The organism is Streptomyces sp. NPDC018263 (assembly GCF_055562575.1).
The window spans coordinates 618,493-671,730 of record NZ_JBVHFA010000003.1; the positions used below are offsets into that span (position 1 = coordinate 618,493).

At 70.8% G+C, this 53,238-nt stretch carries 68 protein-coding genes and 4 tRNA genes (2 of these 72 cut by a window edge); 10 read left to right on the forward strand and 62 right to left on the reverse strand.

The features are described from left to right. From hrpA to ACZ3HQ_RS12030, 7 genes are all read right to left on the reverse strand, one after another. Positions 1–2,134, reverse strand: the 5' portion of a protein-coding gene (gene hrpA, locus ACZ3HQ_RS12000) for an ATP-dependent RNA helicase HrpA (RefSeq protein WP_467509822.1). The gene continues 1,811 nt to the left of window position 1, outside the view; only the first 2,134 of its 3,945 coding nucleotides appear in the window; it begins with the start codon at positions 2,132–2,134; its stop codon lies beyond the left edge, outside the window. Positions 2,135–2,223: 89 nt separating this feature from the next. Then, positions 2,224–2,562 (reverse strand): hypothetical protein, encoded by a 339-nt coding sequence (locus ACZ3HQ_RS12005; RefSeq protein WP_467509824.1) that lies wholly within the window; start codon positions 2,560–2,562, stop codon positions 2,224–2,226. Positions 2,563–2,710: 148 nt separating this feature from the next. Beyond that, positions 2,711–2,784, reverse strand: a tRNA-Phe gene (locus tag ACZ3HQ_RS12010). A 24-nt stretch (positions 2,785–2,808) separates the two neighbouring features. Continuing rightward, positions 2,809–2,883 (reverse strand) — tRNA-Asp (locus ACZ3HQ_RS12015). Positions 2,884–3,100: 217 nt separating this feature from the next. Then, positions 3,101–3,176 (reverse strand) — tRNA-Glu (locus ACZ3HQ_RS12020). Positions 3,177–3,289: 113 nt separating this feature from the next. Further along, positions 3,290–4,759: a metallophosphoesterase family protein gene (locus ACZ3HQ_RS12025; RefSeq protein WP_467509826.1), complete on the reverse strand. Its 1,470-nt coding sequence runs from the start codon at positions 4,757–4,759 to the stop codon at positions 3,290–3,292. Positions 4,760–4,805: 46 nt separating this feature from the next. Further along, positions 4,806–5,156, reverse strand: coding sequence for a metallopeptidase family protein (locus ACZ3HQ_RS12030; protein WP_467509828.1), 351 nt, complete (start codon positions 5,154–5,156; stop codon positions 4,806–4,808). 148 nt (positions 5,157–5,304) lie between these two features. Between ACZ3HQ_RS12030 and ACZ3HQ_RS12035 the strand changes: the two genes are divergently transcribed. From ACZ3HQ_RS12035 to ACZ3HQ_RS12055, 5 genes are all read left to right on the forward strand, one after another. Then, positions 5,305–5,781, forward strand: coding sequence for a hypothetical protein (locus ACZ3HQ_RS12035; RefSeq protein ID WP_467509830.1), 477 nt, complete (start codon positions 5,305–5,307; stop codon positions 5,779–5,781). A 226-nt stretch (positions 5,782–6,007) separates the two neighbouring features. Continuing rightward, complete coding sequence (locus tag ACZ3HQ_RS12040) at positions 6,008–8,155, forward strand: DEAD/DEAH box helicase (protein ID WP_467509832.1); 2,148 nt, start codon at positions 6,008–6,010, stop codon at positions 8,153–8,155. Positions 8,156–8,274: 119 nt separating this feature from the next. Further along, a complete protein-coding gene (locus ACZ3HQ_RS12045) occupies positions 8,275–9,756 on the forward strand; it encodes an amino acid permease (protein ID WP_467509834.1) in 1,482 nt (493 codons plus the stop codon). A 77-nt stretch (positions 9,757–9,833) separates the two neighbouring features. Next, a tRNA-Lys gene (locus tag ACZ3HQ_RS12050) sits at positions 9,834–9,906 on the forward strand. Positions 9,907–10,218: 312 nt separating this feature from the next. Beyond that, positions 10,219–10,446: a helix-turn-helix domain-containing protein gene (locus ACZ3HQ_RS12055; RefSeq protein ID WP_467509836.1), complete on the forward strand. Its 228-nt coding sequence runs from the start codon at positions 10,219–10,221 to the stop codon at positions 10,444–10,446. A 98-nt stretch (positions 10,447–10,544) separates the two neighbouring features. On the opposite strand, the gene ACZ3HQ_RS12060 is transcribed toward ACZ3HQ_RS12055, so the two are convergent. The 55 genes from ACZ3HQ_RS12060 to ACZ3HQ_RS12330 all read right to left on the reverse strand — a co-directional run bounded on the left by ACZ3HQ_RS12060 (position 10,545) and on the right by ACZ3HQ_RS12330 (position 48,855). Beyond that, complete coding sequence (locus ACZ3HQ_RS12060) at positions 10,545–10,700, reverse strand: hypothetical protein (protein WP_467509838.1); 156 nt, start codon at positions 10,698–10,700, stop codon at positions 10,545–10,547. Beyond that, complete coding sequence (locus ACZ3HQ_RS12065) at positions 10,700–11,053, reverse strand: hypothetical protein (RefSeq protein ID WP_467509840.1); 354 nt, start codon at positions 11,051–11,053, stop codon at positions 10,700–10,702. Before ACZ3HQ_RS12065 ends, ACZ3HQ_RS12060 begins: the two co-directional genes overlap by 1 nt. 91 nt (positions 11,054–11,144) lie before the next feature. Beyond that, a complete protein-coding gene (locus ACZ3HQ_RS12070) occupies positions 11,145–12,395 on the reverse strand; it encodes a helix-turn-helix domain-containing protein (RefSeq protein ID WP_467509842.1) in 1,251 nt (416 codons plus the stop codon). A gap of 133 nt (positions 12,396–12,528) precedes the next feature. Beyond that, complete coding sequence (locus ACZ3HQ_RS12075) at positions 12,529–12,804, reverse strand: hypothetical protein (RefSeq protein ID WP_467509844.1); 276 nt, start codon at positions 12,802–12,804, stop codon at positions 12,529–12,531. Beyond that, on the reverse strand, positions 12,801–13,202 hold the full coding sequence (locus tag ACZ3HQ_RS12080) for a hypothetical protein (protein ID WP_467509846.1): 402 nt from the start codon (positions 13,200–13,202) through the stop codon (positions 12,801–12,803). The genes ACZ3HQ_RS12075 and ACZ3HQ_RS12080 overlap by 4 nt, the downstream gene beginning before the upstream one ends. Positions 13,203–13,231: 29 nt before the next feature. After that, positions 13,232–13,414: a hypothetical protein gene (locus ACZ3HQ_RS12085; RefSeq protein WP_467509848.1), complete on the reverse strand. Its 183-nt coding sequence runs from the start codon at positions 13,412–13,414 to the stop codon at positions 13,232–13,234. Positions 13,415–13,416: 2 nt separating this feature from the next. Next, the gene (locus ACZ3HQ_RS12090; RefSeq protein ID WP_467509850.1) at positions 13,417–13,647 is read right to left on the reverse strand and encodes a hypothetical protein; all 231 of its coding nucleotides are present in this window, start codon (positions 13,645–13,647) and stop codon (positions 13,417–13,419) included. Between the two features lie 20 nt (positions 13,648–13,667). Next, positions 13,668–14,516, reverse strand: coding sequence for a peptidoglycan-binding protein (locus tag ACZ3HQ_RS12095; RefSeq protein ID WP_467509852.1), 849 nt, complete (start codon positions 14,514–14,516; stop codon positions 13,668–13,670). A 64-nt stretch (positions 14,517–14,580) separates the two neighbouring features. After that, positions 14,581–14,991 carry a hypothetical protein gene (locus ACZ3HQ_RS12100; RefSeq protein ID WP_467509854.1) on the reverse strand — a complete coding sequence of 137 codons (411 nt, stop codon included), beginning with the start codon at positions 14,989–14,991 and terminating at the stop codon, positions 14,581–14,583. A 9-nt stretch (positions 14,992–15,000) separates the two neighbouring features. Beyond that, positions 15,001–18,771: a hypothetical protein gene (locus tag ACZ3HQ_RS12105; protein ID WP_467509856.1), complete on the reverse strand. Its 3,771-nt coding sequence runs from the start codon at positions 18,769–18,771 to the stop codon at positions 15,001–15,003. A gap of 13 nt (positions 18,772–18,784) precedes the next feature. Further along, positions 18,785–21,856 carry a phage tail tape measure protein gene (locus ACZ3HQ_RS12110; RefSeq protein ID WP_467509858.1) on the reverse strand — a complete coding sequence of 1,024 codons (3,072 nt, stop codon included), beginning with the start codon at positions 21,854–21,856 and terminating at the stop codon, positions 18,785–18,787. 182 nt (positions 21,857–22,038) lie between these two features. Beyond that, positions 22,039–22,449 (reverse strand): hypothetical protein, encoded by a 411-nt coding sequence (locus ACZ3HQ_RS12115; RefSeq protein ID WP_467509860.1) that lies wholly within the window; start codon positions 22,447–22,449, stop codon positions 22,039–22,041. Between the two features lie 8 nt (positions 22,450–22,457). Continuing rightward, positions 22,458–22,967, reverse strand: a complete 510-nt coding sequence (locus ACZ3HQ_RS12120; RefSeq protein ID WP_467509862.1) for a hypothetical protein — start codon at positions 22,965–22,967, stop codon at positions 22,458–22,460. Next, positions 22,967–23,377: a phage tail protein gene (locus tag ACZ3HQ_RS12125; RefSeq protein ID WP_467509864.1), complete on the reverse strand. Its 411-nt coding sequence runs from the start codon at positions 23,375–23,377 to the stop codon at positions 22,967–22,969. Before ACZ3HQ_RS12125 ends, ACZ3HQ_RS12120 begins: the two co-directional genes overlap by 1 nt. A 69-nt stretch (positions 23,378–23,446) precedes the next feature. After that, complete coding sequence (locus ACZ3HQ_RS12130; protein WP_467509866.1) at positions 23,447–24,184, reverse strand: hypothetical protein; 738 nt, start codon at positions 24,182–24,184, stop codon at positions 23,447–23,449. Between the two features lies 1 nt (position 24,185). Beyond that, complete coding sequence (locus ACZ3HQ_RS12135; RefSeq protein WP_467509868.1) at positions 24,186–24,440, reverse strand: hypothetical protein; 255 nt, start codon at positions 24,438–24,440, stop codon at positions 24,186–24,188. Next, complete coding sequence (locus ACZ3HQ_RS12140) at positions 24,440–24,889, reverse strand: hypothetical protein (RefSeq protein ID WP_467509870.1); 450 nt, start codon at positions 24,887–24,889, stop codon at positions 24,440–24,442. Before ACZ3HQ_RS12140 ends, ACZ3HQ_RS12135 begins: the two co-directional genes overlap by 1 nt. A 13-nt stretch (positions 24,890–24,902) precedes the next feature. Then, positions 24,903–25,487: a phage gp6-like head-tail connector protein gene (locus tag ACZ3HQ_RS12145; protein WP_467509872.1), complete on the reverse strand. Its 585-nt coding sequence runs from the start codon at positions 25,485–25,487 to the stop codon at positions 24,903–24,905. Between the two features lie 6 nt (positions 25,488–25,493). Continuing rightward, positions 25,494–25,781: a hypothetical protein gene (locus ACZ3HQ_RS12150; RefSeq protein ID WP_467509874.1), complete on the reverse strand. Its 288-nt coding sequence runs from the start codon at positions 25,779–25,781 to the stop codon at positions 25,494–25,496. A 12-nt stretch (positions 25,782–25,793) separates the two neighbouring features. Next, positions 25,794–26,147, reverse strand: coding sequence for a hypothetical protein (locus ACZ3HQ_RS12155; RefSeq protein WP_467509876.1), 354 nt, complete (start codon positions 26,145–26,147; stop codon positions 25,794–25,796). Positions 26,148–26,211: 64 nt separating this feature from the next. Then, positions 26,212–27,639 (reverse strand): phage major capsid protein, encoded by a 1,428-nt coding sequence (locus tag ACZ3HQ_RS12160; protein ID WP_467509878.1) that lies wholly within the window; start codon positions 27,637–27,639, stop codon positions 26,212–26,214. 135 nt (positions 27,640–27,774) lie between these two features. Further along, complete coding sequence (locus ACZ3HQ_RS12165; protein ID WP_467509880.1) at positions 27,775–28,581, reverse strand: HK97 family phage prohead protease; 807 nt, start codon at positions 28,579–28,581, stop codon at positions 27,775–27,777. Beyond that, complete coding sequence (locus ACZ3HQ_RS12170; protein WP_467509882.1) at positions 28,578–29,687, reverse strand: phage portal protein; 1,110 nt, start codon at positions 29,685–29,687, stop codon at positions 28,578–28,580. The genes ACZ3HQ_RS12165 and ACZ3HQ_RS12170 overlap by 4 nt, the downstream gene beginning before the upstream one ends. Before the next feature lie 65 nt (positions 29,688–29,752). Further along, positions 29,753–29,926, reverse strand: coding sequence for a hypothetical protein (locus tag ACZ3HQ_RS12175; protein WP_467509884.1), 174 nt, complete (start codon positions 29,924–29,926; stop codon positions 29,753–29,755). 10 nt (positions 29,927–29,936) lie between these two features. Next, a complete protein-coding gene (locus ACZ3HQ_RS12180; protein ID WP_467509886.1) occupies positions 29,937–31,499 on the reverse strand; it encodes a terminase large subunit domain-containing protein in 1,563 nt (520 codons plus the stop codon). Beyond that, positions 31,462–31,737 carry a hypothetical protein gene (locus ACZ3HQ_RS12185; RefSeq protein WP_467509888.1) on the reverse strand — a complete coding sequence of 92 codons (276 nt, stop codon included), beginning with the start codon at positions 31,735–31,737 and terminating at the stop codon, positions 31,462–31,464. Before ACZ3HQ_RS12185 ends, ACZ3HQ_RS12180 begins: the two co-directional genes overlap by 38 nt. Positions 31,738–32,224: 487 nt before the next feature. Next, positions 32,225–32,524: an HNH endonuclease gene (locus ACZ3HQ_RS12190; protein ID WP_467509890.1), complete on the reverse strand. Its 300-nt coding sequence runs from the start codon at positions 32,522–32,524 to the stop codon at positions 32,225–32,227. A gap of 168 nt (positions 32,525–32,692) precedes the next feature. Continuing rightward, entirely contained in the window at positions 32,693–32,953 is a 261-nt protein-coding gene (locus ACZ3HQ_RS12195) for a hypothetical protein (protein WP_467509892.1), read from the reverse strand. A 210-nt stretch (positions 32,954–33,163) separates the two neighbouring features. Further along, positions 33,164–33,574 carry a DUF6221 family protein gene (locus tag ACZ3HQ_RS12200; protein ID WP_467509894.1) on the reverse strand — a complete coding sequence of 137 codons (411 nt, stop codon included), beginning with the start codon at positions 33,572–33,574 and terminating at the stop codon, positions 33,164–33,166. A gap of 37 nt (positions 33,575–33,611) precedes the next feature. Further along, positions 33,612–33,812, reverse strand: a complete 201-nt coding sequence (locus tag ACZ3HQ_RS12205) for a hypothetical protein (protein WP_467509896.1) — start codon at positions 33,810–33,812, stop codon at positions 33,612–33,614. 33 nt (positions 33,813–33,845) lie between these two features. Then, on the reverse strand, positions 33,846–34,115 hold the full coding sequence (locus ACZ3HQ_RS12210) for a hypothetical protein (RefSeq protein ID WP_467509898.1): 270 nt from the start codon (positions 34,113–34,115) through the stop codon (positions 33,846–33,848). Between the two features lie 68 nt (positions 34,116–34,183). Continuing rightward, positions 34,184–34,363 carry a hypothetical protein gene (locus ACZ3HQ_RS12215; protein ID WP_467509900.1) on the reverse strand — a complete coding sequence of 60 codons (180 nt, stop codon included), beginning with the start codon at positions 34,361–34,363 and terminating at the stop codon, positions 34,184–34,186. Between the two features lie 86 nt (positions 34,364–34,449). Further along, positions 34,450–34,701: a hypothetical protein gene (locus tag ACZ3HQ_RS12220; protein WP_467509902.1), complete on the reverse strand. Its 252-nt coding sequence runs from the start codon at positions 34,699–34,701 to the stop codon at positions 34,450–34,452. Further along, positions 34,698–34,835, reverse strand: a complete 138-nt coding sequence (locus tag ACZ3HQ_RS12225; RefSeq protein ID WP_467509904.1) for a hypothetical protein — start codon at positions 34,833–34,835, stop codon at positions 34,698–34,700. The genes ACZ3HQ_RS12220 and ACZ3HQ_RS12225 overlap by 4 nt, the downstream gene beginning before the upstream one ends. 74 nt (positions 34,836–34,909) lie before the next feature. Further along, on the reverse strand, positions 34,910–35,548 hold the full coding sequence (locus ACZ3HQ_RS12230; RefSeq protein WP_467509906.1) for a hypothetical protein: 639 nt from the start codon (positions 35,546–35,548) through the stop codon (positions 34,910–34,912). Next, complete coding sequence (locus ACZ3HQ_RS12235; protein ID WP_467509908.1) at positions 35,548–36,051, reverse strand: hypothetical protein; 504 nt, start codon at positions 36,049–36,051, stop codon at positions 35,548–35,550. The genes ACZ3HQ_RS12230 and ACZ3HQ_RS12235 overlap by 1 nt, the downstream gene beginning before the upstream one ends. A gap of 10 nt (positions 36,052–36,061) precedes the next feature. Beyond that, the gene (locus tag ACZ3HQ_RS12240) at positions 36,062–36,217 is read right to left on the reverse strand and encodes a hypothetical protein (protein ID WP_467509910.1); all 156 of its coding nucleotides are present in this window, start codon (positions 36,215–36,217) and stop codon (positions 36,062–36,064) included. Beyond that, entirely contained in the window at positions 36,217–37,359 is a 1,143-nt protein-coding gene (locus tag ACZ3HQ_RS12245) for a conjugal transfer protein (RefSeq protein WP_467509912.1), read from the reverse strand. Before ACZ3HQ_RS12245 ends, ACZ3HQ_RS12240 begins: the two co-directional genes overlap by 1 nt. After that, positions 37,356–37,577, reverse strand: coding sequence for a hypothetical protein (locus ACZ3HQ_RS12250; protein ID WP_467509914.1), 222 nt, complete (start codon positions 37,575–37,577; stop codon positions 37,356–37,358). Before ACZ3HQ_RS12250 ends, ACZ3HQ_RS12245 begins: the two co-directional genes overlap by 4 nt. Then, positions 37,574–37,810: a hypothetical protein gene (locus ACZ3HQ_RS12255; RefSeq protein ID WP_467509916.1), complete on the reverse strand. Its 237-nt coding sequence runs from the start codon at positions 37,808–37,810 to the stop codon at positions 37,574–37,576. The genes ACZ3HQ_RS12250 and ACZ3HQ_RS12255 overlap by 4 nt, the downstream gene beginning before the upstream one ends. A 659-nt stretch (positions 37,811–38,469) precedes the next feature. Beyond that, complete coding sequence (locus ACZ3HQ_RS12260; RefSeq protein ID WP_467509918.1) at positions 38,470–39,087, reverse strand: hypothetical protein; 618 nt, start codon at positions 39,085–39,087, stop codon at positions 38,470–38,472. 70 nt (positions 39,088–39,157) lie between these two features. Beyond that, entirely contained in the window at positions 39,158–39,640 is a 483-nt protein-coding gene (locus ACZ3HQ_RS12265; RefSeq protein ID WP_467509920.1) for a hypothetical protein, read from the reverse strand. A gap of 72 nt (positions 39,641–39,712) precedes the next feature. Continuing rightward, positions 39,713–40,597 (reverse strand): hypothetical protein, encoded by an 885-nt coding sequence (locus tag ACZ3HQ_RS12270; protein ID WP_467509922.1) that lies wholly within the window; start codon positions 40,595–40,597, stop codon positions 39,713–39,715. After that, complete coding sequence (locus tag ACZ3HQ_RS12275) at positions 40,594–40,929, reverse strand: hypothetical protein (RefSeq protein ID WP_467509924.1); 336 nt, start codon at positions 40,927–40,929, stop codon at positions 40,594–40,596. Before ACZ3HQ_RS12275 ends, ACZ3HQ_RS12270 begins: the two co-directional genes overlap by 4 nt. After that, positions 40,926–41,285 carry a hypothetical protein gene (locus ACZ3HQ_RS12280; protein WP_467509926.1) on the reverse strand — a complete coding sequence of 120 codons (360 nt, stop codon included), beginning with the start codon at positions 41,283–41,285 and terminating at the stop codon, positions 40,926–40,928. Before ACZ3HQ_RS12280 ends, ACZ3HQ_RS12275 begins: the two co-directional genes overlap by 4 nt. After that, the gene (locus ACZ3HQ_RS12285) at positions 41,282–41,662 is read right to left on the reverse strand and encodes a hypothetical protein (RefSeq protein ID WP_467509928.1); all 381 of its coding nucleotides are present in this window, start codon (positions 41,660–41,662) and stop codon (positions 41,282–41,284) included. Before ACZ3HQ_RS12285 ends, ACZ3HQ_RS12280 begins: the two co-directional genes overlap by 4 nt. Beyond that, positions 41,659–41,841, reverse strand: a complete 183-nt coding sequence (locus ACZ3HQ_RS12290) for a hypothetical protein (protein ID WP_467509930.1) — start codon at positions 41,839–41,841, stop codon at positions 41,659–41,661. Before ACZ3HQ_RS12290 ends, ACZ3HQ_RS12285 begins: the two co-directional genes overlap by 4 nt. Further along, complete coding sequence (locus ACZ3HQ_RS12295; protein WP_467509932.1) at positions 41,838–42,629, reverse strand: hypothetical protein; 792 nt, start codon at positions 42,627–42,629, stop codon at positions 41,838–41,840. The genes ACZ3HQ_RS12290 and ACZ3HQ_RS12295 overlap by 4 nt, the downstream gene beginning before the upstream one ends. Beyond that, the gene (locus tag ACZ3HQ_RS12300) at positions 42,626–42,826 is read right to left on the reverse strand and encodes a hypothetical protein (protein WP_467509934.1); all 201 of its coding nucleotides are present in this window, start codon (positions 42,824–42,826) and stop codon (positions 42,626–42,628) included. Before ACZ3HQ_RS12300 ends, ACZ3HQ_RS12295 begins: the two co-directional genes overlap by 4 nt. A 57-nt stretch (positions 42,827–42,883) precedes the next feature. Continuing rightward, positions 42,884–44,491 (reverse strand): DEAD/DEAH box helicase, encoded by a 1,608-nt coding sequence (locus ACZ3HQ_RS12305; RefSeq protein WP_467509936.1) that lies wholly within the window; start codon positions 44,489–44,491, stop codon positions 42,884–42,886. A gap of 324 nt (positions 44,492–44,815) precedes the next feature. Beyond that, positions 44,816–47,680 (reverse strand): DUF927 domain-containing protein, encoded by a 2,865-nt coding sequence (locus tag ACZ3HQ_RS12310; protein ID WP_467509937.1) that lies wholly within the window; start codon positions 47,678–47,680, stop codon positions 44,816–44,818. Next, positions 47,677–47,916, reverse strand: coding sequence for a hypothetical protein (locus ACZ3HQ_RS12315; RefSeq protein ID WP_467509939.1), 240 nt, complete (start codon positions 47,914–47,916; stop codon positions 47,677–47,679). Before ACZ3HQ_RS12315 ends, ACZ3HQ_RS12310 begins: the two co-directional genes overlap by 4 nt. Beyond that, positions 47,913–48,329, reverse strand: a complete 417-nt coding sequence (locus tag ACZ3HQ_RS12320) for a hypothetical protein (protein WP_467509941.1) — start codon at positions 48,327–48,329, stop codon at positions 47,913–47,915. Before ACZ3HQ_RS12320 ends, ACZ3HQ_RS12315 begins: the two co-directional genes overlap by 4 nt. Then, positions 48,326–48,565 (reverse strand): helix-turn-helix domain-containing protein, encoded by a 240-nt coding sequence (locus ACZ3HQ_RS12325; protein WP_467509943.1) that lies wholly within the window; start codon positions 48,563–48,565, stop codon positions 48,326–48,328. Before ACZ3HQ_RS12325 ends, ACZ3HQ_RS12320 begins: the two co-directional genes overlap by 4 nt. Further along, complete coding sequence (locus ACZ3HQ_RS12330; RefSeq protein WP_467509945.1) at positions 48,562–48,855, reverse strand: helix-turn-helix domain-containing protein; 294 nt, start codon at positions 48,853–48,855, stop codon at positions 48,562–48,564. The genes ACZ3HQ_RS12325 and ACZ3HQ_RS12330 overlap by 4 nt, the downstream gene beginning before the upstream one ends. A 279-nt stretch (positions 48,856–49,134) precedes the next feature. Between ACZ3HQ_RS12330 and ACZ3HQ_RS12335 the strand changes: the two genes are divergently transcribed. From ACZ3HQ_RS12335 to ACZ3HQ_RS12355, 5 genes are all read left to right on the forward strand, one after another. Further along, the gene (locus ACZ3HQ_RS12335) at positions 49,135–49,563 is read left to right on the forward strand and encodes a hypothetical protein (protein WP_467509947.1); all 429 of its coding nucleotides are present in this window, start codon (positions 49,135–49,137) and stop codon (positions 49,561–49,563) included. 206 nt (positions 49,564–49,769) lie between these two features. Then, positions 49,770–49,937 (forward strand): hypothetical protein, encoded by a 168-nt coding sequence (locus tag ACZ3HQ_RS12340; protein WP_467509949.1) that lies wholly within the window; start codon positions 49,770–49,772, stop codon positions 49,935–49,937. A gap of 103 nt (positions 49,938–50,040) precedes the next feature. After that, complete coding sequence (locus ACZ3HQ_RS12345; RefSeq protein WP_467509951.1) at positions 50,041–51,684, forward strand: tyrosine-type recombinase/integrase; 1,644 nt, start codon at positions 50,041–50,043, stop codon at positions 51,682–51,684. 672 nt (positions 51,685–52,356) lie between these two features. Continuing rightward, complete coding sequence (locus ACZ3HQ_RS12350) at positions 52,357–52,560, forward strand: cold-shock protein (RefSeq protein WP_467509953.1); 204 nt, start codon at positions 52,357–52,359, stop codon at positions 52,558–52,560. 173 nt (positions 52,561–52,733) lie between these two features. Further along, a protein-coding gene (locus ACZ3HQ_RS12355) for a DEAD/DEAH box helicase (protein ID WP_467509955.1) crosses the window boundary here: on the forward strand, positions 52,734–53,238 show its start. 914 nt of this gene lie beyond the right edge of the window; only the first 505 of its 1,419 coding nucleotides appear in the window; the start codon lies at positions 52,734–52,736; its stop codon lies off the right edge, out of view.

A 53,238-nucleotide genomic window follows, 5' to 3' on the forward strand; every position in this document is an offset into this window, starting at 1 on the left:
GTTCGCTGTAGGTGCGCTTCAGGAGGTGGCCGGCGAGCGGCTCGACCCACTCGGGCTCGATCTTCGCGTTGACGCGGGCCCAGAGGCGGGAGGTCTCCACCAGCTCGGCGGACATCAGGAACTTGGGCTGCTTCTTGAAGAGCGAGGAGCCGGGGAACACCGCGAACTTGGCGTTGCGGGCGCCCAGGTACTCGTTCTTGTTGCCGTCCTTCACGTCCTTCATCCCGACGTGGGAGAGCAGACCCGCGAGCAGGGAGACATGGACGCGGTCGGCGGGGGCGTCCTCCTCGTTGAGATGGATGTCCATCTGCTTGGCGACCGTGCGGAGCTGGAGGTAGATGTCCTGCCACTCGCGCACGCGCAGGAAGTTCAGGTACTCCTGCTTGCACATCCGGCGGAACGAGGAGGAGCCCCGCTCCTTCTGCTGCTCGCGCAGATACCGCCACAGGTTGAGGTAGGCGAGGAAGTCGCTGGTCTCGTCGCGGAAGCGGGCGTGGCTCTGGTCGGCCTGGGCCTGCTTGTCGGCCGGGCGCTCGCGCGGGTCCTGGATGGACAGGGCGGCGGCGATGACCATGACCTCGCGGACACAGCCGTTCTTCGCGGCCTCCAGCACCATGCGTGCCAGGCGCGGGTCCACGGGGAGCTGCGCGAGCTTGCGGCCGGTGTCGGTGAGCCGCTTGCGCGGGTCCTTCTGCGCCGGGTCGAGGGCGTGCAGCTCCTGGAGCAACTGGACGCCGTCGCGGATGTTGCGGTGGTCCGGCGGGTCGATGAAGGGGAACTTCTCGATGTCGCCGAGGCCGGCCGCGGTCATCTGCAGGATGACGGAGGCGAGGTTGGTGCGCAGGATCTCGGCGTCGGTGAACTCCGGCCGGGCGAGGAAGTCGTCCTCGGAGTACAGCCGGATGCAGATGCCGTCGGAGGTACGGCCGCAGCGGCCCTTGCGCTGGTTGGCGCTGGCCTGCGAGACCGGCTCGATGGGCAGCCGCTGGACCTTGGTGCGGTGGCTGTAGCGGCTGATCCGGGCGAAGCCGGGGTCGATGACGTACTTGATGCCGGGCACGGTCAGCGAGGTCTCGGCGACGTTGGTCGCCAGCACGATGCGGCGCCCGGTGTGCTGCTGGAAGACCCGGTGCTGCTCGGCGTGCGAGAGGCGCGCGTACAGCGGCAGCACCTCGGTCATCCGGTACTTCTTCTTCTCCAGCGCGTCCGCGGTGTCCCGGATCTCCCGCTCGCCGGAGAGGAAGACGAGGATGTCGCCGGGCCCCTCGGCCATCAGTTCCTCGACGGCGTCGGTGATCGCGGTGATCTGGTCCCGGTCGGCGTCGGAGGAGTCCTCCTCCAGCAGCGGCCGGTAGCGCACCTCCACCGGGTACGTCCGCCCGCTGACCTCGACGATCGGAGCGTCCCCGAAATGCCGGGAGAACCGCTCCGGGTCGATGGTCGCCGAGGTGATGACGACCTTCAGGTCCGGACGCCTGGGCAGCAACTGGGCGAGGTAGCCCAGCAGGAAGTCGATGTTGAGGGACCGCTCGTGCGCCTCGTCGATGATGATCGTGTCGTAGGCGCGCAGCTCGCGGTCGTTCTGGATCTCCGCGAGCAGGATGCCGTCGGTCATCAGCTTGATGAAGGTGGCGTCCGGGTTCACCTGGTCGGTGAAACGGACCTTCCAGCCGACGGTCTCGCCGAGCGGGGTGTGCAGCTCGTCGGCGACGCGCTCCGCGACGGTCCGGGCCGCGATCCGGCGGGGCTGGGTGTGCCCGATCATCCCGCGCACGCCCCGGCCCAGCTCCACACAGATCTTGGGGATCTGGGTGGTCTTTCCGGAGCCGGTCTCACCGGCCACGATGACGACCTGATGATCGCGGATGGCGGCCGCGATCTCGTCCTTCTTCTGGCTGACCGGAAGCTGCTCGGGATAGCTGACCGAGGGCACACGGGAGCGCCGCTCGGCCATCCTGGAGGCGGCCTTGTCGACCTCACCCTCCAGCTCGGTCAGCACGGCGGCACGCGCCTCCGGCTTACGGATCTTGCGTGCGCCTTCGAGCCTGCGCCCGAACCGGTGCGCGTCACGCAGCGACAGCTCGGTCAGACGGGAGGCGAGAGACCCCAAGGCGGGGGCGGGATGCGTAGACATACGCGATCCAGGATCTCACCTCGGGGAAATCCCGCGCGAATGAATTGGCTCGGGTGTGCTCTCGGGTGCGCCGGGGACCGGTGCGGAGGTCAGCAGGAGTTGATGCCGAGCCGGAAGCCCGACTTGTAGCCGTTCTTGAATCCCCGCTGGTAGTCGCGGTGCGGGTCCTTCAGCGACAGGCCCTTCCCCTTGCGGTGGTCGCCGTCGTGGTGGCAGTGGCGGCCGTCGCGGTACCCGGACTTGAAGCCGTCGCGGAACCCGCGCTGGTAGTCCCCTTGCGAGGTGGGCGCCTTGGCCGTCGCACTGACATGAGACTGGGCGGGCGCCGCCGAGGCTGTCTGCTGGAAGCCGATCGGAGCGAGGACGACACCGGCGGCCATGAAGACCGAACACAGGGCAGCCGTCCGCTTTCTGTTCGTGGCGGGCATGGAACGCCCCCTAGAGTGATTTCTCCACGAATGGATGCTTTTTCACTCTAGTACCGCCCCACCCACCTGCAACCGCGCTCCCCAGGGCCCGGAAACGCAAGAACCCCCTCCAGAGACTGAAGGGGGTTCGGCCCGTATCGGGCGGTTGTGGCTGGGGCCGGGGTCGAACCGGCGACCTATCGCTTTTCAGGCGATCGCTCGTACCAACTGAGCTACCCAGCCACGAGGTTTCACGTGAAACCTCAGCGGTCCTGACGGGATTTGAACCCGCGGCCTCCACCTTGACAGGGTGGCGAGCACTCCAAACTGCTCCACAGGACCAGGCGCTGTACGACAGTGTCGCACAAGGTTGCGGGCCTTCCCAACGCGTTTCCCACCGGGGTGAGGTGTGCATCTGTCGGGCTGACGTCGCTGGAGAAGCGTATCAGAGCACCGGCGGTGCTCCGTACCGCGCTGTTCCGGGGCGGGCAGGGCCCCGACGTGGGGAAACACGAAGGCCCGCCCTGGATCAGGGCGGGCCTTCATGACAAGTCCGCTGTGGTGCCCCCAACGGGATTCGAACCCGTGCTACCGCCTTGAAAGGGCGGCGTCCTAGGCCGCTAGACGATGAGGGCTATCGGCCCGCCTGGGCGCCGCATCGCGGCGCGTCGGGGACGTGTGCAGCATAGGGGATCGCGAGCGGTATGGGCAAAACCCTTCGCCGTGGTGAGGGGGCCGGGCCGGGGATTCAGCGCTGCACCAGATGCCGGCTGACCTCGGCCGTGGTCCGCCCGAGCCCGCCAAGCTTGATCGCGTCCCATGCCTGGAGCCGGCGGGTGTCCCGGTCCAGATAGAGCACCGACGCCTCGATCGGCGCCGGGTACTGGCCCTCCACCGCGCGCAGTCCGCTGCCCCCGGTCGAGCCCTCGCGGCGCAGCCGGGTGCCCAGCGGGAGGACCTTGGTGCCCTGGGTGTGCAGATGCCCGCAGAGCACCAGCGGCACCGTGCCGTCGGTCTCGGCGGCGGCCACCGGCTCGTGCGCCACCGCGATGTCGACCGGGGTGCCCTTGGCCTTCTGGTCCCGCAGCGCCGAGGCGAGCCGGGCGCCCGCCAGCCGCTCCGCAGCGTCCCCGCCGGTCGCCTGGGAGCGGTCGGGGGTGAACTGGGGGTCGCCGGTCCCCGCGAAGCGCACCCCGGCGATGGTCTCCGCCTCGCCCTCGTCCAGGACGTGCGCGTTCTTGATGCCCTCCAGATAGCGCTGGGTGGCCCGTGAGTCGTGATTGCCCCGCACCCAGACGTACGGCACGCCCAGGTCCTTCACCGGGTCGAGGAAGCCGTTCTCCGCCGAGCTGCCGTGGTCCATGGTGTCGCCGGAGTCGACGATCACATCCACCTTGTACTGGTCCACCAGCGAGCCGATGATCTTCCACGCGGCCGGGTTGAGGTGGATGTCGGAGACGTGCAGCACCCGGATCGTGGAGGGGTCGGGCTGGTAGGCGGGGAGCGTGGAGGCGACGTCGTACAGCTTGGTCACGTTGGTCACCAGGCGGGCCAGTTCCTGCTGGTAGACGTCGAAGTCGGTGACGATGCTGCGGGCGTTGCCCACCACGGACGGCGCCGAGGAGAGCAGGCCGGAGAACTTGGGCTCCAGTACGGACTTGGGGTTCCAGGTGGCCCACGCCGAGACCCCGGAGGCCGCGAGCAGCGCGAGGGCGAGACCGCCGGCCGCGAGCGCGGGGCGGGGACGGCGGTAGACGGCGAGGCCGAGCGCGGTCGCGCCGGTGACGACGGCCACGCACGAGCGCAGCGCGAGATCGAGCGTGCCGCGCTCGACGTCACGGGTCACCTCGTCCTGGAGCCCGGACAGCCGCTCGGGATGGTCGACCAGCGCCTGGGCGCGGGCCGGGTCGAGCTGGTCCACGTCGACGTCCAGCCGGACGGGCGCGACATGGCTGTCCAGGGTCAGCGCGCCGAGCGGGGAGATGTTGACCTTGGTGCCGCCGCTGAGCGAGGGCCGCAGGGCCATGGTGGTGTCCATCGGGCCGACCGTGGTCCGGACGTTGCCCACGATCAGCAGGCCCAGCCAGGCCCCGACGAGCACGACACCCGTCAGGCCCAACGCCCGCGGCCACCGGCCGCTGCCCGGCCGGCGCGGCAGACGCCACCACTTCCGGGTCCGGGGCGGGTCCGGCACGGGAGCGGCGGAGACTTGGGGCATTGGGGCCGTATGCCCCTACGAACGCCCGGATATGCGGGGCGGCGGCTCAGCCCCAGCCGAGTTCGTGCAGACGGGCGTCCTCGATGCCGAAGTGGTGGGCGACCTCGTGGACGACGGTGACGGCCACCTCGTGGACCACCTCCTCGGCGGTCCCGCAGTACCGCAGGGTGGGGCCCATGTAGACGCTGATGCGGTCGGGGAGGACCCCGGCGTACCACTCGCCGCGCTCGGTGAGCGGGGTGCCCTCGTAGAGGCCGAGCAGTTCGGGGTCGTCGGGGGAGGGCTCGTCCTCCACGAAGACGGCCACGTTGTCCATGACCCGCGTGAGTTCCGGCGGGATCCGGTCCAGGGCCTCGCTCACCAGCTCTTCGAACCTGTCGCGTGTCATCTCCAGCACAGGGCCATTGTCGGCCAAGCGCGCCCGGCGCGGGCCGTGTACGCGCGGTCCGCCGTGCTCCGGCCGGCCGGGACGGTGGCGTGTCCTTGCGCGGGCGGCGGGAGTTGGGCAGGGCGTTCCCGATTCCCCGCTGTCGGAGGTGGCCGTCGTGCGCCGCTTGTACGTACCCGTCCGTCTGGTCGTCGCGGTGCTGACCGTGGCCGCCGCCTCCGGCTGTGTGCACGTCGGTGACGACGCGGGCCCCCGCCGCACCCCGCACTCCGCCGCCCAGAGAGAGGGCGCCGACTCCGGGGGCGGGCCGGTGTCCGGAGGCGGCGGGGTCGAGGCGGACGACGAGGACGGGGGCGACGGCAAGCACGGGCACGGCCACAAGAGGAAGCGGCACGGGGAGTCGGCCTCCGCCTCGGCGGACGAGCGGGAGCCCGGCAAGAAGGTTTCGGCGGCGCCGTCCAAGCCCGGGCAGACGGTGCGGCCCGGCGAGCCGGTGCCGACGGGCGAGCCGACCCCGCCCCCGGTGACCTCCGCGCCGCCGGAGCCGCCCGCCTCGACCCCGCCGCCCCCGGACACCGAGCCGCCGTCGGCCGAGCCGTCGTCCTCGGCCCACGAGGACCCCGCCCCGCAATGAGCCGGTGGGGGCGTCGGAAGGGGGCTGACGAGCCGGTTTGCCTTCAGGGGTGGGGGGTGCGTATGGTGGTAGATCGTTTGATCCCATTTGCCCGGCGCCATCGCAGAGCGCGCCGTGTGGCGCGTACTCTCCTTTGCCGTGACGGACCGCATTGAGGCGGTTGTGTTGTGCGAATCACGGAGTTGACGGGCGCGTGCCGAGAGACTCCGGAAGGTTTCGCATTCGCATGTCCGTTTCCAGTACTGACCAGTTCGTCGCGCCCGAGGACGGGGACACCCCCGTCGACGAGACGAACGAGGTCACCGCTGTCGTCGAGGCCGACGACACCACCGACACCACCCCCGAGCTGACCTTCGCCGACCTCGGTCTCCCCGAGGGCATCGTGCGCAAGCTCGCCCAGAACGGTGTCACCACCCCCTTCCCGATCCAGGCCGCGACCATCCCGGACGCCCTGGCCGGCAAGGACATCCTCGGCCGTGGCCGCACCGGCTCCGGCAAGACCCTCTCCTTCGGTCTGCCCACCCTGGCCACGCTGGCCGGCGGCCGCACCGAGAAGAAGCGTCCGCGCGCCGTCATCCTGACGCCGACCCGCGAGCTGGCGATGCAGGTCGCCGACGCCCTCCAGCCCTACGGCGACGTCCTCGGCCTGAAGATGAAGGTCGTCTGCGGCGGCACCTCGATGGGCAACCAGATCTACGCCCTCGAGCGCGGCGTCGACGTCCTCGTCGCCACCCCGGGCCGTCTGCGCGACATCATCAACCGCGGCGCCTGCTCGCTGGAGGACGTCCAGATCGCGGTCCTCGACGAGGCCGACCAGATGTCCGACCTGGGCTTCCTGCCCGAGGTCACCGAGCTGCTCGACCAGGTCCCGGCCGGCGGCCAGCGCATGCTGTTCTCCGCGACCATGGAGAACGAGATCTCCACGCTGGTCAAGCGCTACCTGAACGACCCGGTCACGCACGAGGTCGACAGCGCCCAGGGCAACGTCACGACCATGTCGCACCACATCCTGATCGTGAAGCCCAAGGACAAGGCGCCGGTCACCGCCGCGATCGCCTCCCGCAAGGGCCGCACGATCATCTTCGTCCGCACCCAGCTCGGTGCCGACCGCATCGCCGAGCAGCTCCGCGAGTCCGGCGTGAAGGCCGACGCGCTGCACGGCGGCATGACCCAGGGCGCGCGCACCCGGACGCTGGCCGACTTCAAGGACGGCTACGTCAACGCGCTCGTCGCCACCGACGTCGCCGCGCGCGGCATCCACGTCGACGGCATCGACCTGGTGCTCAACGTCGACCCGGCGGGCGACCACAAGGACTACCTGCACCGCTCCGGCCGTACCGCCCGCGCGGGCCGCTCCGGCACGGTCGTCTCGCTGTCCCTGCCGCACCAGCGCCGCCAGATCTTCCGGCTGATGGAGGACGCGGGCGTCGACGCCGCGCGCCACATCATCCAGGGGGCCGGCGCCTTCGAGCCCGAGGTCGCCGAGATCACCGGCGCCCGGTCCATGACCGAGGTGCAGGCCGAGTCCGCGGGTAACGCCGCGCAGCAGGCCGAGCGCGAGGTCGCCGGTCTGGTCAAGGAGCTGGAGCGTGCCCAGCGCCGCGCCGGCGAGCTGCGCGAGGAGGCCGACCGCCTGGTGGCGCGGGTCGCCCGCGAGCGCGGCGAGGACCCGGAGGCCGCCGTGGCCGAGGCGCAGGCGACCGCCGAGCAGGCCGTGGCCGAGGCGACCGCCGAGGCGGAGCGTCCGGCCCCGCGCGAGACCGAGCGCGACGAGCGCCCGGCGGGCCGCCGTTCCTTCGGCGACCGGGGCGACCGGGGTTTCGAGCGCCGCGATGACCGCGGTGGCCGTGGCTTCGAGCGCCGTGACGACCGTGGCGGCCGTTCCTTCGAGCGTCGTGACGACCGTGGTGGCTTCCGCCGTGACGACCGCGGTGGCGAGCGCCGTCCGTTCAACCAGGACCGGGGCGACCGGGGTTTCGAGCGCCGCGATGACCGCGGTGGCCGTGGCTTCGAGCGCCGTGACGACCGTGGTGGCCGCTCCTTCGAGCGTCGCGACGACCGTGGCGGCGAGCGCCGTGACGAGCGCCGCCCGTTCAACCAGGACCGGGGCGACCGGGGTTTCGAGCGTCGTGACGACCGTGGTGGCCGTGGCTTCGAGCGCCGTGACGACCGTGGCGGCTTCCGCCGCGACGACCGTGCCGGTCACCGGGGCAGCGACCGTCCGTTCAACCGTGAGCGCCGCGACGACCGTCCGGGCTTCCGTGCCGGCGGCCACGAGCGTCCCCAGGGCCGCCGTGACGACCACCGCGGCACCGGCGGCGGCGCCTCCTTCGGCCGTCGTGACGACAAGCCCCGCTGGAAGCGCAACGGCTGACCCGCAGTGAACTGAGGAAGGGCCCGTACGGATCTCCGTACGGGCCCTTCGCGTTCCCCGGCGCTTTTCGGCCGCCGCGTGGCGCATGTCACGCCGGTGCCCAGGGAATTGCTGGGGTCATGACAGACGACACGCAAGCGAACGCCGAGTCGGCCCTGTCCGACGAGGAGCGGCTCGCCCAGCTCGGTTACACCCAGGTCCTGGCCCGCCGGATGTCGGCGTTCTCCAACTACGCCGTCTCCTTCACGATCATCTCGGTGCTGTCCGGCTGCCTCACCCTCTACCTCTTCGGCATGGTGACCGGCGGCCCCGCCGTGATCACCTGGGGCTGGGTGGCCGTCGGCCTGATGACGCTGTTCGTCGGCCTGTCGATGGCCGAGATCTGCTCCGCCTACCCGACCTCGGCCGGCCTGTACTTCTGGGCGCACCGGCTCGCGCCCCCGCGCTCCGCGGCGGCCTGGGCGTGGTTCACGGGGTGGTTCAACGTGCTCGGCCAGGTGGCCGTGACGGCGGGCATCGACTTCGGCGCCGCGTCCTTCCTCGGGGCCTGGCTGAACCTCCAGTTCGGCTTCCGGGTGACGCCCGGCCGTACCGTCCTGCTCTTCGCCGCGATCCTGCTGCTGCACGGCCTGCTGAACACCTTCGGGGTGCGGATCGTCGCCCTGCTGAACAGCGTGAGCGTGTGGTGGCACGTGGGGGGTGTCGCGGTCATCGTCGGCGCGCTCGCCTTCCTGCCCGACCACCACCAGTCGGCGTCCTTCGTGTTCACCCACTTCGTCAACGGGACGGGCTGGGGCAGCGGTTTCTACGTCGTGCTGCTCGGCCTCCTCATGGCGCAGTACACCTTCACCGGCTACGACGCCTCCGCCCACATGACCGAGGAGACCCACGACGCGGCGACCGCCGGCCCGAAGGGCATCGTCCGTTCCATCTGGACCTCCTGGATCGCGGGCTTCGTCCTGCTGCTGGGCTTCACCTTCGCCATCCAGTCCTACGACGGCGCCCTGAACTCCCCGACCGGCGCGCCCCCGGCGCAGATCCTCCTCGACGCGCTCGGCGCCACCACCGGCAAGCTGCTCCTGCTCGTGGTGATCGGCGCCCAGCTCTTCTGCGGGATGGCCTCGGTGACGGCCAACAGCCGCATGATCTACGCCTTCTCGCGGGACGGCGCGCTGCCCTTCTCCCGCGTCTGGCACACGGTCAGCCCGCGCACCCGGACCCCGGTCGCGGCGGTCTGGCTGGCCGCCCTGGGCGCGCTCGTCCTCGGCCTGCCGTACCTCATCAACTCCACGGCGTACGCGGCCGTGACGTCCATCGCGGTGATCGGGCTCTACATCGCCTACGTCATCCCCACCCTGCTGCGCGTCCGCAAGGGCGCCGCCTTCCAGCGGGGGCCGTGGCATCTGGGCCGCTGGTCGCTCCCGATCGGCGTGGTCTCGGTGGGCTGGGTCGTCCTGATCACGGTCCTCTTCATGCTCCCCCAGGTCTCCCCGGTCACCTGGGAGACCTTCAACTACGCCCCGATCGCGGTCCTGGTCGTCCTGGGCTTCGCCGCCACCTGGTGGCTCGCCTCGGCCCGCCACTGGTTCCTCCGCGACTGACCGACGCGGCCGTGTCCCCGATACCCGATCGGAGACACGGCCACCGCCAGCTATGCTCGGACAGGCAACACCGCCCCGGGCCCTTAGCTCAATTGGCAGAGCAGTGGACTTTTAATCCATTGGTTGTGGGTTCGAGTCCCACAGGGCCTACAGAAAAGCCCCAGTTCAACGACCGTTGAACTGGGGCTCCTTCCGTTTCATCCAGGTTTCTTGATCACGTGCTGGCCCGCTGCTGGCCCGAGAGGGTCTGGCGAGGGTGAACTCATGAGAGCGGGCGGCCATCCACGGTGATGGCCGCCCTGCTCTGCCTCGGCGCCCTCTCCAGAGTCCTAGCTCCAGCGCGTCGGCAGCTCGTGAGCACCTGCTGTGAATGCCCGAACGCATGTGCGCAGCTCAGGGCTTTGCGAGGAATGTAGGTTGTACCCTACAGACATTCTTTCATGATCCGTTCAGCGTGGTCGGGTGCCAAAGGAGCCACCGCCCGACTGGGTACTGACCCGCCGCCGGGAGATCGGTGAGCGAATCAGGGACGCCCGTAAGGCAGTCGGCCTGACCCAGGAAGAGGCCGCGAACCGGATCGGCCTGGACCGGCCGTCCTGGGTGGAGATCGAACAGGGCCGCCGGAACATGACCATCAACACGCTGATTCGGGTGCTGGACGTCGTCGGCATCCAGGGCTTCATGGAGTAGTGGCTGCCGCCGGCCGGTCCCAGCTCCGGCGGCAGCCTGTGCGGTCCACCCCCCCCGTACGCCGTGGGTGTCCCGCGCCCGGTCGACCAGACCGGGGGTCAGTAGCTGCGCGGCCGGGTCGGCGTGCGCCGTCGGTCGGTCGGCAGCGTGCAGGGGACCGGGCAGATGGTGACGGAGGCGACGCCGCTGCCGGTCTCGATGGGGACTACCTCGGGCTCGCCCTTGATGGGTCGCCCGCAGCGCTGGCACAGCATCAGCAGGTCCCCCTCTCCAACCGGAGCGCGTCGACGCGCAGCCGGTGGAGGCCGCCGCCGACGGGGCAGTCCTCCCAGCGCTCCCGGTCGTGGCAGGGCCCGCAGTCGACGGAGTGCGTGCCGAGCGCGAGGTACGCCCGCTCGGCGGCGCACGGCCCGCACGCCTGCGGGAAGACGTGCACGCCGTCGTGCTGGCGCTCGCCGAGGTCGACGGCGGTGCCGAGCTGGAGCCGCCCGCCGCCCCACACGCAGGCTCGCCCGGCGACCTGGTCGGGGGTGAGGGCGGCAAGGTCGGGGAGCCCCAAGAGCGCCAGGACGTCCGGCGCGGGCGGACTCGCGGTGTCATGCAGCATGGCTACGCCCCCCGGTTCACAGTGATCCGTTTCACGCTCGTGACCGTAGGAGCGGTGCGTGGCGGTCAGGGGCACAGTTTGTGCCCCTTGCTCAGGCGGCCAGCAGGCCCAGCTTCACGGCCAGATCGGACGCCCGCCGCCTCCGCTCCGGACTCTTCGCCTCAGCTTCTTCCAGCACGATGCTCTTGGCGTAGCCGTTGTACCGGATCGTCTCGGGTGCGGCCTGGTGCGCCTGCGCCAGCGTGGCCAACGCGACATCGGGCTGGCCATCGAGCTGGTAGCCGCGGGCTTCCTCGATCCGGTGTCGGGCCCGGCGCGGCCGGGACGGGATCACCACGGCGTCCGCAGCAGCAGCCTGCCGTACGGACTCCCCGCCCTGGTGCAGTTCCACGGCGATCGTCACCGCGTGCGCGCCCATGATGGCCTGCGAGAAGGATGTGATCGGGTGGTAGTAGTCGCGGGGCAGTCGGGCCGCCATGTCGCGGGCCTCGTCCCAGTACCGCCAGGCGGTGCCCGTCTCGCCGCGGCGGGCTGCCGTGTACCCGGCCTCGAAGGTGAGCGCGCCCGTGATGGCAAGCACGTCCTGCCGGGCGTCGGGCAGCAACGGGGCGAGATAGGTGAGGGTCTGGCGGGTGACCTCGTCGGCGGCGTCGAAGTGCGCGGGCCCGCTATCGCGGTGGGCCTGCGCGGCAAGCCAGGCGGCGACGCCGATGGCGTGCGGGTCCTCGGACTCCTGAGCGGCGATCAGGCCGCGCTCGGCGACGCGCCACAGCAGGGCGACATCCGGCTGGTAGGCCACGAAGAACTGCGACAGGGAGTAGACCTCGGCGAGGATCGCGTGTGCCGCCCGCCGGTCGGCCGTGGTGTCCGACTGCCGCACCGCATCCTGCGCGTCCCGGATCAGGTCGGGCAGCAATGCGCCCACGACATCACGGTGATTCGGCGCCGAGTGCCGGGCGGACCAGGCACGCGCAAGTCGGGCCCGGAGGTGCGCGGTCGGGGGCGCCTGATGGACGGAGCCGAGCGGGAACGCATCGACGGCGGCCTTCACTTCAGGCAGGCGGGCGTGGCCAGGGCCGGTGAACAGGTCGACGTGCACCGACTGATCGCCGGTGAGGTCGGACAGGTCACGGACGCGGAGGATCTCGGCGAGCCTCAGCACGATCTCCAGCTTCGGCGTCTTCAGGCGGCCCGTCTCCACACCCTTCACCCATGACCCGGATCGGCCGGCGAGGCCGCCGAGCTGCTCGCGCGTGAGGCCGCGCCGGGTTCGGAGGATCTGGAGTCGTTGGCCGAAGACCAACGGGTCGGTGTACGGGTCCGGGGTAGCATCAGATGGCACGGTCTCGCCCCAATCTCTGAACAGCTCGTCACTGCCAGGGTATGGGGCGAGACCATTTTCGTGGGCGCCGTTGGTCCAGCGTTCCCCGGATATGACGAAACGGCCCCGCCCTCCGAAGAGAGCGGGGCCGCGGTTATAGCTTCCAGGGTGTCAGGTCGAGGTCGACGGGCGGGTCGGGTGCCGGGCCGGCCGGGGTGTCGGGGCCGACCTTCCGTGCCCATCCCCACAGGTCCAGGTAGGCGCGGGTGAGGAGCTTGCGCTGGGTGCGCTCTTCCTTCACCTCGGCGTCCAGCCGGTCGGTGATCGCCTGGAAGTCGGAGCGCCGGTTCGTGGCGCGGGACTGCGTCCAGCCGAGCACGCCGACGACGAGCGCGACCGCACCGCCGGCGAGTGCGCCGATGTCCATCATCGGCCCGCCTTTCTCAGGTACGGCGGCAGCGGGTCGTCCATGCCGGAGACGAGTACCACGCCGATGGTGAAGGACCCCCAGCCGCAGGCGCTGCCGACGGCGGCCGGGTAGGTGGTGGCCGCGGCCGCCGCGAACGCCCCGGCCCACAGCCCGGCGGGTACGGCGAGCGCCGCGTAGCCGAGGGCCTGGACGCGGGGGCATCCGGCAAGGAGTCCGGCGACGGCGGCGACGGCACCGCAGGCGACCCACACCCAGCCGAGTACGTCCAGGGGCACGTAGCGGGTGATGTCGGCGAGGCCGCGGGCGGTGCCGTAGCGGGGCTGGCCGATGATGCCGAGCCCGCCGTACAGGGCCCAGCCGGTGCCGACGACGGTGAGGAAGGCGCGGCGGCGGGACACCGTCCACCGTCGCGCCGTCGCGCCCCACATCAGGCGCCCGGCTTCGACCGGTTGGGTACGGCCCAGGTGATGCCGAGCGCGGCGAGGACCGCGAGGGCGATGGTGACGCCCTCCCCGGTGTCGAGCACGCCGTCCTGAACGGCGGTGCCGGCGGCGGCGGCCCCGGCGGCGAGGCCGGAGACGATGGCCTTGGCGATGCTGGAGATGCGCATGGTCAGGACTCCTTGGGGCCGTCGGCCCAGACGAAGCGGGTGCTCCCCTGGTGGCCGTGGACGTGTTCGGCGTGGTCCAGGGATTCCCAGGCCACGGTGCTGGGGCGCTCGCCGCGCCAGCGGATCGAGACGCTGCCGTCCGGCCAGACGACGCCGTCCGCGACGGTGCCGGTGCCGGAGATGCCGCTGATGTCGACGTCGCGTTCGAGGGTGAACAGGCGGGACTCGCTCATGCTGGTGTCCTCCCAGAGGCTCAGACGTTGGGGACGTGGAGCTTGACCCACGAGGTGGGGCCGGGGGTGCCGTCGGCGTCGGCGCCGGCGTAGCCGAGCTTCCGCTGCCAGGCCGCGTACGAGCGCTCGTCGCCCGAGCCCCACACATCGGCGTTGGCGCTGGACTGGTACTTGTTGCAGCCCTCGGCGACGAGCCGCTTGTGCATGGCGGCGATGACCGGCGAGCGGCGGCCAGCGTGGAAGAAGCTGGCGCCGGGGAACGGCTCGTACTTCGGCGCGGTGGGCGGCTTCGTGGTCTCCGTCTTGCCGATCGCGGTGAGGTTGGGCATCGGCCCGGGGTCGACGTGGCTGTTGCCGGGTACCTGGTTGTGCCCGAAGTGGCCGGGCGCGGCCAGCCAGGTGGAGAGGGACACGGTGTCGCGGGCGAAGCCGGTGGGGGCGCCTCCCGGCCAGACGTCGGGGATGCCGAGGGAGCGCAGCCAGGCCATGATCTTGTCGAGGTTCTTGCACGGGGTGTCGCGTACGGTCGCGTACCGCTTGCCGCCCACGGTCTCCCCGGCGGTGAACACGGTCTCGATCTGCACGCAGTACTTCCCGGTGCGGTTGGTGCGTACGGTCCCCGCGTTCTGGAGGGACAGGCTGCGGGAGTCGGCCGGGAAGAACTGCGCTATCTCGCCGGTGAACGGGTCCCACAGCAGGTGGGGTGCGACCTCGCGGCCGCCACCGGTGAACCAGCCCAGCTCGTTCTTGAACGTCCAGTCCGTTGCGTTGGACGTGATGTGCCAGACCGCGCGGGCCGGGCCGCCGTTCATCGCGCCGGTGTTGCCGACCGAGTGCCGGGCCGCGCCCGGCATCCAGAGGTCAGGCATGTCGCCTCCAGGGCATAGAGAACGCCCCGGCCGGACGGCGCGGGGCGTGGTGGTGTGGGGGTGGTCAGGCTGGAAGGGGGCCGGTGGCGGACTTGATGTCGAAGCCGTCCAGCCGGATCGAAGACACGGCCCCGGCTTGCCCGGTGAGACCCCAGTTGCCAGCGGTGCTGAGGTAGACGCGGAACGCCCCGTTCTGCCCGATGCCTGCACCGCCCCAGTTCCGTTCGTAGGACTGCTGGTAGGCGGGGAGGAAGGTGAAGAACGTGTAGCTGGCCGTTGTGACGCCGCTGAGGGTGACGATCCCCCGGAACTCTCTGACCACCTCATCGCGGACGTACACGTCACGGACCATCGGCTGCACCGCGCCGTCGGATGACCCGTTCTGGTACGTCCCGACCGCTGTCAGAGGAATCCAGGGCGTGGCGTCCTGGAGGCGGCTGGCGGTGAGCACCATGCCGGGCTGCCACAGGGTCATCTGGTCCTCCTAGAGCGCGACGTACGGTGAGTGGGCGAGGCGCAGACCAGTGCCCGCCGCCTGCGCCTTGGCGATCCCGTTGGTCGACCGGGTGACGGTGAACTTCTGCAGGTTGAGCAGCGCGAAGTCGTCGTAACTGGCAGTGACGGGCAGCGAGTTGGTGTTGGCGGAGTCGAGGATCGACCGGGCCCCGATGGACCCGGCGGCCGTCAGCGCGGTGTCCGTGGCGATCACATGCCACGTGCTGGCCGGCTCCGGGTCCGACGCCCGCCACGCTCGCGCCCGCAGGGCAGAGCCCTGTACCTGGAACCTCACGCGGTACAAGGTGTTGGCGATGTGGGTGATCCCGAGCGTTGCCGACGCGAGGTCGGTCTGCGTGGTGGCCCGCTTCTGCAGCACCAGCCTGATGCTCTGGTCGGCGCCGAACGCGAGCCGTGCGTAGTAGTGGTTGTTCGCGTCCACGTATCGGGCGACCAGGCCCACGTACTGCGGGCCGCCTGCCGCGAGTGCGCTGGTCGACACGCTCACCACCAGGTCCACGTCAGCCGCCGGCGCCGGGATGAGGCAGAACCTGTTCGTGTTGATGTTGGTCTGCGAGATCCGGCCCACACCCGAGGAGACGCTGAAGTCGCCGGCGCTGCCGCCTACCGCTGCCCACGCCTCGCCCGAGTCGGCCGCCCCCCATCCATTGCTCGCCGTGCGCCCGAAGGAGTCGGTGACGGCGGGCGCGATGGCGGTGACCCGCATCCGCTCGCCGCCCACCTCGACCTCGAACGGGAAGTCGGCGGGATAGGCGGCGGAGGTGATCCAGGGCAGGCCGCTGGTGGTGGCGACGGTCAGGGCGGTGGCGCTGGCCGTGACGGCCGTAGCGAGGCTGGAGCCGTCGGTGTCCACGCGGGTCGGTGCCCGGTGGAAGGCGAGGTCATCGATGTGTGCGCAGTCCTCGCCGACCGCACCGGAGTTGTCCTTGGCGTAGCGGAAGGTCACGGCGCTGGCGCCGGTCACGTCGATGGTGGCGTACGTCCAGCCGACGGTGCCCTGCGCGCGCAGCGCCTGGACGCCGTCGACCAGGGCCAGGAGCCGGTCGCCCTCGAAGCCGGGCCCGGAGGGTTCGCTGCTGACCCAGTACCAGAACGAGCAGACGGTCGCGCCGGGCGGCACGGTGGCGGTGGCGTCGGAGGTCTGGTTGTTGCCGATCGTGCCGGAGCGCAGCGACCAGGTCCCGTTCTGGTAGTGGGCCTGGCTGCGAGCCCAGGGCTGGTTGCCGCCGGCGGTGAGGGGGATGTCGTAGGCGGTGTCCTCGAAGTCCTCGACCAGGGTGGTCTCGGCGACGGTCCACGGGCTGGCCGGCGCGCAGTTGAGGGAGAGGTTCCAGTGGTTGGGATGCCCGATGGTCTCGGCGTATCCCTGCATGATGAGGTCGATCGGGCCGGGCGGCAGCCACGGCGGGGGGTTGAGGATCCGGATGCGGTCGCCGGAGTCGAGCGCGGTGAGCTTGTCGGCCAGGGACGGGGCGGCGGCCAGGTCGATGTTGACGACCGGGTAGCGGGCCTCGTCCACGGTGCGCAGCCGCAGCCGCCACCCGGCCTGCTGCGTGGTCTGCTCGTCGTTGTACAGGTTGAGCGTGACCGCCTCGTCGTACACGCCGACCCCGCCTGGCGGGGCCTGTGTCGACAGGGTGCCGGTGTCCAGGGTGACGCGTGCGGACGACCCTCCCTCGCGGGTGACGGTGATGTCGTTGCGGACGGCCTGGTCGTCGTCCAGGGGCTCCAGCGGCGGGGCGACGTGGCCCGGCGCGGTGTAGTCCAGGACCAGCGCAGGGGTCTGGTTGTACATGGACGCGCGGTCGCGGTAGACGAGCCCGAGCCGGTCGCGGCGCTCGTAGAGGATCCCGCCGTCGACGTCGGCGGCCTCTTCCAGCAGGTTCAGCATGGTGTCCGGTCGCTGCGAGCCGAGGGGTTCCTCGGTGTTGAGCTGGCCGTAGACGGCGACGGGGATGCCCTCTTCGCCGGAGAGGCGGATCATGCGGTTGCCGGCGGTCTCGGCAAGGAACCCGTCGTCGGCGCGGTCGACGGTCGAGACGCTGGCGGCGGTCGGCCCCGTGCCGCCGGTGTCCCAGGCTGCCAGGTGCCCGATGGCCATGCCCTGGAAGGCGGCGGCCCACGTGTTCCGGATGCCGGTGAGGGTGCCGGGCGTGCCCGTGTAGCTGGTGTAGCAGTAGCGCCAGAGGTTGGTGATGACGTCCCGCCAGCCGATGGTGACGTTGCTCGTGGATCCGGAGGTCGAGGAGAAGATCTGCAGCCGGTTCCACACGCCGGCGAATGCGGCCGTGGCCGGTACGTCGGTGCCAAGGAACTGGGCGACCACGTTGCCGTCCCCGTCCAGGCACTGCACCCGGACTCCGTTGGCAGAGACCCGGCACAGGACCTGGGTGACACCTCCGCTGCTCGGTGCGAGGTTCAGGGTGAGCATGGTCTGCTCGGAGGCCGGCAGCGTCGGCAGCCGGTACACCATCTCCACGTGCCAGCCGCCCGGCTTGGCGCCGGTCACCCGGCCGTCCACGGACGCCGAGGATCCCAGTGAGGGCAGCGGGCTGGAGCCGGGCGGGTAGTCGTCGCCTCCGAAGGTCAGCCCCGCAACGCGCAGGGACAGCCCGCCGCTGATGCCCGAGGCCGCCTGGCTGGAGGAGGCGCCATCCTCCATCGGCCAGTACACGAGCGGGGCCCCGGAGGGCACACGGCGGCGCAGCGTGGACTGCAGGGGTTTGGCGCCCTGGCCGTAGCGGCGCAGCACCCCGGACGCCTCGATGGGCACCCGGACGTCCTTGCCGGAGACGTCCCAGCGCGGCGGCCAGCTCGACACCTCGCCGGTGAAGCGGACCCGCCGGTTGGAGATCACCGCGGTCCCGTTCACGGTCCAGGCGCGGCCGGCGCTGTCGGTGAAGCCGGAGGTGCCGGGCGTCTGCGCGGTGAAGTCGGGCGACGCGACCACGGGGCCGTCGATGCCGTTGCGGACCTCGGCCCGGTAGCAGCGGCCCACCACGGGCTGCCGGACCGGTGTGGCGAGGTCGAGCTGCTGCGGCGCGATGGTGAGCGGCGCCGTGCTGACGAACACGGTGCTGGGCGTGCCGATCGTGTAGGCGCCGATCTCGGTCCAGGGGCCGGCCAGGGACGCGGCGGTGTACAGGCGGATGGTGATGCTGCCGGCGCCGTTGTCGACGTCGACGGTTCCCCGGACCGCCGCGTGCGGGGGCAGCGCCGGCAGGACCCTGCCTGCGGAGAAGCCGGTGGTGCCGTCGGTCGAGAAGTGCATCCACAGTTGACCGGTCTGCAGGCGCAGGTGGTAGGACCGGTTCCCGGCCGCCCCCCACTTGCCGATGAGCATCTGCGCGCCTGCGGAGTTCCAGTCGGCTTCCCCCTCCCAGCGCACGTCGAGGTCGCCGGTCAGGTTGAGCGGGGCGGCGCTGGGTGTGGAGGCGTTGTTGGACGCGGTGCCGTCCAGGTCCAGGTACGAGGTGGGACCAGGGACACTGACCCGCAGCGGGGTGTTGCGCCCGATGAGCCCGTACAGCGGGGAACGCGGGTTGCGCGGGCTGTACTTCCCCGAGCGGTTGTTCAGCTCCATCCGGCAGGTGCCGGGATCGGTGCGCGGTGCCTCGTCCGGGCGGCCCCGCTCGATCGTGATCCCGTTCGCGGTGTAGACGTCCGGGGTGATGTCCGTCCACACGCCGCCGATCTGCAGGTCGATACGGGTGTCCAGCGGGGTCTGCGGGAACGCCACGACCGGCCCCCTTCTAGTTGTCGGTGAGGATCTGCACGCGGCCCCGGCCGTCGACCCGGACCATCCGGCGGAACATCCGCTTCATCTCGCCGTCCGCGCCGGTGAAGTCGATCCGGACGCGGACCAGGCCGCCGCTCTGGGCGCCCATCTGCGGGGCCATCCCCGTGGCGGTGAGCGGCCGGGCGGCCGCGTTCTGGTCCGGCTTGACCAGCTCGCTCATCGCGGCGTCGAGCTGGGGCGTGGTCTGGGCCATGCCCCGCACGATGCCGGGCGGGATGAACCGGCCGACGGTGTCCGCCATCAGCCGGGACGGGCTCTTGATGCCGAGTGCCTTCCTGATGGCCTTCTGCATGCCGCGCGCGATGGTCAGCATCTGCTTCTCGATGGCGGCCTGCTCCTTCTGCAGGCCGCGCACGATGCCCTGGGCTGCCTGGATCCCCGCCCCGTACATCGCGTTCCCGGCGACGTTGCCGGCCTGCCCGGCGGCGGTGACGAGCTTGCCCTGGGTGGCGTTGATCTGCGAGATGGTCCGCTTGTCCGCGAGGGCCAGGGCGGTGGCCGCGGAGGACCCCTGCTCGACCCCGGCCTGGGCGATCTGCGCGATGAGGTCCTTGTTGACGCCCTTCTTCTGCAGCGACTGCAGGTTGCGGGCGAACTCCTGGGCGCGGGCGACCTTGTCCTGGAGGTTGGCCAGGATGGTGCTGCCGGTGACCGGACCGTCGCCCGTGTTCTGCGTGATGTTCGCGGAGTCGAGGACGCCCTTCTTGACGTCCCCGGCGAGCTTGTCCCGCTGCTTGATCATGTCGGCCAGGCTCTTGTTCGTCGCCTTCAGCCTGTTCGCCACGGCGGTCTCGCGGTTGGCCAGGGCCAGCAGCTTGCTCGTCCCGGTGTGGATGGTGTTGAGGGCCCGCGTCTTCTTGGCGCCGCGCCGCATCGAGTCGGCCACGATGTCCGCGACTTTGGTGGACGCGGCCCGGATCTGCTTCGAGGACCCCGTCAGACCGTCGATCAGACCGCGCGCGATCCACCGGCCCTGAGCCGTCGTCACCTTGGAGGGCGACGCGATCCCGAGGGCCTTGGCGATCGGTCCGGGGATGACGGACCGGGCCCAGCCCATGATCCGGCCACGCAGCCAACCCCCCATGCCGGAGATGCCGTTCCAGAGACCCTGGACGACGTTCCGGCCCTTGGACACGAGCAGGGAGTTCATGCCTGCGATCCCGGCGTTGATCCGGCCTGGCAGTCCGCGCACCCAGGCCACCAGCGCCAGGGCCCGCGCGATGGCCGCCGACGCCATCCGGGAGAAGAACCCGGCGACCATGCCGGGCAGCCGTCCCAGCCAGGCGACCGCGGCGAGCACACCCGCGACGGCGGCCTTGACCTTGCCCCACACCCAGTTCCAGGCGATCAGCGTGTACTTCTTGATCAGGTCCCACTTGGCGATGATCAGGACGACCAGCAGGATCACGATGGCGATGACCCAGCCGATCGGGCCCATGGCGATCAGCCACTGGGCGGCCATGATCGCGGCCCACGCCACCGCGCGCAGCGCCATCATCGTGAACTGGACGGCGGCGACCGCGCCCGCCCGCAGGATGCCCAGGATCCACGTGCCGATCGAAAGCAGCGCCGTGCCGGTCCAAGCGGCCGCGGTGATGGCGGCCCACAAACCGGCGCGCAACGCCATCAGCGCGTACTGGGCGACGGCCACAGTGGCGGCCCTCAGAACGGAGAGAATCCAGGTGCCCATCGCGGCGAGCGCGGAACCGGTCCAGGCGCCTGCGGTGGTGGCCGCCGAGACGACCGCGCTGCCAGCGATCCGCGCGTACGCCATCAGGCCGACGGCGTTCATGCGGATCCAGCCGCCGATGACACCCCAGGTGGAGGCGGTCATCAGAGCGTGCGCCCCGCTCACGATGGCGGACACGGCGGCGTAGGCGGCCATGGCCCCGCGCACCACCATCACGGTGGCGGCCAGCCCGGTCAGTGTGTAGAGCAGCGGGGTGAACACGGCCTCGTTGTCCATGGCGAACTGGACGAACTTGCCGCCCACTTCGGTCGTGACGGACAACGCCTTGCGCTTGAACTCCTCCAGCGCGGTGGCGCCGTTGTTGCGCAGGGTGTCCCCGCTGCGCTTGGCCGCGCCGCCGAAGCCGTCCATGCTGCCGGACGCGCCCTTGAGCGAGCTGAGGAAGGCGGGGATGTCCTTGACGTTCAGGTCCTCCAACGGGGTCCCGAACAAGGCGATGGCGGCCTGGGCCTGTGTGCTGGGGTCCTTGATGCCCAGCAGCCCGCTGATGATCTTCTGGGTGGCGCCCTGTGCCCGCGAGCCGCCGGCCAGGATGTCGTTCGACATGGTGCGGGCGTCCAGCCCGACCGCCTTGTAGGCGGCCTGCGACGAGGTCGACATGTCGGTGGAGCGGATCGTGAATTCCTTGATCGCGTCTCCGGCCTTGTCGATGCCGAACATGCCCTTCTTGCTGGCGTCGACCAGCATGGAGAACGCCTGCTCGCCGGAGTAGCCCAGGGTGTTGAAGAACTGGGAGTACTCGTCGGACGCGTCCAGGACGTCCTCGCGCAGTTGCGCGGGCACCTTCTGCGAGGCGGCCGTGATCAGGTCGAATGCCTGCTGCGAGTTCTTCGCCAGCCCGGAGTTGATGAGGGTCCCCGCGCTCTGCACCGCCCGGTCGACCTCGATGTCGAAGGTCTTGGCGAAGTTCAGCGCGGCCTGCGTCGCCGTCTGCAGGTCGGCGCTGGAGGCGCTCGACATGCCCCGGATGGAGGACATCACCGAGCCGACCGCGCTGTTGACCTGCTCCATCGAGTCGCCGTACGCGTGGGCGTAGAGCTGGCCGGCCAGCTTGCCGATCCGGCCGGACTCGGCCTCGGTCAGACCGAGCTGGGCGGCCAGCTTGGACTGAGCCTCCTGGACGCTGAAGGACTGGACGATGCCGGCGCCGAGTGCGGCGCCGACACCGGCGGAGATCCCGGCGGCCGCGCTGGAGAACCGCTCCTTCACCTGGTCCAGCGTCTGCCCGGTGCGGTCGCGGGCCACCAGGTTGAAGACGAGCGAGGTATCGCTCACGCCGCCCACCCCCCTGTTTACGGGGGGCGTCGGCTAGCCCCGGTCGATTCTGTCTCTGGCCTTGCGCTGGGCGTCCTCGTAGGCGTCCAGCCAGTCGAGTAGCAGGTCGGTCTCCTCGGCGGTGCAGGAGTCCCAGTCGCGGGGGTGCATGCCGAGGAGGTGGGCCGCGTCGCCGAGGCGGCTCAGTCGGCGATCGGCGGCAGGGCTTTTCCCTCGTCCTCCGGGTCGTCGTACGCATCGGCGATCTCCGCCTCCAGCTTGTCCAGGACGGCCGCGCGCTCGTCGCCGGTGAAGTTCTCGGCGATGCCCTCGCGCATCTGGATCAGCTCGGCCTTGGTGTACTCCAGCTTCAGCTCGTCCCAGGCGAAGTCGACGTCGTCCCACTTCACGCCGGGGTGCTCGCGCTTGAGGAAGGTGAACAGCAGCGCCCGCCGGCACAGGCTGCTGCCCTGGACGACGTCCTTGGTGAACTCCGACCAGGTCCGGCTCGTACGGCGCTCGATGGACTCCCGCTCAGCCGACATGATCTTGCGCGGGTTGTAGCGCCAGCGCTGCGGCTCCTCGGAGCCCTCCGGGCTGTAGACCAGGTACATCGTTCTCCCTATCCGGCCCGGTCGGCGATGCGCCGGGCCATGTTCTCCATGGCCGCCTCGACAGCGGCCTTGTAGTGGCCCTCGCGTCCGGCGAAGGCGTGGTCGAACCAGTCGCTCTTTCCGTGCTGCTCGATCCAGACCTCGCGGTTGCCCCACACCGGGTGCCGCCAGCCGCCCGCCCGGTTCGTGCGCTTGGGCGCGTTGGGGAAGCCGCGGACGTTCTTCGTCTTGAACGCCTTGACGCGAGCGCCGGACCAGCGGCCGCCGAGCTTCACCTCGGGGCGGATACGGCGGGCGATGGAGGAGCGCAGGGCGGGCGCGGTGGGCAGGCCGGCCGACGACATCGCCATGATGCCGCTCTTGGCGTCGGCGGCTGCGGGCTTGAGGACGTCGCGCAGGTTCCGCGCGAGCTCCTTGCGCAACTGCTTGCCGTCGGCCTCGCGGCGGATCGCGGCGACCAGCGCGGCGAGTCCCTCGTGGGTTTCGACGCCGAGCTGGAACGGCGGCCCGTCCACCATCAGGCGGTGGCGCGAGTCACGACGCCGGAGGTAGGGAAGGTCAGGCCGACGGTGGCCTCGTCACCCACGCTGCCCTCGATGGGGTTCCAGCCCTTGATGAGGATGTTCCCGGTGAACTTGGGGTTGGTGGGGCTGGCGACCCCCTGGTCGGGGCGCACCTCGAACGGGACGACCTGGCCGAGGAGCGGCCACATGATCGAGTCGAGCTGGGAGGCGGCGAAGTCCTGGAGGAAGTCGCAGGCCAGCTCGCCGGACTTGAGACCACCGAGGACCTCCTTCCACCCGGCGGAGGCGAAGGTCGTGACGTCCTTGTCCTCGACCTCCACGCTGACTTCGGCCTTCTTGGTGTAGCTGCCCAGCGGGGTTCCGTTGATGGACAGGTACTGCGCGAGAAGCACCATCTTGGGCATGGGGTTCCCCTTCCAGGGCGTGGTGACGGCCCTGGTACGGGCCGGGCGGAGACGAGCAGGGTGCGGCGGTTACTGGATGCCGAGCGTGGCGACGAACAGGAAGCTGGGCGTGGTCCCGGAGATCGTCCAGGCGATCCGCCACCAGGAGTCGGTGACGGCCGCGCCGGCGGTGCGCAGGATCTGCCCGCCCGGAGCAGACGCCGCATTGAACGTCAGCCGGGTGGTGGGCGCGGCGAAGGCGTTGTCCGGGCTGGACTCGACCCGGGCGGTCAGGCTCGGTGTCGTGCCGGACGCGGACAGGATGTGCAGCGCGGCGTGCAGGCGGCGGTTGGCGGCGACGGCCCCGAGCTGGAGGCCGGTGCCCGTGCCGGTCGCGGTGCGGGCGACGCCCGGCGGGTGAGCGAACTGCCCGCGCACCAGCGGCCAGGCGGACTTGGCGGTGCCCGACCAGGGGGCGATCTCGCCGACCTCGTCGCCCAGCTTGTAGTCCGAGCGCAGCGCAGACGTGAAGTAGGCCAGGTCGCCGACGGCGGCGCCGTTGTTGGCGCTGACCGACCAGGGGCCGACACCGCCGAGCGTGGCCCAGGACGCGTCATCGACGCGGGTCGGGTCGCCCGCCTCCCACTGGCCCTCGGCGGAGATCTCGGCGGAGGCCAGCCCGCCGAGGACCTCCTTCCACCCCTGGCTGGCGTAGTTGGTGGCGTCCTTGTCCTCGACCTCCGAGGACAGTTCGACCTTGTTGCTCTGGCTGGTCAGGTCCACACCGACCGCGAACGTTCTGACGTTGGTCAGGATCGTCTTGCCCACGTCACCCCTCCCTGTCCGGCCCGGCGCTCCTGCGGCGCCGGGCGCGCGGCTCCGGCACCTCGGCCACCGGTGTCGCGTGCTCCGGGTCCGGCTCGGGCTCCGGCTCCTCCTCGTCGCCCACTTCCTCGGCGATGCCGGAGGCGACAAAGTGGGCGCCGTCGGCCGTCGGCACGTCAGCGATCTCGCCCTGGGCGGGCCAGGGTTCGCCGTTGCGTGCCGCCCCCTCGGGCATGGCGACCAGCATGCGAATCCTCATCAACTGCTCCCCTCTCCGATGACCTTGATGGACAGCTCGGCGCCGACGTAGGTCGCGCCGGCGTGCTCGTACCAGCGGTAGCCCTGCACGCGCATCACGTGCAGGTCGTGGGCCAGGCCGCCGAGCGCGTACTCGCCGGGCGCCCCGCGCGCCACCTCGATGACCTGCTTCAGCGAGGCCGGGCCGGAGCCGGACAGCATGCTGTCCAGGAGGCGCTGGGAGGGCCGGTCGTCGGAGCGAGACACCAGCACCCGGCAGGTGAAGGTGAGTTCGTCCAGCCCACGCCCCATGGCCTTGTCGTATTCCTGCTCGTACTCGGCGACGAAGAAGTGCGGGGCGCTGATGGAGTCCGGTACGTAGCCGGTGCAGGTCAGCTTGGCCATGCCGTCGGGGAGGACGACCGCCTGGGCGGCGGCGGCGAGCGCATCGCGCACAGCGGAGATCTGCATGTGCCTGCTCCTCTCAGCCGAAGCCCGGCAGGATGAACGGCTCGATCAGCGCCCACACGTCCGGGTCCCGGCGGCTGAGGTTGCGCACGCCCCACTCAGCCGAGCCGATGATCCCCTCGGGGGAGTCCTTGCGCTTGTACAGGCGCTGGGCCTGGATGAGGGTCGCCTCGGTGATGTCCGCCGGGACCTCCGGCCAGCCCCAGCGGGCGGTGATCCGGACCCGGACCGTGCCCCACATCCCGGACCGCAGCAGGCCAGTGATCGGGCGGCCGTCGGCCAGCGCGTTGTCGGGGTGGGTCTCCCAGTCGTGCATCTGCACCCAGGAGCCGGGCGCCCCGGCCTCCACGACCATGCCGGCGTCGTCGCCGATGTCCTCGACCAGGAGCAGGTCGCCGTCGGGCCTGCACACCACCCGGCCGGCCGTGCGGACCGTACGGGACACGGCGGTGCCGTCCAGCCAGAAGCGGCGGCCGGTGTTGCGCTCGATGTATCGCGACGCTGCCGTGAGGGCGCTGGTCAGGTCCTCGTCCCGGCTGGTGTCCGAGGGCTCGAAGCCGAACCGCCCGCGCAGCGCGGCGAGAGTGCCGTACGTCGCCACCCGGCATCACTGCGCAGGCGAGACGGTGGACGGCGGCGCGGTCGTCTTCTTCGCGGCCGGCTTCTTCGCCGCGCTCTGACCCCCGGGCTCCTGTACCTGGCCGCCCTGGTCGGCGGTCTGCTGCGGCGGCACGGCCGTGCGCCCCTGCGGGCCGTCCTCCTCGCGCGGGTCCGGGTCGTAGCCGTAGTGCCGCAGCGAGGCGTCCACCTGGTCCACACGGTCCTGGTCGCCCGCCGCGACGTACGTGGCGCGCTCCCGCTTCAGCGCGGCGATCATGTTCTCGTCTCGTGCCATGACGTGCTCCTCCTACTCGGGGCGGACCCAGACGGCCGCCCGGTACGTGACGCTCGGCGTGGTGCCAGCGACGGTGGACGTGACGCGGACGTAGCTCTTGCTCACGGCCGCGTAGGCGACGCGGTTGCCCGCGCCAGTCAGTTGGGCGATCCCGCTGCCGGGCACCGCCGTCCAGGTGGTGCCGTCGGCGGACTCCTCCAGCGAGGCGTCCAGCGTGGGCGTGGTCCCGGTCGCGGCGGTGCAGTGCACGGTCAGCAGCACATCGGCCGCCGCGCCCGCCGCGGCGATGGGGCCGCTGGTGTAGGTGCCGGCCGCGCGCGCCGCCGAGGGCAGCGCGGCGTCGGCCATGACGTTCCTGAGCCCCATGGCTCATCCCTCCGGGGTGCTGAGCGGCGGGGGCCCCGACCGGAGTCAGGGCCCCGAGCGGGGGTCAGAACAGCGGCTGGGCCATGCCCGTGCCGCCGACCTTCTGCATGCCGTTGGTGTACCGGCCGAAGGTGTAGGCGAAGTAGGAGTAGGCAACCAGCAGCACGCCCAGCGACGCGGCCTTGGCCTGCTCGGCGCGGATGAACATCGGCGCGTTGCTGTCCTCCCACAGGTGGCACTCGTCCTTGGGGACGACGTACAGCTCGTCCTCGTTGGTGCCCGCGCCCAAGGTCGTCGGGATGTTGTTGTCCACGATGACCTCCAGGCCGCAGGGCAGGACGCCGCGCGGGCCGGAGTTGTACGAGCTGGCGGCGTTCGCCTGACCCGCTGCCTGTACCGGCAGGTTGGACCAGTTGATCATCGGCCAGACGGACGCCATCTGGCTGGACAGCCAGTACCAGCGGCGCGAGTGCATCACCGCGTGGGACGGGCGGCCCATCGCCAGCAGATTCGCCTCCACACCGGCGGCCGCACCGAGGATCTTCGGGTACAGCTCGGCGCCGGTCGGCGAGGCGTCCGTGTAGGCGGTGGCCTGCGCGACCGCCGACAGCCCGGTGACGGCCTGGTTGATCAGGGTGGAGTCCAGCACGGTGGCGACCCGGTTGAACAGGTCCTGCATCGTGACGTCCTCGATGCCCGTGCCGCGGTCGATGGCCTGCCGGGACACGGTCTGCTGGCCGGCCGCGGTCTGCACCGGGACGGTGAGCAGGGTGTCGTCCATGTCCTGCTCGGCCACGGCCGTGTTCTCCGACGCCTGGAGACCGGCACTGGTCGGCGTGGTGATGCGGGAGATGTTCACCGACATCCCGGACTCCGGCAGGTCGTGCCGGTTGCAGGCGTCCGCGAACGGCCGCAGGTTCGCGGTCGCCGGGGCGTACATGTCGGTCAGGTACTGCGGCACCGTCAGGCCGGAGAACGCGCCGGTGCCGACCGCTCGCTGCAGGTACTCGGCCCGCTCCACACGCTCCTCGCGCATGTGCTGCGCCAGGCGGTGAGACGCCTCCACGTCCTGGTACAGGAACTGGCGGGAGACGTCCATGAGGAAGCTCTTGCCGTTCGGGTCCAGGTCCTTGCGGTAGGTCCGCTCCTCCTGCCCGACGCGCGCGACCTGGTCGTACGACGGCTTGCGCTGGGCGGCCGGGGTGGTGCGCTGTTCCTTCTGCTTCGCCTCCCGCTCCTGCTCCTCGACCTTCAGCTTGTTCGTGGTCGCCAGCTTGTTCTCGATGCCGGCGATGTCGGAGCGGGCCTGGTCGCGGGCGGCGAACAGCTCGGCGACGCGCTCGTCTTCCTCGGTGGTGAGGTTGGAGCGGCCGTCCTGCTGCGCCTTGTCCAGGATGAGCTGGACCTCGGCGCCGCACTTCTTCAGCCGCTTCTGCGCGGCCTCCAGCTCGACCTCGATGGAGGCGATCAGGTCGTCGATGGTTCCGGGCATGGGTGTGTCCCTTCGTGCAGATGAGAGGTGGTGGGTGCAGCAACAGCGGGCCACGGCCCACCCGGGTCATCTGCCGGGCGGCACAGGGCGGGGCTTCCGGGCGTCTGCCGGACAGCGCGCTGTGTCTGGGAAGGCTCAGCCCTCGTCGCGGTCGACCAGGAGCTGAGTGCGGAGCATAGAAATCGACCGTCCGGTGCGGGCCGGTGCGGCGGGCTGCGACCGCGTGGGCGCCGGCGTCTGCGCCGCGGGTGCGGTGGACAGGTCGGAGCGCTGGGCGAGGCGGCTGTACGCCTCGCGCGCCACCAGCGCGGGCAGGTTCGGGATCAGGTCGAGGAACTCGCCGGAGCGGGCGGCGACGGTGGTGTGGGGGTTCGCGCCGTAGGTGACGGGGCCGACGTCGCCGCGCTCAAGGTCGAACTCCGTGATGCGGTACTCGGTGTAGTCCGGGGACCACTGGCCCGAGGTGATCCGGAACATGAACGACTGCTCGCGCACGTCCTGGTCCTCGATGGCCTGGACGAGGAGCTGCACATCCGACCGCTTCGGGTTCAGCCAGGCGCGCTGCCCGAGGCCGTGGTCGTCGGCCCACAGCTCCAGCCGCGCGTTGCGGGTCGAGGCCATCGGGGTGCCGGCGTGGTTGAACCGGAAGACGACCTCGGGGTCCGCGCCGAGCGTCCTGTCGGCGGCGCCCTGGGCGACGATCTCCGTGTACGGGCCGAACATGTCCCACATCTCGTAGCCCTGCTCGAAGGCGCTGGCGTAGCCCTCGACCTGGTACCAGTCCATGCCGTCGTCGCGCTGCACCTTCTTCGCGCGAAGCTGGGAGGTGAACCGGATCTCGGGGGACTCGGGCCGGTCGCGGGGTACGGCCATCGCGGTGGAGCCCGCCGCGCCGGCGCGGGCCTGGGCAGCCTGCTGCCGCAGGATCGCCATGCTGGTCATGAGGGGGTCCCTCCTGATTGCGGGGTCGCGGTGGTGGGCGCGGGCTGCGTGCCCTTGCCGAAGAGCCGGTCGAACTCGGCCTTTTGGTCCTCGGTCAGTGGCGGCTGGTCGTAGAAGGCGCGGGCCTCCGAGGGGGTGAGCGTCCGGGAGTCGATGCGCGTTTTCAGCACCGACGCCTGGGTCTGCGGGTCCATCGCCAGCAGCGCGTTGCGGTTGAGCTTCACGAACCGCGGCCGGGAGGAGAGGCGGCTCAGCGCCTGCTCGCGCCGGGACACGGCCGGTCCCAAGGACATGACGAGGAACTGCAGGTTGCGCTGCGTCATGTTGGCGTACGTCACCGAGCTGCCCGACACGGCGGCGTCGATGAGGTCGGAGGGGCAGTCGAAGAACCGGGCGATGTCCCCGATGCCGAACTGCTTGGCGGCGATCCAGTCGGCGCCCGCCTGCTCGGCCTGGATCATGTCGTAGTCCCAGTCGTTGCCGGTGACGAACAGATCCCGGCTCATGACCGCGGCCTTGAACCGCTGCTTCGCCCCGTCGGCCTGCTCCGGCGTCAACTGCTTCGCCGTGTTCTTCAGATGCGCCGAGGGGATCGCGCCGTTGCGGAACCAGTCCATGGCGAACTGCTGGATCGACAGGTACTCGCTGATGGACCAGGCGGCGTACGCCACCGGCGACAACCCGACCGGCAGCCCGGCGACGGTGTACTGCTTCTCGTGCCAGACCTCCTCAGGGTCGTACAGGGTGCCCGCGATCCGGTACGTCGTCTTGCCCTTGCGGACCCGGACCGAGACATCGCCGATCGGCGCCAGCTCGATCCGGGCCGGGAAACCCAGGCCGTCCTTCGCGGTGATCAGCCCGACCGTGTTGCCTGCCCGGTCCAGATCGAACTGGCTGGAGTACAGCCACTCCGGCATCTCCACCGCGTCCCCGCCCGGCGTGACCAGGACCGGCGGCTTGGGCAACTCGACCTGGATCCCATTGACCTTGCGGTACAGGTCTACCGGCATGGTGGAGATCAGGTTGGCGCGGAGGCGAAGACAGGCCCACACCGCGGAGTGCCGCAGCGCGGTCTCGTTGGTGACGACCGCGGCCCCGCCCCCCACGCCGGGCCGTGGCGGGATCCCCTGCCCCAGGTCTGGTCCGGTCACCTCGCGTCGGCGGAACAGGCTCACGTCTTACCGCCCTTCGCCGTACGCCCCGCCAGCCAGGACCCGGCCAGCACCACCAGACCGCTCACCGCGAGCGCCGCCCAGCCCAGCCACCGGTACGCCCCCGCGCCCGCGCCGCCCGCGAGCAGCAGCAGCCCGGCGGCATCGAGCACGGTCGTCGTCCGCTCGTGCACGGCCCCTCCTTCAGTAGATCGAGTCGAGAGGGTCGTAGTCCTCCAGGACGTGCGGCCCCCGGATGAGCAGCGCCCACCGGGCGAACACGGCCGCGCACAGCGGGCTGATCTCCGTCAGCGAGTTGGTGCGGTCCAGCGTCCAGGCGTCGCCGTTGCGGCGCGTGCGCGCCCCGTTCACGGCGGCCGTCAGCGGCACCTGGTCCAGGTGCGCGACCGCGCCCTGGTTCAGCGCGTCCGCGAACTGCCCGCACGCCTCGGTGATGTCCCCCGACCGCATCACCGCGAGGTCGCCGCGCTTCGGCTCGTCCTTGTCCTCGGGCACGTCGATCCCGGCCGCGATCAGGTCATCGATCAACGACCCGGCCGGGGCGCCGGCGGAAGCGACCGCCACGGCCACCGGGTTCCACAGCTTGTGCAGCTTCGCCACGGCGGGCACCAGCCAGTCCGTACCGGGCCGGTGCGCCACAACCTCCAGGTGCACCGTGCCGTCGGGGCGCAGCGAGGCCGCGGCGATCGCGGCCCGCTTCCGGTCCTGCGACACGTCCAGTGCCAGCGCGACACTCGACGGCTCCGGCCTGCTGGCCGCGTCGACCAGGCCCGGCCACGCCGCCTTCGGGATGTTCGGGTCCGAGGGCGGAGTGGGCCGCCGGGTGCGGTTCAGGTAGGCCCGGTCGAACTCGGCCGGGTCCATCTTCTCCAGCTCGGCCGCGATGACCTCCTCGGTCACCGTGAAGCCGAGCGCGGGAAGCGTCGCCCGCCACGTCGCCGGGTCCGCCCGGTCCATGTCCTCGGGGGCGTACCACTCGAAGTAGCAGGCTCGCGGCCGGGCCGCCGCAGCGTCCTCGGCGAGCGCCTTGAACAGGGCCTCGATCAGCGCGCGGCCCTTCTCACGCTTCTTGTTCAGCCAGACCGACTTGGTGGTGCCGCCAGCCGACGCCCACCACAGTTGGGCCATGGCCCGGGTCAGCATCGCCGGGGAGAACGCCTGCTCCAACCGGTCATCCTCGTGCGCGAACGCCTCATCGATGAACCCGAGGTCCAGCGGCGGCCCGTGGCCTGCCTTCTCCGTGTTCGCCGTGATGCCCATCCGGCTGCGCTTGCCGGGAAACAGGATCGCCTCGTTGCCGTTGCTCTTCCTGATCCGGGCGTACTTGGCCAGGTCGGAGCTGGAGATCTTCTCCCAGAACTCGTCCTCCCAGCGCTGCCGGGCCATGCCCCGGGTCTGGGCCGCGTAGACGATGTTCTGCCGCGGCCAGGCCATCGCCCGGTGCACCTGGGCGCCCAGGGTCAGCTCGGTCTTGCCCTGCTGCCGGGAGACGGACAGGCCGACCTCGCGGTGCGCGAACCGGCCGGTGGCGGGGTCCAGTTCCAGGGCGACGTCGCTGACGTACTTCTGCCAGGGCATCGGCGGGGCGCCGAGCTTGGTCATGACCTTCCACAGCTTCGGCCCGAGCGACGGCCGGTCGGGGTGCCGTGGCGTTCCCCAGCGCGGTGGGCAGGTCAGGCCGTAGCGCTCGTACAGGTCCTCGGCGAACTCACTCGGGGGAGCCCAGGTCTCCGAGGTCGTCGTCATCGTCAGCGGCCCGCCCCTCCAGCAACTGGGCGAGCGTCTGCCGCAGCTCGCGGTTCAACTGGGGGAGCAGCTTGTCGTCCTGGTCCACGGGCTCGCCGCACGTCTGGCACTCGGCTGAGGCGGCGCCGTCGATCCGGCGGGCCAGCGTGAACGCCATCTCGGACAGGGACGGCTCGATGCCGGCGAGGTCGCCGAGCTGCTCGACGTCGTCCCGGACAGCTTGCTCGACGGGGCCCACGGCCGCCCCCCTTCCATGATCATCCGGCCGTCATCGGCCCGGGGGGAGAAAAATAAAAGCTGGGCGCGGGGTTGCGGAATGTCCGATTTGTAAAAGACTCGGGCGACCTCAAGGCCGCCCCAAGTCTCTGACCTGCGACTTTGCCTCCGCTTGCGCAACGGTGCAGGTCAGAGCCGTCTCGGCGTGGCGCCGTCGGGCGGGTTCGGTGGCGGCGCCTCATATGCCTCGGCGCGCGGGAATCTGCCCCTGCCGATGGATGCCCACAGGGCTCTGACCTGCGGTTTTGTGCAGTTACTCGCAAACGTGCAGGTCGGAGGCGTGCGCCCCCGCCGGGCACTGGGGGTGGCACGCGCACCGGCCCTGACCGCCGCGCACCGCTCTGACCTGCACGTTTGCAGCGAGATGCGTGTTTGTGCAGGTCAGGGGCTCGCAGGCTCTGGCGGCGGGGCGCGTTTGCCTCCAGCGGGCCACATCCCGGCCCGGCGCGCTAGCCGCCGGGGCCCGCGAACCAGTCGACGCTCGTGCGGAGCTGAAGGAGGTCGGCGAGCGGGCGGTCGCCCTTCTCGCTGTTGCACTTGCGCAGGCACACCGGGCAGCCGGCCACACCGTGGATCGGCGCCATGTTGGCCGGGTCGAGGCGGGCGCCGCCCTTGCTGACCGGGGTGACGTGGTCGATGGCGTCGGCGGCCGCGTGACCACAGACGACGCACACGTCCGTCTCGGCGAGGAGGCGGGCACGCATCTGCCGGTACTCGTAGCTGGTCAGCTCGCTGCGGTCGGTGGCCATTGACACCTCCGAGACGTGGCAGGGCATCGTCTGTGCGGGGTACCTAGCTCCCGCTCCCTGGTTCGCTGTCACCCACCTACCGGCTCCTTCTGCCTCCGGCATGGCGCCAGGCCCCGCGCTATTGCACGACGAAGCCCCGGGGCCTGATGGCCTGCCGGGCCTAGCGGGTCAGCGTCGGCGGAAGACGCAGACGAGCGCCACGCGCTCGCCGCTCAGGGTCTTGCTCTCGGCTGCGGCCATGTTGGACAGCAGCCAGCCCTCGGCTTCGATGGCTTCGATCTGCTCGCCAACGCCCGTCATGGGCGCGGTGGTCTTGCTGCCCGAGTTGGCTTCGATGATCTTGTAGGTCAGGATGCCGCGGCCTGCGGTGTACGCCTTGCGTGCCTCGTCGCCCGCGATGCTGGCCTTGGCGCCGTTGATGAACCCCACGATGGTCCCCCCTTGGAGTGCGGTGATAAGCGGTGCCAGTGTGACGGCAGGGCGTCTGCAAGGGCGAGGGGTGTCGCAGTCCTGTGACACGACGAAGCCCCGACCGGAATCTGGACGGTCGGGGCTTCGTCGTGAGTGTGTGGGCCGTGTGAAGGCACAGTGGTGCGGGGAAAGCGTGACACGTCGCTGACCTGCGGTCAAGCGGCAACGCTACGGCCGCCACTCCTCGCGGTAGTCGGGACGATCTGCGAGGGGCAGGGCGAGGAGGCGCAGGGTCAGACAATTAGACTCGCCCGCCTTCTCGTCCCACGCCTGGGCTGAGGTGCATACCAGGCAGTGGCGCGCCATGTTCGGTCGCCCCTTCGGCCTGTCCGGCCTGTGCACGTCCACGAGCTGCCGCTTGGCGTCGACCTCCCGCAGCACGCGCGCCGGATCGTGGCGGGCGATGTGTTCGCCGCGCCAGGAGCGTGTGCAAGCGACTACGCGCTCCATCGAGTGGTCGACATCCACTCTCCGTGTGCCTTGCTGGCTCTCCTCAAAGGCAGTCCAGCTTTCGCCGGACGCTGCGATCCGCTCATCCTCATCGAGCTGGGCACCCAGCCACTGCACCAAGTCGTCCATGGGGCTCATCGTTCCACCGATCCGAGTCGAGGGTGCGTCAAGCGACGTTGCGTGCGCGCTTCTCGGCGGCAAGGGCGGCGACTTGGTCGGCCGGGTACCAGGGCTGCCGTTCAGTGCCGCCGGATCGGGTGAGCTGGCCGCGCTGGACGGCCTTGCGGACGCCGCCCAGGGTGATGCCGAGGGTGCGGGCGGTCTGGTGGGCGGTGAGGTGGCCGGGCCGGATGATCTCGCTCTCCATGCCCCCATGATGCCCGCAACGCTGTAGTCGGGGTCAGGTGGTGAGGTCGCGGGGCGCCTTGCCCGCCGTGTAGGCGGGGAGGTCGGGGCGGATCTCCCGCAGGCGGTCCTCCGTGTACTCCAGGCGCCTTGTGGAGATGGCGACGAAGCGGGCGCGGCAGGGCTGGTCGCGGGGGTCGGGTGTGCCCCAGCCGGTCGCGATGCGGCGGTGGTGGATGTCCTGGGTGAAGGCGCCATGTCGGCATCGGCTGCACGTCGTGGTGTAGTCATCGACCAGCAGGACGGCGGTGTGCTCGGTGGGCATGGGGTCATCCCTTCGCAGCGGTCTGGTGGGCGGTGAGGTGGCCGGGCCGGATGATCTGCGACTCCATGTCACCCATTGTCGCGGGTGATGGCGGTCTCCACCTGCTTGATCTTGCCGGTGGTGGACAGCTCGGCGCGGAGGACGTTGTCGCCGGGGACACCGGCGTCACGGGCGGCCTTCACGAAGTCGGCCAGCTCGTCCAGCGTGAGGTCCTTGTCGGCGCCGACGGCGCGCAGGGTGGTGGTCACGTGTCGATGATGACGCACGGCGGGCCCCGCCGTCGGGGGAACTTCACGGCGGGGCCCGGTGTCAGTGTGGCAGCGGGGTGTGACAGTCAGCCGTCACGCTTGATGCGGATTGAGCCGCACCGGCCACAGCTCCGGTCCATGCAGGAGTCGTTTCCCGTGCGGCGGCGGTACTCCGAGCAATACTGCGCGGGCCCGAGCTGAGGGATGGTCTCGGCGAGGTCTGCGCAGATCCGGCGAGCCTCGCGCAGACCGTCCTCGGTGGGTTCCGCGAGGAGGCGAAGTGCCTTGTACATCTGCTCGCGGGCAGGCTGGATGTTGGGCCACTTGGCCACGGTCACTTTCCCTTCTTCGCGCCGGGGACAGGCTTGTCCTTCGGCGGGAACCACCCGCCGCGGCTGCCCTGGTACTCCGTCTCGCGCCCCTTCAGGCGGGGGTCGGTGGGCTCGGGGTTCTTCTTCCAGCCGAGTGCCATGATGGCGTCTCCGTCTCGCAGTTGGGATGGGACCGGGGCGGGCGGTCAGCTGGCAGGCGGGCGCCCGCTCCGGGTTACTTGGTCTTGCCGACCGGTTGGTACTGGTGGGCGTCGGCGAGGTCGTAGATGGTCACGCCGGTCTGGTTGCGCACTACACGCACCCCCTCTCGGGGCCCCTCTCCGTCGGCGTTGTCGCTGTTGGCGTTGTCGCCTGACCTGCAACAACAACCACCCTCAGGGGCGTCGGAAGGGGCGGGCGGGATGTCGTCCACGTGTACGCCCGGGCCGTTCCCGTGTGGGGTGCGGACGGGCTTCCATCTCACGCCCGCGTCGTCCAGCAGTCGCTTCACGATCTTCGTGCCGGGGAGCTTCAACTCCCGCTGGAGAGCGGTCAGCAGGACGCCACGGTCGTCGCCGACGAGGCGGCGCAGCGCCGCGGCCACATCCGGCTGCGCAGCCTCGGGCTCGGGCTCGGCGGCGGGGGTGCGGCGCCGGGCGAGCCAGCCGCGCGCCTTCTGCCAGCCGAGGCAGACGAGCACTCCGGCGACGAAGTAAGCGGCGTACGGGGCTGCGGTGACGATGGCGCGCAGGATGAGCAGGGCGACCGCCGTGAGGATCGTCGTCACTACGGCGCCCGCGATCCGGCTGGCCTGCTCTGGGGCCGCTTCTCCCCCGGTTTCCTCGGGCTCCGGGCTCGTCGTCTCGGTGTCCATCACAGGGCCCCGTAGACCTGGGCGCCGAGCCAGTTCGCGGACTGGGCGAGGGGGACGGCGACGAGTCCGGCGACACCGGCCGACATGCCGAGGGTGATGCCGCACCACATGCCGTGCTTGAGGTCCCGGCCGTGGGCGCTCTTCTTGATGGCGGCGAGCATGGCGACGGTGAGGACGAGGACGATGCCGGTGCCGGTCTGGGTGAGCGGCAGGTAGCGGGCGGTTCCGTGCTGACCGGCCTGTCCGCCGACGCCCCAGACGAGGGCGGCGTCGCCGAGCCAGTTGGAGATCCAGAGGGCGGTGTCGGCGATCCAGCCGACGAGGCCGCCGACGCCGAGGACGGCGAGCGCGCCGTAGCACCAGGCGGCGAGGAACGGCAGGAGCGATCCGAGGTGGCGGACGGGGTCGGCTCGCAGGGGCTTGGGGCCGGGCCACCACCGGATCAGGGTGGCGACGAAGATGCAGACGCCGACGGTGACACCGCCGATGGTCACGATGGTCATGGAGGGTCCTTCAGCGGATGCTGGCCACGGCGAGCGCGGTGGCGGTGATGATGAGGGCGCCGGTGCCGAGAGCGGGCGGGACGGCCCGCCAGTCGACGGCGGCGAGCACGGCGATGGCGGCGAGGGCCGTGACGGCGAAGCAGGCGGCGAGGAGTGCGGCGGCCATCAGTTGTAGCCCCCGCGCATCTCGTCGGTGGGCGGCTGCGCACCTGGTGGTGCGGGCGTCCGCTTGGCGGCCCGGCTGAGCGCGTTCCGGATGTGGTTCTCGGGGACGACCAGGCGCCGGGTCTCTTCCAGGCGGGCCGCGATGTCGCGGGCTGTGGCGTCGGGGCCGAGAGCTGTTGCGGCCTCCTCGACCGCGCCTTGCAGGCTCAGTGCGGGCAGAGCCGGGGGCGGCGCGCTGACCTGCGGCGCAACAGGCGCATCAGGTCGGTGCACCTCGTACTCGGCGGGCTGCTCACCGAGGACCACGGCGACGGCGACGGGGTCGACGGCGAGGCCGTAGGTGCTGAGGATCGCGGCGAGTTCGACTACGTCCGCATCGGGTCGCGCATCAGCCGCGAGGCGGATCGCGTCGGCCGGGTCCATGTCGGCGAAGGTGTTACGCAGCCGCTCGGTGGCGGACGCCGGGCGGGACGGTACGGCGGGCGCGCCCAGGGCGGGTGCGGCGGCCGCGCCGTACATGGAGGCGAGGGCGGCATCGGCTCCGTCGCGGACGCGGGTGCGCTGTACGTCGACCAGTCCGGCGCCGAGCTGGGCGTCGCCGACGCCGACGTGCTGGGCGAGCCGCCAGTACCGGCGCACCGCGCGCTTCTGCTTGCCCTCGTCAGGGTGGCTGTCGGCGACCGCCCGCTCGTAGGCGAGACGGCGGGCGACGTCCGCGTTGCGGCGCATCGTCTCGGCGTCCACACCGGTGCGGTAGATGACGATCGAGCGGGCGATGAGCCCGAGCCCTTCGGCGGCGCCGGACATGGCGAGCGGGGTGACGGCGTAGACGGCGGACTCGGTGACGCTGTCGGCGATGGCCAGCCCGGTGAAGCTGGCGGATACCGGGGCAAGCCAGAGACCGGCGCGGACGGCGGCCGGGGAGGCCATGCCGAGCATGGTCCGGCCCAGCATGATCAGGGACAGGATGAGGGTGAGGCCCTCGCCCGAAGCGACGACACCGCCTGCGGTGGCCCGCCGGTGGAACTCGGAGACCACGTTGCCGTAGGTGCCGACCGCTCCGACGGTGCCGACCGTGAGCATGGCCACGGCGGCGGCGGTCAGGACCGCGATCTGCCCCTTGGTGAGGGTGAGCGTGTTCACCGGCTCTCACCCCGCTCGGCGTCCAGCGCCTTGACGAGCTGGCGCGCGACGAAGTCGAGGTGAGTGGCGGTGACCAGCATCTGGCCGTGGCTGTGGATGTTGGCCGTGGCGCTGTCGGCGAGCGCCTCACGGACCATGTCCAGCGAGAGGTCCAGCGAGTGAAGGTCGGGCTCGCGGCTCTGGCCCGGCGTGTAGAGGGCCTGGAAGGGCTCGTTCACCGGGTCACCGCCGGGGTGCCGTACAGGCCGGGCGTGCGGTGGGTCTGGGCGGCGCGGGCCGGGGCGGCGTCGGCGTAGTCCCGCTGGCAGGCCCGGTGGAGGGCGGCGAGCCGGTGCTTCTGGGCGGCGACGGCGTTGGCCGGGGTGCGGCGGATGATGCCCGCGGCGATAAGCCTGCGGGTCGGGTGGGTGACCTGCGCGCTCTGCGGCGCGCTAAGGTTCCGCTGGGTCATGAGGGTGTACTCCTCTTGATCAAGTGGTGGTCCCCGGCGGCCGGTAGGGTCGGCTTGCCGGGGGCTGCCCGCTTTCCGGGCCTATTCGGTTGTGGTCGGGGTCCGATCTGGGCGTAGGGTGCCCGTGCCGTACCGGAGGATCGATCTTCGTACTGCGCTGGAGTCGAGACCGAGAACCTCGGCAACCGCCTCTCTGGTCTTCAGCTCGCGCACTCCGTCTTCGAGCGCTGCCGCTCGCCTCCGGGCACTCTCTGAGATCAGGTTCAGCAGTCGCTTCTGCTCACGGTCTTCGGCCGCAACTCGCTCGCGCCAATCGGTTGATGGCACGTCACTTACCTTAGCGTGACACTAGTGTCACGGGCAAGAGGTTCACGCCGATACCCCCTGTGTGTCCGCTCGTTGGGCATCAGCCGGCCCACCGTACGAGGAGGACTAAGTGCCGCAGCCCGCCGAGCAGTGCCCGCGATGCGCTGGCCCACTGGCCAGCTTTGAAGGCGATACAGGCGCGGTGTCTCGGGTGTGCGAGCTGCGGATCTGTGGCCCCTGCGGCGTGGACGAGGCCGCTCGCCAGCACCTCGGTCTTCACCCGGTCCTGTTCCTCACGCGCCCGTTCATCGACTCGCTGCTCACGTGGGCCGACGTGGCCGCGGCCCGGCCCGTCACGCGACTTCGCTCGGCTGGTAGTACCTGAGCAGCAGCAAGTCCTGCTCGCTCCGGTACTCCGTCTTGCACCACCGGCAGCGCACCGGCTCACCCGGATACCTGCGCAGCACGGCCCCGCACACGGTGCCGGCGTCGTCGGTGACGGCGACGCAGTAGCCGAGGCGCTGCGCGCGGGCCGGCGGCGCCCCCACGATCGTGAGCGCGCTCGACTCCAGCGTCCGCACCTCGGCGGCGAGTTCGGCGGCGGCCGGGTACCGGGCGGCGATCCAGTCCAGTTCCATTCGCAGCCACCGGCAGTGCGCCATGAGGTCGGCGGGGGCGGGGGCGCCGCGGCCGGGCCAGCGGGCGGCCTGGATGTCGGTCCGGCGGGCCTCGAGCACGCGCGCGGCCCCGCCGAAGTCGACGGCGTCGAGGACGTCGAGGTTGATCGGCGCGCGGGCTTCGACGGGCGCGGCGGTGACGACCTCGGCGAGCCCGGTCACCCGGGGCACGATCGAGAGTTCGGCGTACAGGTCGGGCAGGCCGGCCAGCCGGTCGGCGAGGCGGGTGGTGCAGCGGTCGCACAGGTACCGGTCCCCGGCGTCCCGGTCGGTGCAGGCGGTGCAGGTGCTCACGTCGTTCTCCAGGGGTGTGGGACGGTGGGGCTGGCCGGCCGCCCGCGCTCCCTGCGGGCGGCCGGTGCTGCTAGCGGGCGGTGTGGTTACCGGTCTCCTCGGCACCCCATGCCTCGCACGTCTCGGTCAGGGAGGCGGCGCATGCCCAGTTGCCGGTCCGGGGCCGTCCCGGCCGACCCGCGTTGATGAGTTCCGCGAGTGCCCACGCGACCTGGATCGGGTTCGCGATTCCCGGCACGGGCAGCAGGGCCGGTTCTTCATTGCCGCCGTCACGGCGGCACTTCGCCCACAGCCAGGCCGGGCCGGCTTCCGGCTCGCCCTGCTCGGCTTCGGCTCCGGTGTGCCACTCCCAGATCAGCAGCAGCCCCTGCGGCCAGTCGGTGTCGGACATGCCGTAGGTGACGTCGGGCGTGAAGTGGAGCAGGGAACGCAGGTAGCAGTAGCTGCCGCGAGTGTCGGTGTTGTCGCTCTGGATGCTGGCCGGGTCCAGTCCGACCTCGGCGAGAGCGGTGCCTACAGCCTCGATGTAGTCACTGTGCGGAAGAGCGGTCATCTTCGTGCCTTTCGTCAGGGGATGCAGAAGGGTGGGCTGGCCGCCCGCGCTCCCTGCGGGCGGCCGGAGCTGCTACTGCTCGGTGGCGCTCAGGGCCCGGCGGATCTCGGATGCGGCGGTGGCCGCGTCCGGCCAGCAGAAGAGACGGTCGACGCTCAGGGCGCTGATGGACTCCTGCCAGCCCTCGGTGGTCCAGGCACGGCCGCCTCCGCGCGCCATGACGCTTGCGGCCCAGCCCGTGCCGTGGGCGAGGGCTTGGCGGCGCAGGAGCAGTTCGGTGCCGCCGTTCTCCGGCACCGGGATGCGGTACTCGGTGGCGTCGGCGGCGAACGCCTGCGCCCGCGCCAGCTCGCTGGTGAGCCGGTCGATCTCGAGCGCGATGTGCTGGACGTGTGCACGGTTGCCGCGTGCCACCTCACGGGCGGTGTTGGCCTCGCGGATCTCGGTCTCCACGTGGTGCCGCAGCGTGCCGGCCTCGTCCTCGGTGAGGGTCCGGCCGCGCTGGAGGCGGGTGAGGAGCACGAGCAGGGACTCGCGGCGCAGGAGGCGCAGCGTGTCCTCGTCGGCGGCCGGAACCTCGTCAGTCGTCAGCAGCGGCCACGGCCCCGTGCCCACGAGGCGCTGCTCGGGGTGCTTGGTGCGGAAGTGGTCAATGGCCTTCTCCGGGGTGGACAGCGGCACGATGGCGGGGCAGAGCGGGCAGGCGACGGGCGGCGTCACCGTGTCGTCGGCGGTGGTCGCGATCGCAACAGCGTTGCCGTGCTGATCGCGCGACCAGACGGTGCCGGTCGATGCCTCGGTCCACACCGGGGCGTCGGGAGCGACGAGCGGCAAGGACCGGCCGTCGTCGCCGTCCGCGACGCCCGTCGGCATCCGGTCGGCCCAGCGCTTGACCTGCGTCGTCAGGGCGTCGATGGCGCGGACGACGGCCCGCAGGTCGGTGGTGGGCTGGGTCATCGCTGGGCCTCCTTCGCGGCCTGGAGGGCGTCCTGCGCTTCGATCTCCCGGGCAGAGGCGGCGCGGTGAACCGGCATGGCGTTGACGCGGACTCCGGTGTCACGGCCGTTGTCGAGGAGGACCCAGCGGCTGAAGCCGGTCTCCCAGGTCAGCAGCGGGCGCTCCCGCTCGTCGTCCTCGTCGAAGCCGCCGTACATGTAGTCCTCCCAGTCGTCGGCGGCGCGGGCCTTGGCGGTGTCCTCGTTCAGGTAGATCGCGTAGCCGTCCCAGGTGGGGTCGTCCTCGCGCCAGGCGAGGTGGACGGTGATGGCTCGGGCAAGTCGGGTGCTCATGCGTGGTGGTCCTTCCGGGTGCAGTGGGTGGTGTCGTGACGGGTGCCGCCGGTGTGCCAGGCGGTCAGGCAGCAGGAGGTGTGCAGGTCGAGCCAGCCCCGCGCGACCTCGGCGGCGAACTGGTCGTCGGCGCGGGCCCGCAGCCGGGCGGCCCGCTCGGCGCGCACCGCCGCCGTACGCCGGTCGCGGGCGGCGAGGGTTTCGCGGCGGGCAGCGGTCAGCAGCAGGGCGGCCGTGCAGCACAAGGCGGCCGCATGCCCGTGCGCCTGGTGCAGGGCGGACACCGACGCGAGGAAGACGAGGTAGCCGGCGGCGGCCACACAGGCCATGCGCAGGGCGCGGATGGCCGGGGTCACCGAGAGACCTCGCTCTCGGTCAGCTCCAGCAGCGCGGGGTCCCAGCCGTCCGGCAGGTTCGCGGCGAGCATGGCCTTCAGCCAGTTGGGGCGGAGGACGTAGCCGCGCGGGCCGTCGTTGCGGACGGACTCCCAGCCGTAGGTCGTGATGGTCTTCCCGACCGCGCCGGACTTCAGGCGCCGGGGGCCGGTCACGGCGACGTACGCGCGGGGGCTTCGGTCGCAACCCTCGTACCGGGTCAGATCGATCTCGACGTGCTCCGGGATGACCACGCGCCCGCTGGACGGCTCGGTCAGGTCGCCGGTCCCGGAGACCGGGAAGGCCACGGTGACATTGACGACCCTGGTGTAGCGGTCGGGCAGGAAGTGGATGGTCATAGGTAGCTCCCGGTGAGGTTGACGGTGCGGATACGGGTGATGTGGCGGCGGCCCAGGCCCTGCCCCCACAGGTCCGCCCAGTAGCGGAGCCGGGTCGGGCGGGCGTGGTAGCAGGCGGTGCCGGGCAGAGCGCCGGAGGGCAGGAAGTGGCCGGCCGCGCAACGCGGACGGGCGCTCACGCGGCGGCCCGCTTCGTACGCCGGTGCGCGGCGAGCGCGTCCCGGCACGGCTGGCAGACCGGCAGCCCATAGCGGCGGTGCTGGTTCACACCCGCCGGTGTGCCGCAGACCCCGGTCCAGTCGGGGAACGCCTCGGGGTCGTCAAGCTGTTCGTCGTCCCAGGCGCCGACCGGTGCCCACTCCTGTGCCAGGGCATGGGCCTTGGCGCGGGCGACACCGGCCGCTGTGGCGCCGTGCTCGGTCGGGTCCTGGTGCCACAGCGCGTCGTACATGGCCTGGACGGCGAGCGCCCGGCGGACCAGCACGGTGGGGCGGCCGAGCATCTGGCCGAAGTTGCTCGGGGTCATGCCGAGGTGGGCGGCGAGGTGCTGCTGGGGCCAGCCGACCGCGACCAGGGCGTGCACTCGGCGGTGGGTGCCGAGCGGGCTGATCAGGGTGGACGGCGCGAGGTTCTCCAGCGTGGGCTCCACAGCCAGGACGGCGGCGGCCAGCTCGGGCCGCACCTTCTCCTGCGGGCCGGTGCCGCGCTCGGGGCGGCCGGTGAGCACCGCCTGGAGCCGCTTCCGGTCGATGCCGGCGGCGGCCGCGATGGTGCGCAGGCCCATCGAGCAGGAGCGGAGGTCGGCGATGTGGGCGCGGACCGGGGCGGCATCAACCCAGGGCTGCCACGTGCCCGCAGTGATGGCCTTGGTGCGGTTCTCGTCGTAGGCGCTGCGGGCGGCTGCGCAGGTGTAGCAGCGGCAGCCGTCCAGGCGGTAGCGGGCGTACCCGTGCGGGCGGGCGCTCACGCGCTCACGACGATCTCGGAGAGGGGCGTACGGCCGTCGAGCTGAGAGTGCAACTGGCGCAGCCGGGCGAGGGCGAGCCGGTCCCGCTTGCACAGCGCGCGCCGCACGGGGCCCGACAGCCGGTTCCAGCACGCACTGCACAGGTAGTGACCAGGCTGCCGAGGCTTCTTGCAGGAGTAGCAGGGGGTGAGTCGCATGGTTCCTCCGTGGTGTGATGGGGGAGGTCCGGGCCTGTTAACGGCAGGCCCGGACTGTCAGGCGGTGGGAACGAGCTGGCCCAGGACCCGGCCGACGCGGTCCTGGTCGATGAGGTCGGCGACGTCGCCGGAGCTGGCGCCGGGCGGGACGGCGATACCCAGGCGGCGGCAGAGCCCGAGCTGCTTTGGACTGGGCTGCCCGGACCTCCACCGCGATGCCTTGGAGACGAAGGCGCCAGCGCCGCCGAGAACCTTGGCCTGCTGCTCCAGCCAGGCGAGCGCCTCCGGCAGGGGCCGGGCAGTGTCGTCGCGCGGAGGCTGGACGCCCCTCTCGTCCGTCCAACGGCGCATCCGGTACAGCCGGGTGCCGGCGTCCCGGACCAGGAAGAGAAACGCGGCCGGCGTCAGCCGGATGAACCAGGTCCCAGACGTGGTGCGAAGCCACCGGATCTGGCTGGAGCCGAAGAGGCTGATCTCCTCGACCTCGACCCGCGCGGCGAGCTGGCGGCGCTCCGCAACGGCGGCGGCCTCCTCGGCGACCTCGCGCAGGCTCCGGCCCTTGGTCTCATCGCCGATCTCCCGGTCGGTCAGGTCGACCATGCTGGCGAGCTTGTGCCGGGTCGAAGCGCCGAGGACATCGAGCAGCAGGGCGTCCGTCTTGCCGGGCGCCGGCCGGAGGGCACGGCCGACCATCTGCACGTACAGGCCGGGGGACTTGGTGGGCCGGGCGATCACGGCGCAGCTCGTGTGCGGCGCGTCGAACCCCTCAGTGAGCACCATGCAGTTGGTGAGGACCTGGACCTCACCGGCGGTGTACCGGGCGAGGGTCGCCTTGCGCTCGTCGCGGCCCATGTCACCCCACACCGGGGCGGCCGTGATGCCGACCCGCTGGAGCGCGGCGGCGGCGGCCTGCGCGGTCGCCACGGTCGGGGTGAAGACAACGCCCGCCCGGTCGGCCGCGTGCTCCAGGTACGCCTTGGCGATGGCGTCCAGCGCCCCGGAGTCCTCCAGCGCCTTGCCGAGCTGGCCGTCGACCAGGTCCCCGCCGCGGGTCTTCACCTTGTTCAGGTCCAGGGTGTCGACCGTGACGCGTTTGCCGCGGACGTCGCAGAGGTAGCCGTCGCTGATCATGTCGAGGATGTCCAGGCGGAAGACGACGTCTTCCCAGACCTCGGCGAGCCCGCCGTCGGTGCGGGTCATGGTGGCGGTGAAGCCTGCGACCGGCACGCCGTCCCAGGCGCCGAAGTGCCGGAGGACCTCCATGTAGCTGGGGGCGGCGGCGTGGTGGCACTCGTCCACGATGATCAGGCCGATGTCCCGGATGGCCTCGCGGCGCTTCTGCACGGCCAAGGTCTGGACGCTGGCCACGATCACGTCGGCGTCGGCGTGGTCGTCGCGGGCCGCCTTGACGATGCCGACCCGCAGCATCGGGTCGACGGCGAGCAGCTTGGACGCGGCCTGCTCGATCAGCTCCTCCCGGTGGGCGATCACCAGGACGCGGTGTCCGCCAAGGCTGTCGAGCATTTGGTGAGCCAGCGTGCTGAAGACGACGGTCTTGCCGGCACCGGTGGGAAGGACGACAGCCAGGCGGTTGCGGCCGTCGGCCCAGCCCGAGCGCAGGGCCTCGATGGCGTCGAGCTGGTAGGGGCGGGGAGTGAAGGACATGTGGTCACCTCGTTCAGTGGTGTGGGGGAGGGCGGTACGCGGTGCGTACCGGCTGCGTACCGGCTGCGTACCGGGCCTAAGTGGCCTCTGACCTGCTCTTATGTCTCTCTTTTAGGGGAGTGGTACGCAGGTACGCAGGAACAGACAGGGGTCGATGTGTGCGCGCTCGCACGCACGCACCCGCACGCACGCACCCGCCTGAGGGGTGCCATTTCCGGGCGACTGCGTACCGCCCTCGGATCGGCGTCCGATCCGCCTCTGACCTGCGGAGATCCAGGGCGCTCGGTGGTACGCACCTCGTGCGTACCACCGGCCTCGCGGCCCTCACGCCGCCTCATCGCCGAATGCGATACCGGCGGGCGTGAAGGCGATGCACTTGGCACGAGCGCCGTCGAACCGGCGCGGCACGAGGTGCGCCGGGCGCTGGCTCTTCAGCGTCTTCACGTACTCGGCATCGACCCAACTGCCGATCACGGCATCCAGCGAGTAGTCGGCGTCCGCCAGGATCTTGCGGACCCGCTCGGGCAGAAGCGCCACCTCGACCACGCCAGTGGCCCTGTCGGTCGACAGGACGCCGAGCCAGCCCGCGTACGGCGGCCGCTCGCTCATGGCTGCCCGGGACGTGGAGTACAGCTCGTGGGCGTGTGCGGCGACGTACTCCCGCACCACGTCCAGCGCCATCTCGGGCCGGTTGTCAGTCGGGTTGTGGGCGGTGAAGAGCGAGCGCCACGTGTCGGACGGCAGCGGCTCGTACGGCAGCAGCCCGGTCCGGCACGCCAGGACCTCGGCGAGCGCCAGGACGGCGACCATCGGGGCGCGGCGGTTCGTCATGTCGCTGCCGCCGCGGAACTCGTCCACGAGCGACCGGTGGTGCTCCTTGAGCTTCTCCCGGCCGTTGGGCTGGGCGAGGCCGCTGAGGATGTAGCGGATGAACTCCGGTCCGGCGTGCCCATGGTGAGCGAGCACGCCCTCGCGGGCTGCTGCCGCAGGCGGGCCGCCGCCCTCGCCGAAGGGCGGGATCGTGGTGCCGAGGATGCGGGCAGCGGCGCCCTGGCTGGTGGTGAAGCTCAGGGCCGGCCGCTCGCCGGACGACAGGAGGATGGTCTCCCAGGGCAGCATGTTGCCGAACGCGCCGCCGCTGCGCGCCTTCCCGTGGTTCATCGGGAGCTGGTACAGCACCTCATCGATGAGGCTGTCGTCGGTGACGGCCATGGTCTCGTCGAAGACGGTGACGATGCCGCGCACGAGGTTCAGCCGCTTCTCGATCGCGTAGAGCGTCGTCCGCCAGTTGCTCATGGCTGAGGCGTGTTCGGACGGGTCGGCCCACACGCTGAGCGCGCATTGGAGCGCGGTCGTCTTCCCCTTGGTGGACCGGCTGGAGATGTCGAAGGTGAAGGAGTTCAGCCCGAGCGGCTTGAGCAGGGGCGCGGCGAGCGCGGCCGCGATGGCGACGCGCGGCACCGGGAAGGCGGACAGGCCCGCAATGGCGTCCCGCCACCCAGCCAGGTCCCCTTTCCTGGCGTGCGCGCGGGCGGGACCACGCTGCTCCTCGAAGGGCACGTCGACCTTGATGCCGTCCTCGGGGGAGGAGACGAACGTGCCGTCGTCCTGCCAGCCCAGCCAGCGGGCCAACTGCTCGCTGGGGATGCGGCCGACGTTGCTGGCCTCGAACTCCGCCAGCCACTTCTCCACGGCCCGCGCGTCTCCCTCGACTGCGGGGAGTCCGGCGCTGCCGAGCGACTCGATCAGCTTGCGCCCGCGCTTCGCGGTCTCGCGGCTCACGATGCGGGAGATACGGCGGGGCCGCCCCAGGCTGCGGTCGATCCAGGACAGCTCTACGTACTGGTCGCCCTCGGGGTCCTCGAACGTGGCCGTGATTACCAGTGGGGCGAAGGTGACGCGCAGCCAGTTCTCCCCGCTGGTGCTGAGCACCTCAACGCCACGGGCGGCCGTGATGCGGTAGTCATAGGGGGTGCGAACCGTATCCGGAAGCCCGAACGTACCGGCGTAGTCGAAACCTCCTTCCTCTCGTGCCGTGCCCTCCTGAACCGCCTCATCGGTGGCCGGGGCCTGCTCCTCCTCGGCGGGGCCGGCCGCAGGAGCAGGCGTCAACGACCGAGAGGGAGCTGGAGCCCCGACCGCAGCCAGCCTCCTGTCCCCGTAGCCCTGACGGGCCAGCTCGCGGGCAGCCGCCTTGTGGTCCCCGCCGTGCTGCATGAGGGCGTACGCGCCGAACTTCGAGTACGGGACATCGCTCTGGAACTCGCTGCCCGTGGCGAAGACGAACAGGCGGTCGTGCTCGTCCTTCCCGGTGGTGGCCTTCACCCCGCCGATGCCGTCGGCCCAGCCCCAGTAGGTCTCGCGCCCACGGGTGTGCAGCGGGCGGAACGTGCCGCTGAGGATGTCGGCCCAGGACGCCCTGGCCTCGAAGTCGTCGCCCGGCCGGAGAGTCCCGTCCGGCCGAGGCGGGGCCGGACGGGGCGCGGTCTTCGGCGCCTCGGGCTGAGGGAGCTGATCGGCGACCTGGCATGCGTCCCGGATCGCCTCGGCCGTCTCGGCGTCGAGAGTGGGGATGGTGCCGGGGCCGCCTGCGAGACACACGTACGGGCGCCCGGAGGCATGCACTGCACCGCCGGACGGCTCCACCAGGCCGTAGCCGCCCTCGCCGCGGGTCTCGATCAGCACCCGGATGATGCGGGAGTTCGGCCGCTCGCGGAGGCGCTGCTTCTCCTCCTCGGTGTACTCGTCTTCACGTGCCAGGCGCGAGGCGAGCTTGGTGTTGCCGGGGACGGGGCCGCCCTCGATCCGGTACCGGAAGTGCCGGCCGCCGGAGGGGGACTCGGTCACCCAGCCGTTCGTGATCTCGGCCCAGGCCTCACTGAGCCGTGGGCCGGATGCCTCCATGATCTCCGTGACCTGGTCGAGGAGACCCTCGCGGATGGCCAGGCCCTCGAACTCGATCAGTTCGAGGTTGCCGGAGACGGCCCCGTAGACCACGGCGATGCCCGCCGGTCGGTCCGTGGAGAACCAGGTGTCGTGCTCCTCCGGGGTGGACCGCGTCGCCTTGTACGGGGTCCACCGGACGGCCGGGGCCTTCGTGCCGTCGGCCTTGATGGGCAGCACGCACAGGCCGGCAGCGTCCAGCTCGCGGGCGGCGGCCCGGAGGTCGGAGGTCTGTGAGTCGGTCAAGAGGTGCTCCTGTGGTGCTGCGCGAGGTGGAGGTCCGAGACGCTGGAGATCCAGGAGGCGAGGCCGGTGACGCCTCGGCGGATGCGCCTGCCTCCGTGGTTGGGGTCAGGGATCTGGTCGGTGCTGTAGGCCGGCCCCTCGCGGGGGTGTGGGCAACCGGAGCGCATGCAGTCGTAGCGGGCCCGCTGTCCTTCCAGGTCGACCACCAGCTCGCCGACGACCTGCTGGCGGCTCACCCGGTCACTCCGCTCTGCGCGACGGCGGCCTGCCAGCGGCGTCCCTCCTGCATCGCCTCGTCGCGCTCGGCGATGCGCTCGCGGAGCTGGAGGAGCGTGATGGTGACCACCTGGCCAGCGGGGATGATGGCGACGCCCGCACCGCCGGTGGTCCAGATGACCGTCACGGAGGAGGGCTGGTCGTCAGGGTCGGCGCGCGTCTCGTGCAGGGTGATGCGGTGCTGCCGGGCGACGTGGCGCAGGGTCTCGCGGCCGAGCAGGTCCATGACCCAGGCGAGAACGGCGGCCGGGTGGCCGGTGATTCGAACGATGTCGCCGATGGCTTCCAGGCACTCTCCGAGGTCAGGGCCCGAAAGGAGCCGGGCAGCCTCGATGTCGGCGAGAACACCTGCGGTGGTGAGGGGCTCGGTCACGACTCGCCCCCTGCCTCGGTCGGCTGGACGAGGTGCAGGAAGGCGAGGAGGTCAGCCTTCCTGACGCGCTTGGTCCGGCCGAAGTTGAGGATCTCGATGGGGAAGGCACCATCGCGGATCAGCTTGTATCCGGTGCCCCTGGAGATGTTCATCGCGGCGAACGCCTGCTTGACGCCGGGCATCGCGGGCAGGGCGAGGACTTCCTCCGGCGTGAGCGCGGGGACGGGCGCGGTCATACGGCGGCCTGCGCGGGGATGAAGGCGCGGCCAGCGCGCTCCATCGGGATGAACAGAACGAGGAGGTCGACGCCGAGCGTGGCGCAGATCGCCTTGGCCTTGTCCTCGGGGACCGCGCGCTGGGTACCGGCCATGAGCGCGCCGACAGTGCCGTGTGCGACCCCGGCCGTCTCGGCGAGTTCCCTGCTTTTGATGGCCTTGCCGGTGCCCGTGCGCTCCATCAGCATCTTCAGCCGGTCGCTGCTGGCGACGGCGTACATGGTGGGCGGGTTGCTGTTCTCGTGGCTCACGTTCACCTCATGGGATAGATCATTCATCTCGTTGAATGAGGTGGGTGCAGCATTCCATGGGTTGAACAGATTGTCTAGCTCATTGAATGAGAAGGGGGCGTGCGCCTGTAACCGGCCAATGACGCAACGCCACCTGGCGTACTCACTCGACCTGCTGAACAATCCGTTCAGCGTGATGAATGAACAGAGGGACTGACCAGCCCGTAAGCCTCAGCGATGGGGGCAACCCCTGAACGGGCCTCGAATGACCGAAACCACGGGAGTGGCAGGATGTTTGCCATGGCGGCCAAGGACGGAACGCGGAGTGAGACAGTGACAAGCCCTGAACGGCGGACCCACCTCGGTGACCTGATCCGGGCGCGCCGCGCCGAGCTTGGGGAGAGCCTGGATACGTTCGCCCCCAAGGCGGTTGACGTCGACAGTGGCACGCGGGTCACCCGTGGCTACATCTACCGCCTGGAGAAGGGGGAGAAGGTCACGCCCCCTGTTTTCGAGGAGCTGAAAGCACTGGCTGCGGCGACGCGACTCCCGCTGGAACGCCTCCAAGATGCGGCTGGCAGTCAGTTTCACGGCGTGGACCCACTACGCAGTGGGTCCGGCGAGGCCACGGCATATGTGCGAAAGCTGGACCAACTACCCCCCGAGCAGCGAGACCGGCTGCTCAGGCTGATCGACACGCTTGTGCCGCCCGAGAGCGGGGACGAGTGATCCGGCCACGCCCATAGGTTTACGCTGAGTGATGATCGACAGCAGCCCGTAGAGATTTGTGACGCGTGGTGCGATCATGACCGAGGTTCGGCGGTGCAGGTTCGCTGGTCCGCGCTGTAATTCGAACACTTGAGCGGAAGATGGGGGAGGTGCAGATGGCGCCACGCGTCTGGTTCTTCGCCAGTGACGACCTGCCTGAAGGGGAGGTGATTACGCCAATCCGCACTCCCGAGGGACTGGCCCTCGGGGTGCGCCCGGGAGCGAAGATGGACGAGGTCCTCAACGACCTCAACCGGGTGCTCGGCTGGGCGGCTCAGACGGGCATGCTCCACGTACGCCAGATCCAGAAGCCGCCCGAACAGCGGCCCGATTAGCCATACCCTGCTGCGAACACGGTGGCCTTGGGCGTCCTCTCCCGCCCGCCGGCCCGCCAGTCCGCTGCACCATCTGACACGTTGCACAACAGGAGGGGCGCCCATGCCCGCATCACGCCGAGCCGGAAGCGTCTTCAAGCGGTGCGAGTGCCGCGCCCCGGACGGAAAGCTGCTGGGCCAGGCATGCCCCAAGCTGAGCCGCAAGAACCACGGGTCTCCCGCAGTACGCCAGGAACTGCCCCCCAGCGCTGCTGGGACCCGGCGCACGTTCCGGCGCACCGGCTACGCCAAGGTCACCGACGCGCAGAACGACTTGGCCCGCCTTCAGTCCATCCTGGGCCTCGCGAAGGATGAGACCGAAGCGCTCCGCATCGGCGACTACCTCGCGGACCTCAACTCCAAGCGCGCGGACCTCCCCGAGGTCGCCGACGTCTCCCGGAGGCTCGGAGTCGGCGTACTGCTGGACGGCAGCACCACGGTCGGCGACTGGCTTGACTACGTCATGGCGAACAAGGAGACGCGGGTCGGTACGAACCGCGCCTACGCGAGCCACATCCGGGTGCACCTCAAGCCGGCGCTCGCACACCTCCGGCTGGACCGGGTGTCGGTCGGCCACTGCCAGGACATGTTCAACGCGATCGATGACCGCAACGACACGATCCGCGCCGAGAATGCCGCCCGCCGCGAACAAGAGGCGCGCGCCACGTGGAAGAAGCCAGGCCGCCCGCCCACGAAGGAGCGCGAGCGTCTCGCTGCCGAACGCGCCAAGCTCGCCCAGATGCCGCCGTACCGACGCATCACCGGCCCGGCCACCAAGCAGGCGATTCGCCGTACGCTCCGCATGGCGCTCAACAAGGCCATCGCGGCACAGCACATCACCTTCAACGCGGCCTCCCACGTCGAGCTGCGCGCGGCCGCACGGCCCAAGGGCCTGTTGTGGACGGACGAGCGGGTCGCACGTTGGCGGGAGACCGGCGTACGGCCGAGCCCCGTCATGGTCTGGACGCCCGCGCAGCTCGGCGCCTTCCTGGACGCGGCCGAGAGCGACCGGCTGTACGCCTTCTTCCACTTGGTCGCCCACCACGGCCTCCGCCGCGGGGAAGGGGTGGGCCAAGGCTGGTCGGACTTCTCGGCAGTTCGGAAGGAGATCCGGGTGTCCGCCGAGATCGTGGTTGACGGATGGACGCCGATCGAGACCGCGCCCAAGACGGACGGGTCCGTCGGCGTTGTCAAGATTGACGCCGGGACGGTCCAGGTACTCCTGGAGCACCGGCAGCGCCAGCAGCGCGAGCGGGCCGCATGGAACGAAAAGGCGGCCGCCTCCCGCGAGCAGGGGAAGAAGGCGCTTGACTGGGTGGACACCGGCAAGATGTTCGTGCAGGAGTCCGGAGAGTGGTTGCATCCGGACGTGGTCAGCAAAGCGTTCCGCCGCATCGCCGACGAGGCCGGCCTACCGCCCATCAACCTCCGCGATCTCCGGCATGGGGCCGCTGCGTTGGTGAAGGCCGGTGGTGGCGACTTGCACGACGCGAAGGTGAAGCTCCGCCACTCGACCATCACCCTGACCTCGGACACGTACATGGAGCTGTTCGAGGAGTACGAGGACGAGCTGACCGAGGCGGCCGCAGCCGCCGTTCCGCGAGCGCGGCGAGAGCGTGGAACGACCCCTGCTCCGGGTTCTGTGCCAGAGCAGGGGCCGAGTGCAGCCTCGCAGCCAACGAGCGCTGATATGACTCGCCCAGAGTAGGCGCCCGCACTGACATCTGGCAGTCCTCGACGTACAGTTGAGACGAGTTGGTGCTGTGAACGAAGGGCCTCTGACCTGCGGGTCAGGGGCCCTTTCTGCTGGCCCGCTGCTGGCCCGAACGCCACGCAACTTGGTGATACACGGTGGTACTCGATGGTGCGGCATGCACCGCGTATGGGCTGTCGCACGGGCCGTGACCTGCACTCATTGGCACTCAATGCACTGCATGAAACTCGGTGGTACTAAACCCATCAGCCCGTCCGCAGACTTTTAATCCATTGGTTGTGGGTTCGAGTCCCACAGGGCCTACGTGAACGCCCCCGGCTCGACGATCCGTTGAGCCGGGGGCGCGTCCGTTTTGTCCGGCGCCTCGGGGGGCGTGGGGAGCGGCGGGGGGACCGGGCGCGGGCCACGCTCCGCCCGAAACGCTGCCCTCCCGGTGAATAAATAACTGTCCCGGCGAACTGAGTTTTCAATGGAACGCGCCGACAGATTATTTACCGCAATTGCCGGAGTGGGATTCTTCACCGAACACGGACCGCTGCGGCGTGCTACTGTCGATCTCAGTTGCAGTTGTGGTTCCCAAAACTTTTTCCGGGTGGGGTAATCATCGCGGCGACACACGGTCCGCGCAGTGCGGGCCGCGATGCACTGCCCCTAAGGAGATCTGACATGGCTACTGGCACCGTGAAGTGGTTCAACGCGGAAAAGGGCTTCGGCTTCATCGAGCAGGACGGCGGCGGCGCCGACGTCTTCGCCCACTACTCGAACATCGCCGCCCAGGGCTTCCGTGAGCTGCTCGAAGGCCAGAAGGTGTCCTTCGACATCGCGCAGGGCCAGAAGGGCCCGACGGCCGAGAACATCGTCGTCTCCTGACGCTGACGCGCACCGAGTAGCCGGGACCCGCATCCTTCGGGGTGCGGGTCCCGGCTACCCGCATTTTCCGCAGTGTTTTCCCGCTGCGTTCTACCGGCTCATTCTTGCAATTACCCGTGCGGCTCATCACCGCGGGAATTCCTTGAGATGTGCCGTATCAAGGAAGGTTCCGTATGAACCGCACACGCACGAACGACCGCTTTTCCCGCCCCCGTAACGGGAGTTCCGGCCGCCGGTCCGCCCCGGTCCAGGGGGAGTTCGCGCTTCCCAGGACGACGACCCCCGCGCTTCCCGCCGTGGAGAATTTCGCCGACCTCGACATGCCGGGCGAACTCCTGGCCGCGCTCGGCGCGCAGGGCGTGACCGTGCCGTTCCCGATCCAGGCCGCGACCCTGCCGAACTCCCTCGCCGGCCGGGACGTGTTGGGCCGTGGCCGCACCGGCTCCGGCAAGACCCTCGCCTTCGGGCTCGCCCTGCTGGCCCGGACGGCCGGGCGGCGTGCCGAGGCGAGGCAGCCGCTCGGGCTGGTCCTCGTACCGACGCGTGAGCTGGCGCAGCAGGTCACCGACGCGCTCGCCCCGTACGCCCGCTCCGTGAAGCTGCGGCTGGCCACGGTCGTGGGCGGCATGCCGATCGGACGGCAGGCGAGCGCGCTGCGCGGTGGCGCCGAGGTCGTCG

Bases quoted from the DNA above. Each gene is read 5' to 3' on its own strand.
- ACZ3HQ_RS12005 (WP_467509824.1), bottom strand. From the start codon at position 2,562: ATGCCCGCCACGAACAGAAAGCGGACGGCTGCCCTGTGTTCGGTCTTC.
- ACZ3HQ_RS12025 (WP_467509826.1), bottom strand. From the start codon at position 4,759: ATGCCCCAAGTCTCCGCCGCTCCCGTGCCGGACCCGCCCCGGACCCGG.
- ACZ3HQ_RS12040 (WP_467509832.1), top strand. From the start codon at position 6,008: ATGTCCGTTTCCAGTACTGACCAGTTCGTCGCGCCCGAGGACGGGGAC.
- ACZ3HQ_RS12045 (WP_467509834.1), top strand. From the start codon at position 8,275: ATGACAGACGACACGCAAGCGAACGCCGAGTCGGCCCTGTCCGACGAG.
- ACZ3HQ_RS12060 (WP_467509838.1), bottom strand. From the start codon at position 10,700: ATGCTGTGCCAGCGCTGCGGGCGACCCATCAAGGGCGAGCCCGAGGTA.
- ACZ3HQ_RS12065 (WP_467509840.1), bottom strand. From the start codon at position 11,053: ATGCTGCATGACACCGCGAGTCCGCCCGCGCCGGACGTCCTGGCGCTC.
- ACZ3HQ_RS12075 (WP_467509844.1), bottom strand. From the start codon at position 12,804: ATGATGGACATCGGCGCACTCGCCGGCGGTGCGGTCGCGCTCGTCGTC.
- ACZ3HQ_RS12085 (WP_467509848.1), bottom strand. From the start codon at position 13,414: ATGCGCATCTCCAGCATCGCCAAGGCCATCGTCTCCGGCCTCGCCGCC.
- ACZ3HQ_RS12090 (WP_467509850.1), bottom strand. From the start codon at position 13,647: ATGAGCGAGTCCCGCCTGTTCACCCTCGAACGCGACGTCGACATCAGC.
- ACZ3HQ_RS12095 (WP_467509852.1), bottom strand. From the start codon at position 14,516: ATGCCTGACCTCTGGATGCCGGGCGCGGCCCGGCACTCGGTCGGCAAC.
- ACZ3HQ_RS12100 (WP_467509854.1), bottom strand. From the start codon at position 14,991: ATGACCCTGTGGCAGCCCGGCATGGTGCTCACCGCCAGCCGCCTCCAG.
- ACZ3HQ_RS12115 (WP_467509860.1), bottom strand. From the start codon at position 22,449: ATGTACCTGGTCTACAGCCCGGAGGGCTCCGAGGAGCCGCAGCGCTGG.
- ACZ3HQ_RS12120 (WP_467509862.1), bottom strand. From the start codon at position 22,967: ATGGTGGACGGGCCGCCGTTCCAGCTCGGCGTCGAAACCCACGAGGGA.
- ACZ3HQ_RS12125 (WP_467509864.1), bottom strand. From the start codon at position 23,377: ATGCCCAAGATGGTGCTTCTCGCGCAGTACCTGTCCATCAACGGAACC.
- ACZ3HQ_RS12135 (WP_467509868.1), bottom strand. From the start codon at position 24,440: ATGAGGATTCGCATGCTGGTCGCCATGCCCGAGGGGGCGGCACGCAAC.
- ACZ3HQ_RS12140 (WP_467509870.1), bottom strand. From the start codon at position 24,889: ATGCAGATCTCCGCTGTGCGCGATGCGCTCGCCGCCGCCGCCCAGGCG.
- ACZ3HQ_RS12150 (WP_467509874.1), bottom strand. From the start codon at position 25,781: ATGGCACGAGACGAGAACATGATCGCCGCGCTGAAGCGGGAGCGCGCC.
- ACZ3HQ_RS12155 (WP_467509876.1), bottom strand. From the start codon at position 26,147: ATGGGGCTCAGGAACGTCATGGCCGACGCCGCGCTGCCCTCGGCGGCG.
- ACZ3HQ_RS12160 (WP_467509878.1), bottom strand. From the start codon at position 27,639: ATGCCCGGAACCATCGACGACCTGATCGCCTCCATCGAGGTCGAGCTG.
- ACZ3HQ_RS12165 (WP_467509880.1), bottom strand. From the start codon at position 28,581: ATGACCAGCATGGCGATCCTGCGGCAGCAGGCTGCCCAGGCCCGCGCC.
- ACZ3HQ_RS12180 (WP_467509886.1), bottom strand. From the start codon at position 31,499: ATGACGACGACCTCGGAGACCTGGGCTCCCCCGAGTGAGTTCGCCGAG.
- ACZ3HQ_RS12190 (WP_467509890.1), bottom strand. From the start codon at position 32,524: ATGGCCACCGACCGCAGCGAGCTGACCAGCTACGAGTACCGGCAGATG.
- ACZ3HQ_RS12200 (WP_467509894.1), bottom strand. From the start codon at position 33,574: ATGGACGACTTGGTGCAGTGGCTGGGTGCCCAGCTCGATGAGGATGAG.
- ACZ3HQ_RS12205 (WP_467509896.1), bottom strand. From the start codon at position 33,812: ATGGAGAGCGAGATCATCCGGCCCGGCCACCTCACCGCCCACCAGACC.
- ACZ3HQ_RS12210 (WP_467509898.1), bottom strand. From the start codon at position 34,115: ATGCCCACCGAGCACACCGCCGTCCTGCTGGTCGATGACTACACCACG.
- ACZ3HQ_RS12225 (WP_467509904.1), bottom strand. From the start codon at position 34,835: ATGGCACTCGGCTGGAAGAAGAACCCCGAGCCCACCGACCCCCGCCTG.
- ACZ3HQ_RS12230 (WP_467509906.1), bottom strand. From the start codon at position 35,548: ATGGACACCGAGACGACGAGCCCGGAGCCCGAGGAAACCGGGGGAGAA.
- ACZ3HQ_RS12235 (WP_467509908.1), bottom strand. From the start codon at position 36,051: ATGACCATCGTGACCATCGGCGGTGTCACCGTCGGCGTCTGCATCTTC.
- ACZ3HQ_RS12240 (WP_467509910.1), bottom strand. From the start codon at position 36,217: ATGGCCGCCGCACTCCTCGCCGCCTGCTTCGCCGTCACGGCCCTCGCC.
- ACZ3HQ_RS12255 (WP_467509916.1), bottom strand. From the start codon at position 37,810: ATGACCCAGCGGAACCTTAGCGCGCCGCAGAGCGCGCAGGTCACCCAC.
- ACZ3HQ_RS12265 (WP_467509920.1), bottom strand. From the start codon at position 39,640: ATGACCGCTCTTCCGCACAGTGACTACATCGAGGCTGTAGGCACCGCT.
- ACZ3HQ_RS12270 (WP_467509922.1), bottom strand. From the start codon at position 40,597: ATGACCCAGCCCACCACCGACCTGCGGGCCGTCGTCCGCGCCATCGAC.
- ACZ3HQ_RS12275 (WP_467509924.1), bottom strand. From the start codon at position 40,929: ATGAGCACCCGACTTGCCCGAGCCATCACCGTCCACCTCGCCTGGCGC.
- ACZ3HQ_RS12285 (WP_467509928.1), bottom strand. From the start codon at position 41,662: ATGACCATCCACTTCCTGCCCGACCGCTACACCAGGGTCGTCAATGTC.
- ACZ3HQ_RS12300 (WP_467509934.1), bottom strand. From the start codon at position 42,826: ATGCGACTCACCCCCTGCTACTCCTGCAAGAAGCCTCGGCAGCCTGGT.
- ACZ3HQ_RS12305 (WP_467509936.1), bottom strand. From the start codon at position 44,491: ATGTCCTTCACTCCCCGCCCCTACCAGCTCGACGCCATCGAGGCCCTG.
- ACZ3HQ_RS12325 (WP_467509943.1), bottom strand. From the start codon at position 48,565: ATGACCGCGCCCGTCCCCGCGCTCACGCCGGAGGAAGTCCTCGCCCTG.
- ACZ3HQ_RS12335 (WP_467509947.1), top strand. From the start codon at position 49,135: ATGGCGGCCAAGGACGGAACGCGGAGTGAGACAGTGACAAGCCCTGAA.
- ACZ3HQ_RS12345 (WP_467509951.1), top strand. From the start codon at position 50,041: ATGCCCGCATCACGCCGAGCCGGAAGCGTCTTCAAGCGGTGCGAGTGC.
- ACZ3HQ_RS12350 (WP_467509953.1), top strand. From the start codon at position 52,357: ATGGCTACTGGCACCGTGAAGTGGTTCAACGCGGAAAAGGGCTTCGGC.